General features: G+C 40.3%; 45 protein-coding genes. 13 read left to right on the top strand and 32 right to left on the bottom strand.

What is annotated here, in order from left to right:
* On the bottom strand, nt 1-480 hold a 480-nt coding region (locus J536_RS18880), incomplete at its 3' end, for an MFS transporter (RefSeq protein ID WP_155758155.1).
* A 106-nt stretch (nt 481-586) separates the two neighbouring features.
* On the opposite strand from J536_RS18880, the gene J536_RS18885 reads away from it, so the two are divergent.
* Nucleotides 587-1,375 carry an AraC family transcriptional regulator gene (locus J536_RS18885; protein WP_016802806.1) on the top strand — a complete coding sequence of 263 codons (789 nt, stop codon included), beginning with the start codon at nt 587-589 and terminating at the stop codon, nt 1,373-1,375.
* Here the strand turns inward: J536_RS18885 and J536_RS18890 are convergent.
* Both J536_RS18890 and def read right to left on the bottom strand, forming a co-directional pair.
* On the bottom strand, nt 1,342-2,664 hold the full coding sequence (locus tag J536_RS18890; protein ID WP_002060167.1) for a glutaminase: 1,323 nt from the start codon (nt 2,662-2,664) through the stop codon (nt 1,342-1,344). The two genes, J536_RS18885 and J536_RS18890, sit on opposite strands and share 34 nt — an antisense overlap.
* A gap of 178 nt (nt 2,665-2,842) precedes the next feature.
* A complete protein-coding gene (gene def / locus J536_RS18895; RefSeq protein WP_032005865.1) occupies nt 2,843-3,325 on the bottom strand; it encodes a peptide deformylase in 483 nt (160 codons plus the stop codon).
* A 234-nt stretch (nt 3,326-3,559) separates the two neighbouring features.
* On the opposite strand from def, the gene J536_RS18900 reads away from it, so the two are divergent.
* A complete protein-coding gene (locus J536_RS18900) occupies nt 3,560-4,858 on the top strand; it encodes an MFS transporter (RefSeq protein ID WP_032063606.1) in 1,299 nt (432 codons plus the stop codon).
* A 61-nt stretch (nt 4,859-4,919) separates the two neighbouring features.
* Here the strand turns inward: J536_RS18900 and J536_RS18905 are convergent, their stop codons facing one another.
* The 14 genes from J536_RS18905 to J536_RS18970 form a co-directional block, all read right to left on the bottom strand.
* The gene (locus J536_RS18905; protein ID WP_032005862.1) at nt 4,920-6,116 is read right to left on the bottom strand and encodes a hypothetical protein; all 1,197 of its coding nucleotides are present in this window, start codon (nt 6,114-6,116) and stop codon (nt 4,920-4,922) included.
* A 155-nt stretch (nt 6,117-6,271) separates the two neighbouring features.
* Nucleotides 6,272-7,912, bottom strand: coding sequence for a thiamine pyrophosphate-binding protein (locus J536_RS18910; protein WP_032063607.1), 1,641 nt, complete (start codon nt 7,910-7,912; stop codon nt 6,272-6,274).
* A gap of 38 nt (nt 7,913-7,950) precedes the next feature.
* Nucleotides 7,951-9,417 carry an aldehyde dehydrogenase gene (locus J536_RS18915; protein ID WP_032063608.1) on the bottom strand — a complete coding sequence of 489 codons (1,467 nt, stop codon included), beginning with the start codon at nt 9,415-9,417 and terminating at the stop codon, nt 7,951-7,953.
* Nucleotides 9,418-9,430: 13 nt separating this feature from the next.
* Nucleotides 9,431-10,222, bottom strand: coding sequence for an aspartate dehydrogenase (locus tag J536_RS18920; RefSeq protein WP_032063609.1), 792 nt, complete (start codon nt 10,220-10,222; stop codon nt 9,431-9,433).
* 15 nt (nt 10,223-10,237) lie between these two features.
* A complete protein-coding gene (locus tag J536_RS18925; RefSeq protein WP_032063610.1) occupies nt 10,238-11,032 on the bottom strand; it encodes an SDR family oxidoreductase in 795 nt (264 codons plus the stop codon).
* Nucleotides 11,033-11,047: 15 nt separating this feature from the next.
* Entirely contained in the window at nt 11,048-11,872 is an 825-nt protein-coding gene (locus tag J536_RS18930; protein ID WP_032063611.1) for an alpha/beta fold hydrolase, read from the bottom strand.
* A 35-nt stretch (nt 11,873-11,907) separates the two neighbouring features.
* Complete coding sequence (locus J536_RS18935) at nt 11,908-12,429, bottom strand: cupin domain-containing protein (protein ID WP_002117566.1); 522 nt, start codon at nt 12,427-12,429, stop codon at nt 11,908-11,910.
* Nucleotides 12,430-12,452: 23 nt separating this feature from the next.
* The gene (locus tag J536_RS18940) at nt 12,453-13,676 is read right to left on the bottom strand and encodes an MFS transporter (protein ID WP_017399048.1); all 1,224 of its coding nucleotides are present in this window, start codon (nt 13,674-13,676) and stop codon (nt 12,453-12,455) included.
* 42 nt (nt 13,677-13,718) lie between these two features.
* A complete protein-coding gene (locus tag J536_RS18945; RefSeq protein ID WP_017387113.1) occupies nt 13,719-14,930 on the bottom strand; it encodes an NAD(P)/FAD-dependent oxidoreductase in 1,212 nt (403 codons plus the stop codon).
* A gap of 28 nt (nt 14,931-14,958) precedes the next feature.
* Nucleotides 14,959-15,888 carry a VOC family protein gene (locus J536_RS18950; protein ID WP_032063612.1) on the bottom strand — a complete coding sequence of 310 codons (930 nt, stop codon included), beginning with the start codon at nt 15,886-15,888 and terminating at the stop codon, nt 14,959-14,961.
* Nucleotides 15,889-15,899: 11 nt separating this feature from the next.
* Complete coding sequence (locus J536_RS18955) at nt 15,900-16,664, bottom strand: SDR family oxidoreductase (protein WP_032063613.1); 765 nt, start codon at nt 16,662-16,664, stop codon at nt 15,900-15,902.
* Nucleotides 16,657-17,724 carry an aromatic ring-hydroxylating oxygenase subunit alpha gene (locus J536_RS18960; RefSeq protein ID WP_017387110.1) on the bottom strand — a complete coding sequence of 356 codons (1,068 nt, stop codon included), beginning with the start codon at nt 17,722-17,724 and terminating at the stop codon, nt 16,657-16,659. The genes J536_RS18955 and J536_RS18960 overlap by 8 nt, the downstream gene beginning before the upstream one ends.
* A gap of 16 nt (nt 17,725-17,740) precedes the next feature.
* A complete protein-coding gene (locus J536_RS18965; protein ID WP_005070730.1) occupies nt 17,741-18,040 on the bottom strand; it encodes a recombinase-like helix-turn-helix domain-containing protein in 300 nt (99 codons plus the stop codon).
* A gap of 27 nt (nt 18,041-18,067) precedes the next feature.
* Nucleotides 18,068-18,373 (bottom strand): non-heme iron oxygenase ferredoxin subunit, encoded by a 306-nt coding sequence (locus tag J536_RS18970; protein WP_002117586.1) that lies wholly within the window; start codon nt 18,371-18,373, stop codon nt 18,068-18,070.
* A gap of 273 nt (nt 18,374-18,646) precedes the next feature.
* On the opposite strand from J536_RS18970, the gene J536_RS18975 reads away from it, so the two are divergent.
* Complete coding sequence (locus tag J536_RS18975) at nt 18,647-19,459, top strand: IclR family transcriptional regulator (protein ID WP_017399043.1); 813 nt, start codon at nt 18,647-18,649, stop codon at nt 19,457-19,459.
* A gap of 46 nt (nt 19,460-19,505) precedes the next feature.
* Here J536_RS18975 and J536_RS18980 read toward each other — a convergent pair whose 3' ends face one another.
* The gene (locus J536_RS18980; RefSeq protein ID WP_032063614.1) at nt 19,506-19,805 is read right to left on the bottom strand and encodes a hypothetical protein; all 300 of its coding nucleotides are present in this window, start codon (nt 19,803-19,805) and stop codon (nt 19,506-19,508) included.
* A gap of 14 nt (nt 19,806-19,819) precedes the next feature.
* Nucleotides 19,820-20,401 carry a nicotinamide riboside transporter PnuC gene (gene pnuC, locus J536_RS18985; RefSeq protein WP_005075405.1) on the bottom strand — a complete coding sequence of 194 codons (582 nt, stop codon included), beginning with the start codon at nt 20,399-20,401 and terminating at the stop codon, nt 19,820-19,822.
* Nucleotides 20,402-20,648: 247 nt separating this feature from the next.
* Between pnuC and J536_RS18990 the strand changes: the two genes are divergently transcribed.
* A complete protein-coding gene (locus J536_RS18990; RefSeq protein WP_032063615.1) occupies nt 20,649-21,437 on the top strand; it encodes a crotonase/enoyl-CoA hydratase family protein in 789 nt (262 codons plus the stop codon).
* Between the two features lie 103 nt (nt 21,438-21,540).
* Here J536_RS18990 and pgaD read toward each other — a convergent pair whose 3' ends face one another.
* The 5 genes from pgaD to J536_RS19015 all read right to left on the bottom strand — a co-directional run bounded on the left by pgaD (nt 21,541) and on the right by J536_RS19015 (nt 26,511).
* Nucleotides 21,541-21,960, bottom strand: coding sequence for a poly-beta-1,6-N-acetyl-D-glucosamine biosynthesis protein PgaD (gene pgaD, locus J536_RS18995; protein ID WP_017403159.1), 420 nt, complete (start codon nt 21,958-21,960; stop codon nt 21,541-21,543).
* A gap of 83 nt (nt 21,961-22,043) precedes the next feature.
* On the bottom strand, nt 22,044-23,303 hold the full coding sequence (gene pgaC / locus J536_RS19000) for a poly-beta-1,6-N-acetyl-D-glucosamine synthase (protein ID WP_002117710.1): 1,260 nt from the start codon (nt 23,301-23,303) through the stop codon (nt 22,044-22,046).
* 13 nt (nt 23,304-23,316) lie between these two features.
* Nucleotides 23,317-25,311 carry a poly-beta-1,6-N-acetyl-D-glucosamine N-deacetylase PgaB gene (gene pgaB / locus J536_RS19005; RefSeq protein ID WP_032063616.1) on the bottom strand — a complete coding sequence of 665 codons (1,995 nt, stop codon included), beginning with the start codon at nt 25,309-25,311 and terminating at the stop codon, nt 23,317-23,319.
* 243 nt (nt 25,312-25,554) lie between these two features.
* The gene (locus tag J536_RS19010; protein ID WP_002117532.1) at nt 25,555-25,893 is read right to left on the bottom strand and encodes an FKBP-type peptidyl-prolyl cis-trans isomerase; all 339 of its coding nucleotides are present in this window, start codon (nt 25,891-25,893) and stop codon (nt 25,555-25,557) included.
* Nucleotides 25,894-25,980: 87 nt separating this feature from the next.
* Entirely contained in the window at nt 25,981-26,511 is a 531-nt protein-coding gene (locus J536_RS19015) for a YaeQ family protein (protein WP_002117684.1), read from the bottom strand.
* A gap of 189 nt (nt 26,512-26,700) precedes the next feature.
* Between J536_RS19015 and dctA the strand changes: the two genes are divergently transcribed.
* Nucleotides 26,701-27,963 carry a C4-dicarboxylate transporter DctA gene (gene dctA / locus J536_RS19020; protein ID WP_032004182.1) on the top strand — a complete coding sequence of 421 codons (1,263 nt, stop codon included), beginning with the start codon at nt 26,701-26,703 and terminating at the stop codon, nt 27,961-27,963.
* A gap of 45 nt (nt 27,964-28,008) precedes the next feature.
* Here dctA and J536_RS19025 read toward each other — a convergent pair whose 3' ends face one another.
* Nucleotides 28,009-29,007, bottom strand: coding sequence for a CobW family GTP-binding protein (locus tag J536_RS19025; protein WP_032063617.1), 999 nt, complete (start codon nt 29,005-29,007; stop codon nt 28,009-28,011).
* A gap of 500 nt (nt 29,008-29,507) precedes the next feature.
* Here J536_RS19025 and J536_RS19030 point away from each other — a divergent pair, with 500 nt between their 5' ends.
* Entirely contained in the window at nt 29,508-29,708 is a 201-nt protein-coding gene (locus J536_RS19030; protein WP_000761577.1) for a hypothetical protein, read from the top strand.
* A gap of 127 nt (nt 29,709-29,835) precedes the next feature.
* Here the strand turns inward: J536_RS19030 and J536_RS19035 are convergent, their stop codons facing one another.
* From J536_RS19035 to J536_RS19050, 4 genes are all read right to left on the bottom strand, one after another.
* Complete coding sequence (locus J536_RS19035; RefSeq protein ID WP_005070756.1) at nt 29,836-30,351, bottom strand: acyl-CoA thioesterase; 516 nt, start codon at nt 30,349-30,351, stop codon at nt 29,836-29,838.
* Nucleotides 30,352-30,601: 250 nt separating this feature from the next.
* Nucleotides 30,602-31,216 carry a MarC family protein gene (locus J536_RS19040; RefSeq protein ID WP_002117499.1) on the bottom strand — a complete coding sequence of 205 codons (615 nt, stop codon included), beginning with the start codon at nt 31,214-31,216 and terminating at the stop codon, nt 30,602-30,604.
* A gap of 11 nt (nt 31,217-31,227) precedes the next feature.
* Nucleotides 31,228-33,294 carry a choline transporter gene (locus J536_RS19045; RefSeq protein WP_032063618.1) on the bottom strand — a complete coding sequence of 689 codons (2,067 nt, stop codon included), beginning with the start codon at nt 33,292-33,294 and terminating at the stop codon, nt 31,228-31,230.
* 120 nt (nt 33,295-33,414) lie between these two features.
* On the bottom strand, nt 33,415-35,037 hold the full coding sequence (locus J536_RS19050) for a BCCT family transporter (protein WP_032063619.1): 1,623 nt from the start codon (nt 35,035-35,037) through the stop codon (nt 33,415-33,417).
* Nucleotides 35,038-35,301: 264 nt separating this feature from the next.
* Between J536_RS19050 and betI the strand changes: the two genes are divergently transcribed.
* From betI to J536_RS19080, 7 genes are all read left to right on the top strand, one after another.
* Nucleotides 35,302-35,925: a transcriptional regulator BetI gene (gene betI, locus J536_RS19055; RefSeq protein ID WP_005070763.1), complete on the top strand. Its 624-nt coding sequence runs from the start codon at nt 35,302-35,304 to the stop codon at nt 35,923-35,925.
* Nucleotides 35,918-37,390, top strand: a complete 1,473-nt coding sequence (gene betB, locus J536_RS19060; protein ID WP_032056879.1) for a betaine-aldehyde dehydrogenase — start codon at nt 35,918-35,920, stop codon at nt 37,388-37,390. Before betI ends, betB begins: the two co-directional genes overlap by 8 nt.
* Nucleotides 37,391-37,485: 95 nt before the next feature.
* Nucleotides 37,486-39,144, top strand: a complete 1,659-nt coding sequence (gene betA / locus J536_RS19065) for a choline dehydrogenase (protein ID WP_032063620.1) — start codon at nt 37,486-37,488, stop codon at nt 39,142-39,144.
* Between the two features lie 510 nt (nt 39,145-39,654).
* Nucleotides 39,655-41,295: a malate dehydrogenase (quinone) gene (gene mqo / locus J536_RS19070; RefSeq protein ID WP_017399033.1), complete on the top strand. Its 1,641-nt coding sequence runs from the start codon at nt 39,655-39,657 to the stop codon at nt 41,293-41,295.
* Between the two features lie 91 nt (nt 41,296-41,386).
* Nucleotides 41,387-41,857 carry a hypothetical protein gene (locus J536_RS0104675; RefSeq protein WP_031947238.1) on the top strand — a complete coding sequence of 157 codons (471 nt, stop codon included), beginning with the start codon at nt 41,387-41,389 and terminating at the stop codon, nt 41,855-41,857.
* Nucleotides 41,858-42,073: 216 nt separating this feature from the next.
* Nucleotides 42,074-42,952 carry a homocysteine S-methyltransferase family protein gene (locus J536_RS19075; protein WP_000696108.1) on the top strand — a complete coding sequence of 293 codons (879 nt, stop codon included), beginning with the start codon at nt 42,074-42,076 and terminating at the stop codon, nt 42,950-42,952.
* 5 nt (nt 42,953-42,957) lie between these two features.
* Nucleotides 42,958-44,292, top strand: coding sequence for a basic amino acid/polyamine antiporter (locus J536_RS19080; protein WP_032004190.1), 1,335 nt, complete (start codon nt 42,958-42,960; stop codon nt 44,290-44,292).
* Nucleotides 44,293-44,347: 55 nt separating this feature from the next.
* On the opposite strand, the gene J536_RS19085 is transcribed toward J536_RS19080, so the two are convergent.
* The 3 genes from J536_RS19085 to J536_RS19095 form a co-directional block, all read right to left on the bottom strand.
* Nucleotides 44,348-46,261 (bottom strand): esterase/lipase family protein, encoded by a 1,914-nt coding sequence (locus J536_RS19085; RefSeq protein ID WP_032063625.1) that lies wholly within the window; start codon nt 46,259-46,261, stop codon nt 44,348-44,350.
* Nucleotides 46,262-46,385: 124 nt separating this feature from the next.
* On the bottom strand, nt 46,386-47,093 hold the full coding sequence (locus J536_RS19090; protein ID WP_001115353.1) for a YoaK family protein: 708 nt from the start codon (nt 47,091-47,093) through the stop codon (nt 46,386-46,388).
* Between the two features lie 191 nt (nt 47,094-47,284).
* Entirely contained in the window at nt 47,285-48,970 is a 1,686-nt protein-coding gene (locus J536_RS19095; RefSeq protein WP_000354039.1) for a T6SS phospholipase effector Tle1-like catalytic domain-containing protein, read from the bottom strand.
* Between the last annotated feature and the right edge of the window lie 65 nt (nt 48,971-49,035).

Genomic DNA, 49,035 nt, shown 5'->3' on the forward strand with positions numbered 1-49,035 from the left:
GGTGTTTCCGCCCACCTGAAAAGTCGACTGAGCTGTACCGAAGCGCCCGCCCGATGCCATTCGTGCCACACGTGAAGCTTCTGGATGAAATGTTGCAGACCCCACTCCAATAAGCGCAGATGCACATAACAACACAGCAAAACTTGGTGAAAATGCTAACAAGATAATGCCGCAGAATGTGACAACCATTCCGAGTGGTAGAAGATATGGTTTTGGATGTTTATCGGTATAAAGTCCAATCCAAGGCTGTAGCAGTGAACCTGTAATCTGGTATACAAACGAGATTAGGCCAACCTCCGCAAAACTCAGCGAAAAGTTTGCTTTTAGCATTGGATAGATGGCTGGTAGCACCGCCTGAATTAAATCATTCAGTAAATGTGCGACTGCCACTGCGCCTACAATTTTAATAATCATTCCTTGAGGCTGATCATTTGCAACGGTATTGGCAATACCATCTTTCAATTGTATTGAAGACGTCATACCTGAAAAACTCCAATATTTTTAAATGAGATGCTTATTGTAAATTGTCGCTTATAAAGTTATCTTCCAATAATCATCGTATAAGTGACAATTTTTAGGATAGTTTATGTCCGATTCTCTTATTCAGTCTGATTTGTCTGAACTTGTGATTGGGCTATCTTCTGAGCATTCTTACCGAGAAATCACGCCTACACATACGCATACACGTGCGCAGTTTTTATATGCCTCTACTGGCAACATTCAAGTTTTTACGCCTAATCATGTGTGGATTGTGCCGCCCATGTGCGCGTTATGGATTCCAGCACATGTAGAGCACAGCGTGATTTCACTGAGTCACGTGAAGTTAAATACGGCATTGGTTGAAGTAAATGCAGCAGCTTTAATGGGACAACATTGTTTTATTATTCGGGTGAGCAACCTGTTGCATGAGCTTTTGATTCGTTTAAATGAAATTGAACGTGAGGAAACTCCAAATACAGCAACCTCTCAAGAGCTTTCCCGTTCTTTACAAATTTTGATTTTTGAAGAAATACATCGGGCCAATTTATTGCCTATTCAGATTCCGTGGCCGAAAGACAAAAGACTCTTAAAAATTTGCCAAGAGTTATTACATACGCCTGACAGTTCAAAAGATTTAACAGATTGGGCTGATGATATTGGTGCCAGTTCCAGAACCCTAATGCGTATGTTCCAAAAGGAAACTGGGCTGTCATATCGGGCATGGTTGCAACAAATGCATATTGCACTTGCGTTAAGTAAAATCGCGAATGGTGAATCTATTGCTCAAATTTCAGAATCACTGGGGTATACAAACCCCAGCGCGTTCAGTGCAATGTTTAAGCGACATCTAGGAAAAACACCTCAGCAGTTTAGAAGTGCCGCGATGTCGCTATAAGTCTTTTTTTTTGCAGGTAGGTCATGCTTTTCGAGCAAATCATCGAAATCATGATAGACATGCAGTTCTCGATCTTTACCAGTTCTGGCATGATCTAAGCGCTGTTCAGGGTCGACTAAAACTAGAGTATGGCCGTCATCAATCAGACGATCTACGCCTTCTAAAAACATACGTTTACCCACATCGTGGATAAGTGAAATCTGGGTTAAATCAATCACGATTGTGCTTTGGTCAGTTGTCTCGTCTTGTAAAATACGCAATAACATTTCAGCCTCGGTAAATTTCAATACGCCCCGAAGCACATACACACTTAACGATGCATCTTTTCCTGTGCGGTAATGACTTTGTACAATGGTCTGGGCAGAAGGTGTACCTTCCATGAGATGTAATCCCATATCACGAGATAATCGTTCTAAAATATCGATACCTCGAACACTATGACCATGCTCATCTAGTCGAGGTGAAAAAGCAGCAATACTGACCTGCCCCGGTAGCACACCCAAGATACCGCCTGCTACACCACTTTTAGCAGGAATACCTACAGTTGAAAGCCAGTCACCCGCTGCATCGTACATACCACAGCTCATCATGACACTGAGGACTTGTCTAACTACAGATCGATTCAATAGGCGCTTTCCAGTTCTAGGATCGACCCCACCATTGGCAAGTACACTGCCCATACGTACCAAGTCTTTAACTGTAACCATGATCGCACATTGACGAATGTAACCATTCACAATATCGACAGGGTCAGTTTCCAAAATCCCCACCGTGCGCAACATATAACCGATCGAAAGATTACGGTAGGCTGTTTTGACTTCCGAATCATAAACAGACTCATCAAAACTTAATTCACGACCAGCAAGCTCGCTCATAAAACGGCGTAGAATTTCTGCGCTATGTAAACCATGCTTGACCTGAATCAAGGAATGTACAGTAATTGCGCCAGAGTTAATCATCGGGTTTTTTGGACGACCATCTTTACCCAGTGAAATTTCATTGAACGCTTCCCCTGAAGGCTCTACTCCTACTTTCGCAAGTACCGCATCAATGCCAAGCTGTTGTAAAACATAAGCATATACGAATGGTTTAGAAATCGATTGTATGGTGAATTCAACATCATCATCGCCGACCGAATAAATTTCACCATCTACCGTAGACATTGCTAAAGCTAATCGATTTGGGTTTGCATTTGCCAACTCAGGAATATAATCGGCGAGATGACCGCTGTTATCGATGTCACAGGCTTCTATAACATTTGCCAAATAATCTGGGAGAGGGGTTTGCATGGTCAGTAACCTTAAATGAGGAGATTTACAACATCGCGCAAAATTTCAGCACAACCTGCTGATAATATTAAAATTATATCTTTTGTAATGATTTAAATATCACGCTATAAGTATTGTAATTCCGATGACTTATCCTTTTCAAGCTCATTATAGGTTTTTCAAAACTTTAAACTAAAGATTAGCTTATTCTTTCTACAAACAATATCCCATTTAAATGATCGACCTCATGTTGAACGATACGAGCAGGAAAACCATGAAAAATCGTTTCCACCGTCTCGCCCTGAAGTGTTGAATATTTAACCTTCACCATTTCTGCGCGTTCAACTTGTCCACGTTCGTCTGGCACGCTTAAGCAGCCTTCTTCACCTAAACAAACTTCGTTTGAGAACTCTAATATCTCAGGATTCACCATGACTACCGCTTCCATTTCAGGTGCATCGGGATAGCGTGGATTTGGTCGAGATGCCACAATAATGACGCGTTTAGAGATGTAAACTTGCGGTGCAGCAATCCCTACTCCATTACGCTCAAGCATTGTTGCATGCATAGCGTCAGCAAGCTGATAAAGCCAATTACTGTTTAACTCATTTGCCGAGACGGGAGCAGCAATTAGTTTTAAAATATCTTCGCCACGCTTCGCGACAGGTAAAACTACACTCATCCTTTGACTCTCTCATTAAACTGGCTATAACAAGTTTTATTGTGTCGCTGAACAAGCCAAAAGAAAAGTCATTCCTACATCTGTTTTTGTTTTATCTAAAGCATTTTTTGTTTGAAAGCTTTTTGATCTGAGCAAGTTCAATCGACGTTGCTATATAGAACAAATTTCCTCCATTTACTTTTACTTCACTTTTCCATTAATATCCAAACTTCAATTACAACAATTAAGTAAAAAATGGATCAGGAATTAACTTTGCAGGATGCGAACTATCTTAATAAAGAAGATAAACGAACCCTCGCCCTTTCTTCATTGGGTGGAGCTTTAGAGTTTTATGATTTTGTGATTTATGTGTTTTACGCCAAAATCATTTCCGACCTCTTTTTCCCCAGCACACTTAGTCCGTTTTGGGCCATGCTCAATACTTACGGCATTTTTGCAGCAGGTTATTTTTTTAGGCCTTTGGGTGGGGTTGTTATGGCCCATTTTGGTGATTTGGTTGGGCGTAAAAAACTATTTTCGCTTTCTATTTTGCTGATGACACTGCCTACCTTGTTTATCGGGATTTTGCCAACTTTTGAAAATATTGGGTATTTGGCACCGCTACTTTTATTACTCATGCGTGTAGTACAAGGGATTGCAATTGGGGGGGAAATTCCAGCCGCATGGACCTTTGTGTCTGAACATGTACCTGAAAGAAAAATCGGACTGGCAAATGGGTTACTCACCGCTGGGCTGTCTTTAGGAATTTTACTAGGCGCGCTCATGTCTTTATGGATTTCACTGAATTTTAGTGAAGGACAAATCCATGACTGGGCATGGCGTATTCCTTTCATTGCAGGTGGTATTTTTGGTCTGGTTGCACTTTATTTACGAACTTATTTAAAAGAAACGCCTGTGTTTAAAGCCATGCAGGCTCGTAAAGAAATTTCTAAAGAAATGCCTGTAAAACAAGTCTTAAAAACGCATAAAACAGCCGTTGCAATTGGCATGTTATTTACATGGTTTTTAACGGGATGTGTGGTGGTGGTGATTTTAGCCATGCCAAATTTATTAACTGGTACGTTTGGCTTTGAGCGCGCACAGACTTTTGAAATGCAAAGTGCTGCGATTGTTATGCAAATGCTTGGCTGTATTTTGGCAGGCTATTTTGCTGACCGTTTTGGCTGTGGCAAAGTCATGATGTTCGGTGCGCTTGCCGTAGCACTCACAGCAGCAGTTTTTTATAACAGTTTGGGGCATGCCGCACATTCAACTATTTTTGGTTTATATATGCTGTTGGGCCTATGCTCTGGTACTGTCGGCATGGTGTCGAGCAGTATGGTTAAAATGTTCCCCGCGCCTGTGCGTTTCTCGGGCATTTCATTTTCTTATAATTTGTCATATGCAATTGTTGGCGGTATGACCCTGCCTTTAATGCATTGGCTCAGTCAATATAGTGATATTGGTGCGATGTATTATATTTTCGCGCTAACCATTTTGGCCTTTGTGACTGCCTTTGTGTTTTGGAATAAGTTTGAAAAAAACAGGTATTAAACGCTTTAACTTATTAAATAAAAAACCACGCCGATTGCGTGGTTTTTTATTGCTGCTTACTTTAGAAAGTAAAGCCAATATTAAAATTAATACGGTATAGCCATTTATCACTGTTTGGCGACGTAGCAGAGGTATAACCCGTTGAGTTGGTCGAGCCACCAATAATGTTGGAGTTTTTACCCCACGTATAATCTGCCCAAACCATAAATGGTGAAGCAATAAACATCATTCCTGTGGTATTCATTTGCGAATCTGACCAATCATCACGTTTTTTATCGAGATAACTATAGTCATTATAAAACTTAATGGCTTTTAGCTTGCCCATATTGGTCACAGGCAACGTATAGGCAAGGTTTAAACTGGCAATCGTCCCTTCCGAAGCAATGAAATAAGCTGGCGTAAGACCATTTGCCCCCATCAAAGTCATATCACTATTTACACCATCTGGATTTTTAGCATCGTATTGATAGTGGATGAGCGAACTTTGTAAGTTAAAGCGCTTATAGTTATTTTCAGTATGCAAACCGACTGCATAATATTTACCGTCTTTATCGGTAATATCATTATGAAGCTGGGCAATTGCACCCGACACGCCAAACTCTTGCTTACCGAAATCAGTTTCTAACTTGCGAACAATGCGGGTATTCACCTGATTGCGCTTTTCATTTTGATAGGCTTTTTGAGATGGAAATGCATTTCCTGCCAAGTCATCATAAGTTGCACTTTCTGGTGAGTAGCGCAGGTTCGTCTCTAACATCTGCGGGTAATAACCGAGTTTTACATCCCAATCTTTGTCGTGATAATTCCAGTTAATCCCTGGCGCAATATTGTTGCCATAACCTAAAAAGAATGGGATGTGGTAGGTCCAACCATTTTGCGGATAAGGATAAATCGTAAAAGGTTTATAAACTAGACCTGCTTCAATGCTGTTATTGGCATCTAAGTTATAGCCAACATATGCTTTTTCAATGGACGTTTTCTGTTGGTCTTGAAACATATAACTGGCATTGATGTAGGCATCATCAAATTTACCTTTGAGGTCTACCCTGAAAATATCAAAATGAAGTTTTCCAAAACCACGGTTTGGCCCTTCCCAATCTTCATAACGTTGATTTAACCGAACCACCCCACCTAACTTTAATGAGTCGGTGCCGTCATCACTTTTCCATTCAAGCAATGAATCTTTTGCAAATGCATTGACGCTTACCCCCAGCGTAAGCGGTGCAATGAATGCCATGATCAATGAAGTCTTTTTCATCTCTACATCCTTGATTGAGTTCCAGCGTCCTGCTGGAACTTTATTTGTTTTACCTGTAAAACTTCGTTTTTATTGTTTTTTAGATAAAAAAATTTATCTAAAAAAAGGATGGCTTAGCAGCTCCCATCGCATATGTACTAAACCATCCAAACTGGTTAATACAGTTTCTTTTGCGGTGGACCCGCGAAGTTTAATGGTCCAATCGAGTTCATATCGAGCTCAATCACGGTTGGCCCTTCAAAAGCGACTGCCTCTTGAATAACCGTTTTAAACTCATCTGCACTACCGACTTTCCAGCTTTTCACACCCATTGATTCGCCAAGAAGTTTGTAGTCTGGTGTATGCAATTCATTGAAATACTGACGACCACCAAAGTAGTTATTTTGAATGCCACGCATTACGCCATAACCACCGTCATTCATAATCATTAAGACCATATTGGTGTTTTCTTGCACCATAGTTGCAATTTCGCCAATGCCAAGCATTAAGCCGCCATCGCCGACTAAACCAATTACTTTTTTGTCAGGGTTAGCAATCGAAGCACCGATTGCTGTTGCAAGGCCTAAACCAATTGCACCCGCAAGTGAGTGGATGTTTTGGTTTGGTGCTTGTACCGGGAATAAACGACTGCCCCATGTACTACCCGACATGGTGATGTCACGTACAAAAATACCGTCTTGAGGTAAAGCTGCACGTAAGTGATCACAAATTAATGCGTACTGATCGATTTGCTTACGAAGTGCCTCAATTGCAGCCTGTTTAGCAGCCACAACAGCAGCATCGTAATCGGTATCAACTTTTGAAGTGCCTTGAAGCTGTTCTAACACACGTGTTAAGACATCTTTGGCATCACCACAAATGAAGTTGCGGATTTTGTAATTACGTTGCTGAGCCACTGGGTTGGCATCCACCTGAATAATGTTTTCAGGGAATTCAACCGAATAGGTTTTTGTTTCATTACTACGTAAACGAGAACCCACAACAACCATCAAATCAGCATCTTTTAATAACTGCTCAACACCTGCCGAGTTATGGAAAGCACCAAGACTACGTGGGTGGTCATCAGGTAACACACCGCGGCCATGCGTCGATGACACTACCGGAATACCTAAATCTGCAATTGCTTTCACTTCAGCAACGCTATTTAAAGTTCCACCACCAATCCAGAAAATCGGACGTTTTGCTTTTTTGATTTCACTGACAAGAAGATCAATTTCAGCTTGTTCTGCCTGTGGCAACTCAAGTGCTTTCACTGGCCCAAGATTAAGTGGCAAATCAATTTCTGCTGCTTGTACATCAATTGGTAACTCAACACTAACTGGTCCCATTGGAACTGTAGTTGCGACACGAATAGCCTCACGAATCACACCAACGGCATTGTCTGGACTGGTAATACGGAACGCCGCTTTGCTCGATGCACGCAAGAATGTAAGTTGGTCTTTGGTTTCATGAATGAAGCTTGCATCACGGTCGAGATATTCACGCTCAACTTGACCCGTTAAATGCAATACAGGGCTACCTGCATTCATTGCTTCAATCAGTGAACCTACTGCATTACCTGCCCCAGCACCCGTACTGGTCAACGCTACCCCTAGGCCTTTAAAGCGTGAGTGTGCATCTGCCATAGTAACCGCACCCGCTTCACCACGTGCTGCAACAAAGCGCATTTTTTCACGGCGCCCTACCGCATCGGCAATAGGTAAATTGTGGATGGAAATAACACCATAAATACTATCAACTTGGTGCGCTTCTAAAACTCTTGCGATTGCTTCGCCTACATTTACACGTTCAGTCATGTCTATTCCTCAAAATTTGTTTTCAGTCCTTGAATTTATTAATCGCACCAAGGGTTAGGCTGTTCATTCAGCCCCATATAAATACTCTTTTGTTGCATGTACGATAAAATGCCCAAACGGCCTTTCTCGCGTCCGATTCCACTGTCTTTAAAGCCACCAAACGGCGCACTAATCGAGAATTTTTTGTAGGTATTAATCCATACCGTTCCCACTTCTAAGGCACGTGCAATACGCCAAGCTTTGCGATAGCTTTCAGTCCAGATACCTGCAGCAAGGCCAAAACAACTGTCATTGGCTTGGGCAATTAAATCTTGCTCGTTGTCATATTTCATAACGACTAAAACAGGGCCAAAAATTTCTTCCTGACAGGTTTGAGCACTGTTATTTAAGCCCGTAATAATGGTCGGTAAGTAATAGCTTCCTTTGGCATAGTCACCAGTCGTAAGTGCCTCACCACCAATTAGAACCTGACCACCTTCGCTTTTAGCAAGCTGCACATAACGGTCAACTGACTGCAAATGTTTGTCATTGACCAATGGCCCTAAATGCACACCAGCTTGTTCTGGATGGCCCACACGTAAGCCTTTGGTAATTTCAACCAAACGCGTTAGAAACTGATCGTAAAGACTGCTATGAATAAACAAGCGAGAACCTGCGATACACGCTTGGCCTGCCGAGCTAAAAATACCGTACGCCACACCTTTAGCCGCCAGTTCGATATCTGCATCCGGCAAAACGATGGTTGGTGACTTACCACCTAACTCAAGCGAAGTAGTAATCAGTTTGTCAGCGGCAATGTGTGCCAAATGACGACCCGTGGTTGTTCCACCTGTAAAAGAAATTTTACGAACCAATGGGTGCTGAGCAATTGCGTCACCAATGATAGAACCACGCCCCACTAACACACTGAGTAAGCCTTTTGGTAAACCGGCTTCTTCAAAAATTTTGGCAAGCTCTAAAGCAATCAGTGAAGTCGCTTCTGCTGGTTTTAACACCACGGCATTTCCTGCTGCCAAAGCTGGAGCAAGCTTTTGAACTTCACTCGCAATTGGAGAGTTCCAAGGGGTAATGGCTGCTACAACTCCTACAGGTTCATGCACACTCATGGTCATAAAGTCTGGAGCACGTTGAGTGGTGAGCTCATCGTTCAACGTTTCACATGCCGCAGCAACATAACGTGCAGTCGCCGCAGCGCTCATCACTAAACCACGAGTTTCGGTTAAAGGCTTACCATTATCACGTGTTTGTAATTTTGCTAACTCATCTACACGCGCTTCAATAATGTCTGCAACTTTGTAGAGAATACGTGCGCGCTCATGCGGCAAACTGTTTCTCCAGCTCGGCTCACGCCAAGCCTGATCCGCTTTTTCAATTGCTTCATTTACATCTTCAAGCGTTGCTGTTGAAAGCTCAGCGTTTACCGACTGATCTGCCGGAAACAGGCTTTGAATGACTGCACCACGGCCTAATCGCCATTCACCTGCAATATAAATTTCCTTTGCCATGATCAAATCCTTCTTAAATCTGTATTGCTTCTACACTGTTGCGACAAGCACGAATCACGCTAAGCGCAGCCAAAGTTGATGTTTTCGGGTTACTTGGCAATGGCACGCCCACCAGTTCAATGGTCATTTGCCCAAAGCCACCTTCTGCCACAATGGTGTGTTTGTTTTTGTTGATGGTTGGATCAACAGTTAACTCAACCATGGTTTCATCCATACCAAGTCCTGCAAGTGCAATGGTTGCTGCAACGTTGGCATTAGCTGGAAATTTCATGGCAGCTTCACGCGCAGTTCCTGTGAAAAAGACTGTAGCTTCAGCAACATGGTCTAGATCGACCAATTGCTCTGCATAACTACCCTTCCAGCTTTTTGGACTTTTACAGCCTTTGTAAGTGACTTTTTGCAAACCACCTTCTTTGGCCGCAGAAATACCGTCAATACCTGCGATAGCCCCTGCAAGCAAATGCAAATGTGCATCATTTTTTTCGGCAGTTTGCTTAAGCTGAACCAAAAATTCGCTATCAGCCAAAGTACCCACCGAAATCAGACCAATGGTCCAGCCTTTCGCTAAAACTTTTTGAACATGCTCTTTCACTGCTGCTTGACCTGCCACCTCAATGACATAGTCTGGCGTACCATCGCATTGCTCAATATCTGAAATCACCTGAATGTCAGACGAGACTTGTGACTGCACTTTTTCAATACTGCGAGATGGCACGACAATCCATTTGAGTTGCAGATCTTGAGGCAAGTGGGCATACACTTCTGCTGCCATTGCGCCAAAACCAATCATCATCAACTTTTTCATGACAGCACCTGATATTTATAAATGTTTGTTAAAACCACCTGAGACATCTATTGCCGAACCTGTGGTGTAAGATGCCAATGGTGATGCCAAGAAAACCAAAGCACGTGCGGGCTCTTCTGGTCGGCCTAAGCGCTGCATGGGAATGCCACGATTTTTTGCGATATTCCCCATCCATTCTTCCCATGACAGATTTAAATCTGAACGGGTTTCATAACGGCGTTTCCACTGCGCAGACTCAACCATTCCGAGTAAAATCGAGTTCACACGAACGCCATATTGGGTAAACTCATGTGCCAGAGAATGGGTTAAGTTCAACAGTGCAGCGCGTGCAGATGACGTCGCAATCATGTGCGGTTCCGGTTGCAATGCCAGTAACGAGTTCACATTGGTAATTGAGGCATTTGCCGACTGTTTTAAGTCATCAAGAAAAGCCCGTACCGGATGTAAAACACTGAAATATTTCAGCTCAATTTCTTTCATCCAGTCTTCATCTTGTGTGTTTTCAAAATTTGAAACACGGCCTTGCCCAGCATTGTTAATGAGCATGTCCACATTGCCCAAATTGAGTTTGACCTCTTTGGCAAATTGCTGAACTTCTTCTTTTTTCAACACATTACATGCTTTGGTAAAAATATGGGCATGTGGAAATTTTTCTAAAATATACTGCTTAGAAGCATTTAAACGTTCTTCATCGCGACCACACCAAGCAACTTTTGCACCCTCTGCAACCAGTATTTCAACAGCAGCCAGCCCAATCCCAGATGAGCCACCGGTAACAACTGCAACTTTTCCTTCAACTTGGAAGCTCATAATCCTTAATCTCTCTTACGATTGTTCCTGAATCGTCAACATAATTTGGTTAAATGCTTGCGGTTGGTCGACATAACTTAAATGTCCTGCATCTTCTATGACGAAGTGCTGTTCCAACTGCAATTCCTGAGCAAGCTCTTGTATACCTAACGCAGGAGTGATTTGATCTTGCTGCCCTACAATCACTGCGCATGGGACTTTTAAATCGGTTAAGTAATTACGTATTTCGTCATATGCAAGTAAGTACGATGCATGTGTGAAACCTTGTAAGGTCAACTGCTGCATCACCTCTGAAACTAAAGCTAAGGCTTGTGGCTCTTGTTTATAAATCAAATGAGGTCCACGGCTTTCGGCCATTCCTTTAGCACCGAGTTCTTTCAACATTTTTGGTCTTTTTGCAAAAACCTGAATTTGTGTCTGTTCATCGTGGCGTTGGTAGCCTTGCGCCAAGTTAGCAACAACTAAGTGCTTCACTCGCTCTGGGTACAGTGCAGCAAATGCACTGGCCTGTAAGGCACCTAATGAGTGTCCGACCACAATTGCTTTTTCAATTTTTAAAACATCGAACAATGCTGCCAAACGCTTTGCGTAGTCGGTAGCATTGGGCTGATCAGTTAAAAGTTCATCTGATTTGCCATAGCCCGGTGCATCCCAGGCAATGACATGAAAATGATGAGACAGCACTTCAAGTTGGTTTACCCATGAAGCAGAACCTGAACTAATGCCATGCAACAGCACAAGGTACTCACCTTGACCGGCTTCCCGATAGGCTTGTTGCTGGCCTTGAACATTGACCGTTTTCACCGGAAATTCTGCTAACTTTTCAATGAGTGTCATCATTTTTAATTCTTCCCTTCATTCACTTCATCAAACAATTAACGTTTGATTTGAGACAACGGATGCTCTGGTGGATAGTTCGGAATTGTTGGTTTACCTGTTCCCAACATCACACACATCAAGGCATCTTCTTGACCTGGGTTAAATAGACCACGGTAAATACCCGGTGGAATTGAAATCAGGTCACGCTCTTTTAAACGGGTTTCAAATTTTTCGCCGTTGTGCTCAATGAACAAATCAATTTCGCCGCGAAGCATAAAGAAAACTTCTTCAACATCGTGGTGAATGTGCAAAGGACCTTCACACTGTGGTGGTAGAACCATGGTTGAAAACGTGAAGTTTTCTGCTGGAACGGTGTTACCGTCATTTGCAACACCTGTTGCACCCGTACCCATGTAACGCATTTGTGCACGACGATATTTCGGGTCGTAATCTGCTTGGAACTTCAAAGCATCGAAGTCGTATTTACGTGTCTCAAAGCGAGCAATACGTGTGTTTAACCAATCTTCTAAAGAAGCACCCTCTGGTTGTGCCCACGATTCGAATTGTTGTGTAGTCATTTTTTAAACTCCTATACAGTGAATTAATAACGTTTTAAAAGAGGAACCAAGAACAACGACCCAATGACAGCGACAGCAGCCAAGAAGGTAATTCCTAAATTAAAACTATGTGTTTGCATCACGATGTAACCGATAAGAACAGGCGCAATTGCACTTGCAAAATTACCTAAACCGTTAAATATTCCACCCGCAGTCGCCCCTACATTTGAGGTCGTTACTCTTGCAAGCAGAGCAAATACCGCTGCTACTCCAAAACCCCACGCCATAGCACTTAAAGACATGGCAGCAATAATCAATAGTGGCTCAGTCATTATGACCATCACATACATGAAGATGCCTGCGAGTAGTAAACCGCTAAATACTTGAATTGCGCGGCGGCCTAACTTGTCAGATAAAAACGCACCGATAATTTCGCCAATTAACATGGCAATGAACGGAAAGCTTGAATACATCCCAAACTCTTTGAGATTGAATCCTTTGTCTTGCATTAGGTAAGAAGGAACCCAGCTGTTTAAACCCCACAAATACGTCATCAACGCAATGTTAAAGAGACAAACCAACCAGAATGCGCTGTTGCTGAGCAGCAATTTAGTATTGGTAATGTGACCTTTGAAATTAGTGCGTTTACTCTCGCCCTCAATTTCGACAGTTTTCTTGAGCTGCAAGTTACGCAGACCAAAAACAATGCTAAAAATCGCAATCAGGGTTAGCGCAGCCATCACAAAAAAAGTGGTGTGCCAGTCGTGGTGAGCTAAAACATTTGCAGTGATCGGGAACCCAAGAAATGCACCAATTGGCGTTCCAAGTAAGAACATAGTAGAAGCACGTGCCTGCTGACGGTCCGTATAAGTCTGCTTAACAATGGTATATGCCAAAGCAAATAATGGGCCTTCTGCTAAACCAAGCAATACACGCAAAATCAACATGCCTGAATAACTGGTGGTAAACCCCATGCAAAACATGAGTACGCCCCACGACGTTACGCTCCAGAACAGCATTTTCTTTGGGTTAAAAATGTCACCCAAAAAGCTTAGAAAGACTGATGAAAAACCATAAGCAAGTAAGAAACTTGTCATGAGCCATCCGAGCTTGGCCTTATCTTCAGCAATTCCCATTGCACTTTGAAAATGAGGATCTGAAAATAAAACCGCAATACTAATCTTGTCGAAAAACGCCAGTACCACACACACCATAAGGACAAAAGCAGGTACCCAATGCTTCAATCCACTTTTTTCTTCATTACTCATGTGTCATTCCTTCGATTTGGTAATGAGAACCAGATTTAATGTTTACGGTTTTAACTTCATGACATTAAATTCAGCATCTGCTAATAGTTTTGGATCTAAAACGGTGTTGGCTTGCATCCAACGTTTTGCCAGTTTGACCAGTTTAGAATCATTAATGGCAATCATGTTGAGCAAACGATTTTCATGGTCCAGATATAAATAGCTCACCTGATCTTCACCGCCTTGGCGAATGACTACTTCCTTCGTTTTTTCAGGCTGATAAGTACCTAAAATCTGGATATTAAAGTGATATTGATCTGACCAAAGCCATGGAATATCGCTATATTCAGTTTCAATTCCGAGCATCGACTTTGCTGCTGCAATTGCCTGATTTTGTGCATTCGCCCAAGACTGAATGCAATAACCCAAGCCCGGATGAATCGCGACATCACCTGCGGCATAAATGTTTTGATCTGAGGTTTGCCCAAAACAATTCACCACAATGCCATCTTTCACATCGAGACCAGCGTGTACCCCTAACTCTTTAGCAATTTCAGCGCCTGCACCTACCACCACACAGTCAAATAACTGACTATTTTGAGGATGGTTCACCACTTCAACTTTCTGATTCGGCGCTTCAACTAAATGAAGGCTCTTGCTGTCTAAATGAATTTTTGTGCCTTGGGTTTCATGCATATTTTTTAAAAATGCAGAAACTTCCGGACTCACACTTCTTGCACATAAGCGGTCGCCATATTCAAAAATATGAACATCTTTACCTTGCTTACGTGCAGTTGCAGCAATTTCTAAACCAATCCAACCACCGCCAATCACAGCGACATTTTTTGCATTCTTTAAAATTTCAGCCAAACGTTCACAGTCATGCACATTGCGTAAGGTCACAACATTTGGAATAAACTGCCATGTATTGACGGGTACACGTGCACGGCTTCCGGTTGCAATCAGCAATTTGTCATACGGCAAAATCTGGCCACTTTCTAAATGAACCTGTTTTTGCTCACGGTCGACTTTTGTTGCAATTTCCGGTTTATGCCATTGAACGTTGAACTCTTGAACCTGTTCAGGTGAGAACAGATTCAAACTTTCATACGTTGCTTCTTTTGAAAGTACTTGCTTAGACAGTGGTGGACGCTCATAAAACACTTGATCTTCATTTGAAACAACGTGAATTTCACCCACATACCCATTTTGACGTAAGGTACTTACTGCCCAACCCGCTGCCTGTCCAGCACCTACAATTACGATCTTTTCCATAGCCATCTTCCTTGTAAAGCAATCCCTGTTAAACAGTCTTCACCTGACGGCGGGTTGTGTCATCAAGACCACCTTCAATCGCCCATTCGGTGAAAAGCTCTAGACGATGTTCTTCTACACGTGGTTGCCATTCTTCTGTCAAATAATCATCGTTGGTGTAGTATTCAAATGCACCACCTAATGGTGAGTTGACGTACCAGAAATAAGCAGAAGAAATTGGGTGACGTCCCGGTCCAATAAAGGTTGACCACTCCGAACGATTCATATTTAAACCGCCCCCAATCACCTCATGGATATCACGTACTACAAACGCAACGTGATTTAAGCCAGCAGGTTTATTTGGAACACTGAGCAAGAATAAATCATGGTGATACCCTTCTCCGCGACAACGTAAGAATGCACCGCGATTTTTGTAAGCATCAGATAAATGGAAACCTACTTTCTCGATATAGAAATTTTCAGTTGTTGCCAAATCCGGTGTGAAAAACACCACGTGTCCAATCGCAACAGGTTGACCTTTTTCATAAACAGGACTTGCGGCATTCACACGTTGAATGTTGCCGTACTGGTTAATACCTTCCGTTTTAAGTTCAGGTACTTCTTTAACAAAACTTTGTTCAAAACGAATGGTCATGCCATTTGGGTCAAGACACTGAACTGTCGTTTCAGTACGTTTAAAACCCTCTACATCGGCTAAACGAGCTGCTAAATCTTCAAGGTCTTGAGCACTTTCAACACCCCAAGTCACTTCACGTAAAGTTGAACCTTGTTCAATAGCAGTCGGCAAACGCTCATCATCACAATTAAATAGATAAATCTTGCTACCATTTTGAGTTTGGTAAAGATCAGTGCCTTCAATATCCGAAGTACTTTGGCTTAAACCAAAATCTGCCAAAAACTTGTTTGAAGCGGCTCTATCTTCAACTCCAAACTTTAAAATCTCGATCCCTGTAATCATTTGACTACTCCTTAGTTAAAGACAAAACCGCCATTGACCGGAATATTTTGACCTGTCACAAAAGAGGACAAATCCGACAGTAGATACAATGCTGTTCCATTTAAATCTTGTGGAAGTTGCTGACGTTGAATCGCTCTTCCGTTCACATATAAATCGTGACGTTCTTGAGGCACATATTCGGTTGCTTCAACCAGAGTAAGGCCCGGTGACAATGTGTTGACACAGATATTAGATTGTCCCAACTCTCTTGCCATTGAACGCGTCATGGCAACAATTGCACCTTTACTTGCAACATAAGCCATCAGGTTGGGTGCGCCCCAAAGTGCTGTATCGGAAGCAATATTAATGATCTTGCCTGCAGCCGATTGCTTTAAATGGGGAACGCATGCCTTACTGATGAGCCATGTGCCTTTCACATTAATATTCATGACTCGATCCCAAAGTTCAGGATCATAATCAATCATATTTTTTCCACCGACATTGGTCGCCAGTGCCGCGCAATTCACAAGGCCATCTAGCCCCTGTAATACTTCAACACTTTTTGCAACCGCATTTTCAATAGAGTCTGCATTGGCAAGGTCAACTGTTACTGCATGAACGTTTAGCCCTTGTTGCTGTAACGCTTGCGCTTCTTGTTGCACCAAGTCAGACAAAATATCTGCCATCACAACTTCAGCACCAGCCTCGGCAATGGCTTGAGCGAAATCTCGGCCTAAACCACGCGCAGCACCAGTCACTAAAACTTTTTTGCCTTGCAGCAACGCTACATTAGCCATGAGCTTCTTCCTGCATCTCGATACGGTTTGATGCATTTAGCGCAGCAATTTTCTTTAATTGCTTTTCAGCTTCTTTCTTCATTAAACGGCGTAAACGTGCAAGCCCTACATCGTGTTGATATAAGAATTCTCGTGCACGCGCATTTGGCGCAAGGTTTTCTAAAATAATTCGGTCTTGTTCCAATACATCCCAATGCAACTGTTCTAAATGATTGCGATATAAGAAGCGCCATACATTACGTTGCCAACCACTTACCTTACGGCAGCGCCAGAAAAATACGCGAGTATTGTTGGCATCAATTGGCGTTGCATAACCTACAATCCAGAATTCGCCACCTGGGCCAAATTGTTTGCGGTATGGAATTGAAAGACGTAACCAGCTCGCACCTGTTGAACCGTATTCAACCCAGTCAAAGTTCACGCCTGTTTGACCTTCTTTTTCAAAAACAAAGCCATTATCAGTCGTGCGGTGCTTCATCTCTGCAGTACGTTCACCATCTGCCATTGAGTGTGATGTCGCATGTAAATAGGTCCCATGCATTGGGTCCATCACATTATCAATCGCATATTGATGGTTTACTTTCCAGTCTGCTTGGCAAAGGAACGCACTCCATTCTTCACTTGCAAGTTGCTCTGGGAACTCAAGCGGCGCTGGTTGTTCATTTGCATCAATACCAAACCAGATGAAGATTGCACCATGTTGCTCAATTACAGGATAGTTCTTTAAACATTTAGTTCCGGTCATTGGACATTCATGAACTGCTGGCACATCGGCAACAACACCATCAGCACGAACTTCAACACCGTGATACCAGCAAGCAACTCGGTCACCTAAGTTCCAACCAAGGGAAAGACGAGCACCGCGGTGTGGACAGCGATCTTCAAGTGCATGAACCTGACCTTCGGCATCACGCCAAACCACAATATTTTCGCCTAAACGGGTAATTCCGACTGGATTAGCAGCGACTTCCCAACTTGCCAAAACCGGATGCCATTGGTCACGTAAACCAAGTTCTAAATATTCTTCAGCGCTTTGTGAAGTTGATACGATTGCGTTCATTTTATTCTTCCCTGAATCAATAACCTAAACGTTGCATTTCTTCTGTAAAGCTTGCAGAAGTCCATTCATCACCAGATTCACAGCGGAAACCCTGTTGATTAAGTGCAGAAACAACGTCATCTAACTCTGTTGCGCCCGCAGAAAATGCCTGAATCAAGTTTTTTACAAAATCCTGTTCATAGAGCGTTGGTTCTTTATAACGTGTCTGCCAAACCAACAATTCAGATTGACCTGGAATTTGAATATTGTTGATACCTGCTTCGGTTGCTGGCGTTGCATGAATCCAGCTTGCCAACTTTTCATTAAATGTCTTCATTGTTCTGCTTCCTTGTACATGTGAGGACTAGAGTTGAATTTGAATATCCTGTCCTTCAACACGAACTGGGTACGTACATAGGTTTCTACACCCTGGCCCACTTTTTAGCTCACCTGTCTGAATGTCAAAAATTGCTTCGTGCAATGGACATTCAACAGTCTGATCTTCGATAAATCCTTCGGTTAATAAGGCATACGCATGAGGGCAAACATTTTCGATAGCAAAGTAATTTTCATCGACGAAAAATACGCCTATTTTTTTCCCTTCAATTTCGATGGCTTTCGGCTCATCTTCGCTAACGTCACCCTGCTGGCAAACTGAGATCCAACTCATACCTTGCGTCCTCATTTTGTTTTATATACAAAACATAATTTGATTTTCAAAACACAAGCTAAGCATAATCCCCTTGATCATTTTTTGTCAAAGTAAAAATAAGTATAAAATTCATTTGTTTATTAATTTATAAATATTTTGTTACGTTTCAAGAAGGAAACAAAGTTTTAAATATAAAAATTGTTTTATGCATTTTTAACAATTACAATAGTTATAAAATAAAGCAGCATGCCCCAAATTGAATCATGTTTTATTTATAGGAAAATGACACGAATGAGCATAGCAATTGATGAAGATTCGCAAGAATCGGAAACAACAAAAAATGATGATCGATATTTAGTTCCCGGACTTGTACGGGGTTTAGCTATCTTGCAAGCATTTAACCAACAAGCGCAAGAAATGACCATTACAGAAATTGCTGAAATTTTAGAAGTGAACCGTTCTAGTGCATTTCGTCTGATCTATACACTCGAATCTTGTGGCTATTTAAGAAAAGCATCTCAAAAAACTTATGCCCTCGATTCCAAAGTGATGGAGCTTGGTTTTAACAGTTTATCTAAACTTTCATTACTCGATTTATCGACACCTTTAATGAAAGAACTACGTGACCAGACCAAACTCGCGGTACATCTTTCTATTTTAGAAGGTACTCATATCGTCTTTGTAAATAATATCCAGTCGATGGGAACCTTCACCAGCAACATTAGTCTAGGAACTCGCTGGCCTGCCCATGCAACCGTCATTGGTCAAATGCTTTTATCAGATTTACCTGAAACAGAAGTACGTCAGCGTTACCGCAATTTTAGCGATTGGGACAGTTTCTCTGAACTGACTCCAACCAATTTAAAAGCTTTATTGCAAAGACTCTCTTACGTAAAAACTCAAAAAACCATGGTGAGCTGGGGTCATTACAATCATGATATGGCAGCCTGTGCTGCGCCTATTTTTAAACAGTCAAATGGTAAAATGGTGGCTGTTATCTCTGTAAGTTGTCCAATTACAACTTACGATGAAAGAACATTTAAAGAAGATATCGCAAGCCTAGTCGTTGAAACAGCAAACAAAATTTCCAAATTTATTTATTAAAAAAAGCGACGTTAAGTCGCTTTTTTTTTAGATTTTATTTCATAAATTAAAAATTACTTTTTAAAACGTTCTTATTCATATCTTTAAAGATAATTGTCGAATTATTTTCTTTAATATCAAATTTTAAATACTGCCCTTTAAACTGAATAATTGCATAAAACTCTTCAGCTCCATCATCTAAACCCGTAGCAGAAATCTGGCTACCATGTGGAAAACCGTTGAGCCATTCGGCGTTATAAAAATCAGACACCGAATTAAATTCACAATATTCTTTTGGCTTGGCCATTATTTTTGCAGCAATTTGATCAAACTGTTGCTGTTTATAAACCTCTAAGCTCAACAACATGATCGCTCTCCAAATTAAAGCTGGTTTGAGGCTAAAAGCTGTTTCTTTTTAACCTTTTCCCATTGATACCAACCATAAGCTGCCATCAAAACAAATGCTGCATACAAAGCGGCTGTTAAAAATAAATCTTTATAGATGAACATCCCGACATAAATAATATCGACAAATACCCAAAGTATCCAGGTCGCAATATGCTTTCGACTCGTCCAGTAAGTTGCGAGCAAACTAAATGCTGCAAGTTGGGAATCGAGCATAGGCACTGCTGCATCGGTAAAGTTTTTAAGAATTAAGCCAAAAAGTAAACCACCTACCGCGGCAATGATCATTTGAAAAATTGCAACTTTAGGAGCTATTGGCTCTATACGAATGTCATGATCTTGCTGCTTTCCTTTGAGCCAGTAGTAAAAGCCATAAAAATTTACGACCATAAAAAAGAACTGCAAAATCGTTTCGCCATATAGCTTAAATTCGTAAAACAAATAGGCATATAAAACAAAGGCAAAGAAATTAAACAGCCAACACCACATATTACGGATTACCGTTAATCCGACTCCAATCAGGCTAATCAAGACTGCAAAGATTTCTAGAGGTGACATAAAAACAGCTGCTTATTGAGATCAATTTGACGAAGTATTATGAGAAAAATATAAAGCGAAGCAAACTGCTAATTTAAATAAATGATGCAAATTGGCATTGTCTGAGGTTTTATTCTTTTCTAATGTCATCGATTTATTTCAATGCACAGACAAAAGAAATACCGATCGAGTCGCGAACAAATTATATTTGCTAGTTTTTAAACGATTGTTTAAAACATGATAAAAGACAAATAAAGAGCGTGACAATATGTCAAATCAAGCAGGAAAAGTCAGCCGTGAAACTCGTGGACATATTTTTTTAATTGGTCTAGATCGGGCAGCAAAACGTAATGCTTTTGATAGTCACATGATCAAAGACTTATCACTAGCACTCACTGAATATGAAAATAATGATGCCCTGCGCTGCGCAATTATTTTTGCTCATGGCGATCATTTTACAGCTGGTTTAGATCTAGTTGAGTTACAACCTAAACTCGCTACAGGTGTTTTTGATTTTAGTGAAAATGAAATTAACCCTTGGGGCACAATCGGCCAAAAGCTCAGTAAACCTTTGATAGTAGCGGTACAAGGTTATTGTTACACCGCTGGTATAGAACTATTTCTTAACGCAGATATTACGATTGCGAGTGAAAATACACAATTTGCTCAGATGGAAGTCCAGCGTGGCATCTTACCTTTTGGTGGGGCAACTGCACGCTTTGCTCAAGCCGCGGGTTGGGCCAAAGCCATGCGCTATTTACTCACCGGTGACTCTTTCGATGCAAAAGCCGCTTTTGATATGAACCTGATTACCGAAATATGCCCAGAAGACTCTCAGCTCAACCGTGCAATAGAACTTGCTGAACATGTTGCGCAAGCTGCTCCTCTTGCGGTAAAAGCGACCCTCGTCTCTGCTCGCGAAGCTATTAACGAAGGTTATGAGGTTGCCTTTAATCACCTGCAAAGCCATCTTCAACCTTTGCTCACAACAGAAGATGTTCAAGAAGGTGTTTTTGCCATGTTGCAAAAAAGGCCTCCTGTTTTCAAAGGTAAATAATACCTACTCAAACACTGCGCTCTACAGTTTAAAACTTATGGATATACTGAAATTAGCGTAAAAAAAAGCCCACATGATGCGGGCTTTTTTTCATTAATCTTCTTTATTCAACTCTAACGATTTTACCTAGTTCATCATGATGAACGACTGTAATTTTCTGACTACGTCCCTGCTCAATTTCATGTTCAGGTAAATCAAAATACCGCGCATAATCATCTGTCTGTTTTGTTTTAAGCGCATTACCACCAACACGATGCTCAGGCAGCACATGACTCCACAACAATAAGCAAATTGCACAGGCAATTAACGCAGTAATGCCATGTTCAATACCTAAACCAAAGGCACTAAACAAACGGTGAACCAAATGTGTTTTTTGGAGCTCAGCCAAAACCCAGATTAGTACAAATGGACGCCACAGCAACAACCAAACCGCCCACATCATGGCTGTGCTTGTTGTAGAAGCATAGCGTTTATGCCATGGTAATTGACGGCGTAAATCAATAATCAACGAATTTGTCTTCATTTCTCTCTTTACCTAACGAAGTGCTGTGGTTTTCCCCAGACATCAATACAGCACGATCTTTAAAATCTCATGACTCTTGCATTTCATCCACGAATGCCCCGATCCGGGCTCACCCAACGCGCACGTTTCTCATCTCCACGTTTTAAAACTTTTGGAAATGCCACAATAGTTGCCGAGATGGTGATTAGCCAAAAGACCAATGGATACCAGATCATCCAGAAATAGTTTTTTCCCAGATGTGGTTCATAACGACTATCCATCCATTTGCTTAAAGCAAACTGAATGAGACAGGTTGCCCCCAATAAAATACCGCTACCATACGGTAAAAATGGAGAGCTCACAACGGCTAAAGCAGGGACTGGTAAAATAAAATGTACCAACCATAATAAAGCCATCGCGAGCATTAAATATGACCAGACTAAAGTTAAGCAAAGCTCAAACATTAAAGGCCATAAAAAATTTAATTTCGGCTTGGTGAACACATCAATATTTTTAATTAATACCTGTGCCCCACCCATAGCCCAACGTAAACGCTGTTTCCACAAACCGTTTAGAGTTTCAGGCATTAAAATCCAGACCAAGGCATTCGGTTCAAAACGAATGTCCCAACCTGCGCGCTGCAATTTCCAAGTAATATCGATATCTTCAGTCAACATATTTGGCGACCAATAATCGACTTGGTGAACAGCGCTCTTACGAAAAGCGGTAATTACACCCGATACGGTAAATAAGCGTCCAAAGGTACGTTGTGCACGTTTAATCATGCCAACAATCGAAGAAAACTCACCGACCTGAATACGCCCTAGTAAAGTTGAGCGAGTACGGATACGCGGGTTACCCGTCACAGCTGCAACTGTTGGATTTTCCTGAAAATGACGAATCATCCACTTTGCTGCATGAGGATCGAGTAAAGCATCCCCATCAATACCAATTAAAAACTCGGCATCGGTCATTAAGCTTCCGGCTTGCAACCCCATGGCTTTACCTTGGTTTTGAGCCAAATGAACAACACGTAGTTTTTCATGTTGTGCTGCTAAACGGTCGAGTACCTCACCTGTATTGTCCGAGCTACCATCATTAATCGCAATCACTTCAAAATGAGGATAGTCCAGTTTTAATGCATGGCTAATGGTTTCTTCTGCATTATCCCCTTCATTAAAACAAGGAATTAACACAGCGACTTTTGGATAACTCTCTAATGGAGCTGGTTGATCGTAAGGCGGAGCCTGACGTTCTTTCCAATAGAAAATGATCGCGCCAATCATCCATAAATACGACATAAATAATGGATAATAGAAAACGAATTTTAAGGCATGCGACCATATTGCAGCAAAGATTGTCATGTTTTAGCCTCAACTACGGCACAAGACGAGATGATTTTTCAGCAAATGCTTTATGCATAGTTTCCACATCCGGATGATCTTTAATTGGGTCATCTGGGTAATATCCGACATGCATGACACCTTGCTGATACAGAGAATGAATTGTTGCGGCCATTTCAGTTGAAGGTACCTTTTCGTTTTTACGCCAGTCGGTTGCCTGTAATTCAAAAACGGTTTTCTTAATGCCATTTGGATATTGTTTCACGCGATCAACCATATCTTTATAGAACTGATCAGCATTATCGACCTGTTCCATATAAGGCATTGCCATAATAGCCGTAAAGTCATAGCGTTTTAACGACTCTTCAAGCGATTGTGAATACCAGTTTTCAGCATATGGTTTTAAAGCAACTTGCGCATATAAGTTACGTGCAGTCATCAAGAATGGTTCATATTGTCGCACGTCATCAACAAGTTGCATTGCAAAATCATCTAGATATTTTGTCTTATATGCCGTCCATTTTTGCAAATCTTGATCGTTATCGCGAATTTTTGCCAAATCTGTTGGCAAACCTTGTTTCGCATAAGCTTTTAAGGCATCTGGGCTTGCATCTTCATAGTCAGATAAGGTGACGTCGTCATGGAATAAAATTCCGTTAAATGAAGATGACTTAGCCAAATCTTGATAAATCTCACGAATAGTTTGGCGTGCGTCTGCTGAGAACGGACTTAAACGGATATAACCCATGTTGAGGTGTTCACCAGCTTTTGCCTGCTCTGTCACCACCAAATCCTTAGAAACAGGATCAGTTTTTGGTAGTTCCCATGCCAATAAAGGCATCCATGCATAAATACGACTGACAGGCGTACGCGTTTGAATTTGCCATGCTACACGGTTAAACAAGTCGGCACGCATTGGAATATGACGGTTTGGGAAATACACCATATCAGCAGAGCCATTCGCATCTGGATCTGAAAATGCTTGTAAATAGACAGTATTTACACCCATCGCATTAATTCGGTCTAACAAATGACCTAAATTACGTTCTTGCTGTTTCGGGTCTGGATCATAAATATAGTCCAGATCGATATGCATAATTTTTTGCGGACGGTTGTTATCCGTTAAATTCAATTCACGATTTTTAATTTCTTGAGCCAAATCATCAGTCGTCATATCGCCTTCTACCAAAATACGGCTCATATTTTGTAGAGATTGTTTCGCGTGATCAGCCCCATCATCCAGTGTAATAGTCACTGGCATACCCAATTTTTTCGCAATTTGGACAGTTTGCATATTATAGCGACCATATGGCCACACCATAATACGTGGTGAACGTAAGCCATGCGCTTTGAGTAGCTCGTTATTTTTCTTTAAGTCGTTATAGATACGTGATTGATATTGTTCATCGTTCTCGTAGGTTTGAGTTTTAACATCATAAAAACGAGTTGTTGCAGCAGGTTCAGAGTTACCTTGCGGGTTGCCTGTAATACCGCGGTGTAAATGATAGCTATGGCTTGCAATTTCTACAAAACCACTATCCTGCATCTCTTTCAGCTCACCCCAGCTTAAGATTTTATCACGTGGGATTTCTTCCCCTGAAAAATCAACTTTCTGCCCTGCTTTTGGTTCTAACCATGAACCTACGACAGCTAGAACAACCGGAATTTTTTTAGCTTTAATGACTGGATAAGCATTTTGATAGAAAGATTGATAACCATCATCTACAGTTAATAAAACTGGTTTTGTAGGCAGTTGACCCTTACCCTGATGAGCACGGATCAACTGATCAACCGTAATAAAATGGAATCCGTTTTTTTGTAGCCATTCAACGTGCTGTGTAAATTGTTGAGTGGTTACTGCATATTGAGGAATTAAGGCATTTTTAGTATCGGTAATTTCATGATAACCAATCACCGTAAGTGTTGAAGCGTCCAGTTTAGGTGGTTTAGCTAATGCCATGCCTGACAAACCTGCCAAGGCTAAGCCAAGTGATATGTTCAACAAAGGAGATGCAAAGCGGATAGTCATGAAATAGCGTCTCAATATCAATATAGATTATTTATGTGAAATTTGATGTTAAGCCACAAACTTTTTGAAATTTGGTCTTAATATCACACTGCCTATAAATGAACAGTTTTTCAGTCAGCATTTATAATCAAATAATCTGAAAATAATCTTAAATATTCAAAAAGCTAAAATATAAATTAATAATGTATTTATATTTAAAGCTCATATAAACAAGAAAGCCCCCTAAAGGGCTTTAAATTTTCACTAGTCACGAGTTTTGACATCAAATAATTCAATTTCAAAAATTAAATTAGAATTAGCAGGAATAATCTTACCCATTTTACGCTCACCATAAGCTAAATGAGCAGGCACGATGAGTTTACGCTTGCCGCCAACTTTCATTCCCATAATGCCTTGGTCCCAGCCTTTAATTACACGGCCTGTGCCAATTACGCATTCAAAATAATTACCGCGGTCAATTGAAGAATCAAATTTTGTGCCGTCTTCTAACCAACCTGTGTAGTGAGTTGTAATCAAAGCACCTTTAACCGCTTCTTTGCCTTCGCCTACTTTTAAATCGATAATTTCTAATTCATTTGACATGGTTTACCCCTTAATCTGAATCTTTAAAATCGCAATTGGTACTTAGTGTACCAACTGAATCTGTAGAATTTGTTGCGCTTTTCTATGTTACTGTAACTGTGTCCACACAACACTTGCCTGACCCTTTTCACCTAAAAGCGTCCACTCGTTGTCCATGACATTTAATTGAAGCTGCATCGTACGTTCACAAAGTTGTTCAAGCTCTGCTGTACTTTGAGGGGCAATTTGCCACACCTGAACGTTACTTAACGTTTTAATTTTACTGTTTCGTTTCCACCATTCTTCGACTTGTGTGCCATACACAACAAGTGCAACTGTTTTACAGCGCGCACTGGCTTTTTTGACTTTATCTTCAGACGGTAAGCCAACTTCAATCCATGTTTCTAACTGACCCGTTAAATCTTTTTGCCATAATGCTGGCTCATCAGTTTCAAAAAGGTCTTTAGTAAACTCAAGCTCATCACTTGCGAAACGGGCAAAAGCCATCAAACGAACCATTAAGCGTTCTAAAGTTTCCGAAGGATGCAAGGCAAGCGTCAGTTGATAATCACCATAAATATGGTCATCCATATTGGCAATATTCAAGTCTGCCTTATAAATTGTTGCTTTAAGCGCCATGATTAATATGTCCAAAAATTTGGCGCTAAGGATACTCGATTTTGGGTAAAAAATTATAAAAAAACTGAACAATGCAAGGCATAGTCACGTGAAATTTGCATATTCTTCCAAAACGCTCAGCTTATTTTATAGTTGGCCGACTTTTTGCTTGAAAGAGAAATATTCTCCTCTTGCTAAAATTGATGACTTATGTGGCTAAAGCTCAAGCGTAGTTTATTTTTACAGGTTCTTTGTGCTCTGTTTCTTGGGGTTGCAGTTGGAATCGGCTTTCATGATTTCTCCCTATCTTTAAAGCCATTAGGTGATGGTTTTATTTCTTTAATTAAGATGCTTATCGCACCAATTGTGTTTTGTGTGGTTGTACTGGGAATCTATGGTGCAAACGACATTAAAAAAATGGGCAAAGTCGGTGCAAAAACTATTCTCTATTTTGAAGTGGTCACCAGTATTGCCTTAATTTTAGGCATTATTGTGGCCTATGTATTTAAACCGGGCGTCGGTATGAATATCGATATTAGCCATTTAGATGCAAAAGATTTAAGTACCTATACCGAACGTGCCCACGAGATGCATACAGGTTCGGAATTTCTACTCAATATTATTCCGAAAACCTTCACTGCAGCTTTTGCAAACGGCGATATTTTACAGGTTTTATTGATCGCTATTTTATTTGGTGTTTCCCTACTTTTAATTCCTAAACATTTAGCAGAGTTAGTACGTCAAGCACTTGAAGCTTTTTCAGAAGTCTTCTTTAAAATTATGGGACTTATTATTCGTTTAGCTCCAATTGGTGTATTCGGTTCAGTGGCCTATACCACTGCTAAATTTGGTTTAGATTCACTCTTACAATTGGGTTATTTGGTTTTACTGTTTTATGCAACCTGCATTTTATTTGTCGTTATTGTTTTAGGTTCGATTTTAAAACTTGCCGGTCTCAACATTTTCAAATTTGTGGGCTATTTTAAAGATGAACTCGCTATTGTTTTAGGTACCGCTTCTTCTGACTCTGTTCTTCCTCAAATTATGAAAAAACTCAAAAATTTGGGAATTAAGGATTCAACTGTCGGTTTGGTTATTCCAACTGGTTATTCATTTAATTTAGATGGCTTTTCAATTTACTTAACTTTAGGCGTGATCTTTATTGCACAGGCCTGCAATATTGATTTATCTATGCATGACTTACTGGCTATTTTGCTGGTTTCGCTCATTACATCTAAAGGTGCACACGGTATTCCCGGCTCGGCTTTAGTTATTCTTGCAGCCACGCTTTCAGTGATACCAAGTCTCCCTGCAATTGGCTTAGTGCTTCTACTTTCAGTGGACTGGTTTATTGGAATTATTCGTGCCTGTACCAACTTAATTGGTAACTGTGTCGCGACCGTAGTGATTGCTCATTGGGAAAAAGATATTGACCATGCGCAAGCTAAAGCTGTGTTAGATAGCAAACCTTAATCCCACTCTTCAGAGAACATTGAATTACTTTTGGTTTAATGTTCTCTATTCTTCAAGCTGACAGGCAAGTAATGCTGTTTCAAAAGCCAACCAATCATGGTGATGTTCGCTAATGATTTCAATACGATTATCAATGCCCTCTTCACCTGACTTATAATTAAACTGATCAGGATTAAAGTTAAAAACCTTCCATCCTTGATCTGTATTAAAAATTCCCTTAATTCGAAGCCAGTCTTGCTGCGCACATAATAAATCTAGCAAAGTATAAAATTCGAATTTCCAGCGTTTAGGCAACTTCCAACCTGCCACAATATAACCTTGTGCCGACTCGACATAATGATAAGGTAATTGATTAATTTCCTTTGCAACTTCGGTTTCAGTCATTTGCTTTTGAAGTTTAAGTAAAGGTTGTATAGATCGCTCGGTTAAACGAGCAGCTCTATCAATTTTATTTAAAGCTAACTGACCATGTTCAATTTTAATCCACTCTTGGTGATAAGGTTGGTATTCATCTTTTAATAGCTCAAGCGCCTGATCATCTTCAAAAGTCATCACATCTGTATGTGATACCACCACAATTTGGGCAGCTTTTAACTGATCTTCATAAAGGTTTTGTTTAACCCAATTGGTATCGTGCAAACGACTGCCATCTACCACAGTAATCAGTGCTCGCATAGCTAAACTACTTTGCCAATGAGGTTCAGTCAGTTGGTCAAATAACTGAGAAGGATGTCCAAGTCCAGTCGGCTCAATAAAGAGTCGATCTGGCTTTTGTTCACTCAATAGACGGGCTAAAGCAATATGCATCGGCAATTGACTGCTACAACATAAACAACCACCTAATAGCTCTTTGACTGCATATCCTTCATCTTGAGGTAAGAGTTGTTGGTCTACTCCAATTTGCCCAAATTCATTCATTAATACAGCCCAAACCTCATCTTTAGGCTTTTGGCTTAATAAATGCTGTAACAACGTGGTTTTTCCTGCCCCTAAAAAACCGGAAATAATATGGGTGGGAACAGTTTTTGGGGCTATCAGTTTCACAAGCGGCTCAAATCAACAAGGTATAAAAAACTAAGAAAGGTATATCACTGTTTAAATCCCATGAAAATGATTTTTCACTTTGAAGATATACTTTTCAATTATCAGGCTAAAGCTCTCAATTTGTGACAGGCATCCCATTAATTATCTAAATTAACTTTTAACATCTACAATTCAAACGAAATATCCTATTCAAGCATATTCATAATTCATGCCAAAGTGTTAGGTTTACGTAACCAATTTGGTTTTTTTTCACTCAAAAAGAAATATTTTTTCACATTTTAAGGTGTATTTAAGCCCCTTTATTTTACAGATTGCTCACATAAATGGTCCGTATATTTCATATTGTTAAGATAGCCGTAATAGATTGTTAAGTTAATTGATGTAATCCAAACCTCGGCTTAGCATGTGTCCTAGCTTAGTCATTCAGCCATACAGGTTTCAGGTATGTATGAACGATTAGGTTTAATTTATTTTTAAATGAAATTTAAGGATGCCATAAAATGAAATTAGCTAAAACTTTACTCGCTACAACACTTGCTTTAACTGCTGCTTCAACTTTTGCTGCTTCTAAGCACGACCAAGCACATAACACTGCTGGTGAAGAAAAAGTTGTTGTTTCAACTCAAGAACAAGCAAACACTGCAAATGCTGCATCTGATGCTGTAGGTTCTGCTTCTGAAGCTGCTCCTGCAACTCGTTAATTCTCTCAGCATTCTCCTCCAAGCTCAGAGATAATTTTACTGAAATGAAAAATGGACGCGGAATTTTGGTAAAGAAGAAAAAGGATCGAACCATGCTGCGGTTCGATCCTTTTTTAATTCAATCTTTTTAAGAAGTTTTCTTATACATGCTACAAGATGGGTTGTGATTTTCTTGAAGACGTAAAACCTTACGATGCTCAGCAGCTTCAAAGCGGCAACGCTTCCATTCTGTATTTAGATTTAATTGAGGTACTTCACATGGCTTGCCCTGTTCATCAACAGCAACCATCGTGAAATAACAGCTATTGGTATGGCGCACTGTCCGCTTCTGGATATTTTGCGCTTCAACACGGATACCGACTTCCATTGAAGTACGACCTACATGGTTCACACTTGCCAAGAAGGTTACCAACTCACCTACATAAATAGGTTCTTTAAAATTTACTTTATCTACAGATAAAGTCACCACGTAGCCACCCGAATAACGACTTGCGCAAGCATAAGCGACTTGGTCTAGTAGTTTTAGAATCGTACCACCATGAACATTACCTGAAAAATTTGCCATATCAGGCGTCATCAAAACTGACATCGTCAATTCAGACTGATCATCAGTTGCTGTGGTCATTTCATCTAATGTAGGCATAGCTCAACTCTGTCTTAAAACAAGCTCAGTCAACATTATGGTTGATAATTCACAAAAAAAACATGCTTAAATCCACAACATAGCATCGTATTTTTTAATATCTTTGATTGTTTTTAAAAATTTAATTTTTTAAGGCACTATTTTTAAAGTTATTTTTTAAAACTGTTCTATTTATCTTAGAATTTTTTAGAAGATGCTATGCCATTTTATTCCATGTTCAATGGCATAGCAGGTTCTTATGAGTGACTTGTTAAACTTTATTAATGACGCCTGTTACACCATTAATAATCATATCAATGGCGATCGTACCAATTAATAAAGCGGATAAACGCCCGACAATATCAAAATAACGGTCAATATGTTTGGCATGTTTATAGCGTAAATGATCATGTGAAAATTTCATCAAAATCAAAATACTGCAAGTTAAAAACAAGGTGAAGGCAATTACTAGCGCAGCCTCACCAATTGACATTTCAATCCCTGTGACTACCGCAGCGCTAATAGTCCCTGGGCCGATCATAAACGGCATGGCAATGGTGCCAGCCAGATGTTCTGGAGCACCACGCATTTCTCCAATGGTGTCGGCACCTTGAAACACATAGCGGTAGCCAATCACCAAAAAGATTAGGCCTCCAAAAATCTGAAAGGCTTCAAAACGTACATTCAGATATTTACTAAAAATTGTTTCGCCGCCCCATGCAAATAGCATGAACACGACAAAAGCAATCAAACTTCCCTGAATCAGTGCTTTATTAAACACCTTAGCTTCTGAATGGCGGATCAGGCCAATCATGTAGATGCTCATTAGAAATGGATTGAGCAAAGAGAAAAATAAAGCAAAAGAATGTAGATAAGGAGAAGCCATGCATTTTCCTCTTAAGCTTGTGGATCTGGGAACAATGGACGATTCCCGGGACTAATACGATTAATATGTAAGAACGTCATATGTCTTTCATATTTATCTAAAATATCGTTAATGACCTGTTCTTTACTGTAACCGACCAGATCGTTATCTTGAGAGCCATCATAAAGATAGGTTTCAAGTCGGAAATAGAACTGTTTGCCTCGTTTTACACGCTGGCTAAAGTTCGGCGCGCTATAGCGTACAGGCCAGATCTGATAAACAAAGTTTTGCTCTTCTTCCAAATGGATAGTGAGATCTAGATGGTAAAGCGTATCTTCATCTTCAAGCGGGGTTTGCTGCACGTCCACATTCATACCCTGCTTAATCAACTCATCAGCAACAGCCTGAACAGCTGGCAAACACACCGTATCTAGCATGCGCTGTGTTTCAGTAGTTCCCGGATGATGCATGACTCGAGTTAAACGCTGTTTCCAGTTCAGAATATCAACGTTCCCTACCACTGGCGCTGCATTCATACTGAGACTAGCATGCCTGTAATCTTCAAGTCTGAGGGACTTATAAAGCCCAGCCATCACAAGAAACATCACAAAACTAAACGGCAAACCCATAATAATAGTTGCGTTTTGCAAGGCAGTAATGCCGTTGGTCATGAGCATGGCGAGCGTGAGTAAACCAATCGCCACTGCCCAAAACACGCTTAACCAACGTGGAGCATCATTATCGATATTAGTAAGTTTAGTCGTGAAGTTACCTAAAACCAGAGCTCCCGAATCGGCAGAAGTCACGTAGAACAAAAGCCCTGTTACGGTGGCAATTGAAGCGATAAAGGTAAAGCCCGGATATTGCGCTAACAGGTCATAAAAACCATGAGCCGGATTTGCTAATACCGTTGCTGCTAAGGTTTGGTTGCCTTCAAAAATAACACTGTGCAGTGCGCTATTACCAAAAATAGATAACCACGTGAGTGTAAATAGAAGTGGAATAATTAAGGTACCGCATACAAACTCACGAATGGTACGCCCTCTTGAGATACGTGCCAGAAAGAGTCCTACAAATGGAGACCAAGCAATCCACCACGCCCAGAAGAAGAAAGTCCAACTACTCATCCATTCTTTAGGCTGTTCAAAAGCAAAACTTTGTAATGCTAAAGCAGGGAAACGAGTTAAATAGTCACCAATATTTTGGACAAGGGCATTGAGTAAAAACTCGGTATTTCCCAAGAATAAAATAAACAGCAATAACCCGACCGAAACATAAATATTGATTTCAGATAAAATCCGCAGGCCTTTATTGACCCCGGATGTCACTGAAATAATACTAATACCCACTGCAACAGCAATCAGGATAAATTGCATCCAGATATTTTCTGGTAACCCCAATAACACATGTAAGCCATAATTTAGCTGTACTACTCCAATCCCGCAGGTCGTCGCAATACCAAAAATTGTCCCGATCACGGCAGCTGTATCAACACTATGCCCAATTGCCCCATTAATTCTTTGTCCAAAGATTGGATAAAGTGCAGAACGAATGGTAAGCGGCAAATTATAACGATAGCTAAAATATCCCAATGACATACCAATCAAGGCATACATACACCAGCCAGTTAAACCATAGTGAAACAATGTCCAAACCATACTTTGGCGTGCTGCTTCATAGGTTTGCCCTGCTCCGACCGGAGGTTGCATGTAATGAGATAGTGGTTCAGCGACCGAGAAGAACATGAGGTCGATACCAATACCCGCCGAGAACAGCATGGCAGACCAACTGAGTAAACTAAACTCAGGCTTTGAATGCTTAGGTCCTAATTTGATACTGCCATATCTTGAGCAGGCAATAAAAATCACAAAGGCCATATATAGTGTTGCGGCAAGCAGATAATACCAACCAAAGGTTGAAGTCACCCACTGAAGCACGGCATTCATGACTCGATTTGCAAAATCGTTGAACAAAAACGTGACGAGAGAAAAAATTAAAATAAGTACAGCTGAAAAATAAAAAACCACACGGTTGAGCGGGTCTTTTTTAGATTTAGATAATGTTAAATCATCAACTGCTCTTGGATTATCTGTTGCCATACAATCCTCAAGGAATAAAATAAAAACAAAATATTTAATTTCGTCTTTTCACTCTTATTTAAAACAATGAAAAGACGACTTTAAACGCAAAAAATAATATATAGATGTGATCGATTGAGGTTATAAAACCTCGGTCACTTTATTCTGTCCACAGTTCGATGGGACTGAAATGTCTTTTGAAACAGCTAACTGTTTTTTCACTAATTGAGGGTCAAAATCATCTTGCTTTAACGCTTTGGCTAAACCAAACATATAGAGCAAAATAATGACTGAAAATGGTAAACCACATAACACCACAGCACTTTGCATGGAGTTAAAACTACCGGCTAAAAGCAAGCCAATACTTACAATGGTAATTACCACAGACCAAAAGACGCGTAACCAGATCGGTGAATCACTATCATTGGTGCCCCCTTTTGAGGACAAATTAGCGATCATTAGTGTACCAGAGCCAACTGGTGTCAAAAATAAAACGAAACAAATTACAACAACAATACCGGCAACGTAAGGATTAAACGGCAGATATTCGAGTAATTTAAATAAAGATAATGCTGGATCAGTTAAGACCATATCACCTAATACTTTCTGTTTTTGCTGCAAGATTAAATAAATTGCAGTGTTTCCAAAAACCGAAATCCAAGCCAGTGTAAAGCCGAGTGGAATCAGGCATACACCTAATACTACTTCACGAATGGTACGTCCTTTTGAAATGCGGGCAATAAACATACCGACAAAAGGCGCCCAAGCAATCCACCAAGCCCAATAAAATACAGTCCACGAACCCAACCAGCCACTGGCTTTTTGATTGTATAAATACATATCAAAACTTTTACCAATAAAATTATTGAGGTAATCGCCTGTATTTTGCACAAGACCATTTAATAAATGGTTGGTCGGACCTGTTAAAAATACAAATAAAAGTAAGGCATACAGCAGACGTAAATTAATACGCGACAACCATGCCAAGCCTTTTTCAATACCCACCACTGTCGTAATCGTCGCAACGAACATCATGATGAGCACGGCAGTAATTAAGGTCGCAGAGTTATCTGGAATTTGCGGCAGTAAATAACAAATGCCCGATACGAGTACTAATGCTCCAATTCCCAAGTTGGTGACTAAGGAAATAACTGTCGCTAAAATTCCAAAGCCATCGACAAAATCACCCACCAAGCCAAGCACTCGCTCTCCAAAAATTGGGTAAAGCGCTGAACGCAGTGCTAATGGCAAGTTTTGTCTGAAAGCAAAATAACCTAAAGTAACTCCGAGCAATGCATAGAGCACCCAGCCATGAATCCCCCAATGCAAAAAGCTATAAGTCATCGCATTACGGGCTGCCTGAATCGTTCCTGCCTCACCTTCTGGCGGTCTTAAAAAATGGTCAACAGGTTCGGCCACACCATAATAAAGTAGCGCAATACCAATCCCTGCCGAAAACAGCATTGAAGTCCAAGCTAAATAACTAAACTCTGGTTTGTCGTCATCTTTTCCTAAAGGAATCTGCCCTACTTTTGAAAAAGCGAGCCAACCAACAAAACCCAGACACAGCACAATAACCAGCATGTAATACCACCCAAAAAAGTGATTTACTTGCTCTTGTACATAGGTCAGCCAAAACTGACTTTTTTCTGGAAACAGCACAAAAAGTAGGCCAAAAATACCGATACTGATTGCTGAACTCCAAAATACGAAACGATTTAACCGAATATGGTCTGAAGAATATCCATCACTTTTCAACACCATCTTATTGCTCCTTGCAATCGGTGTATTTTTCTCAAAATAACGTGATAAGTAATGTACTTATGCGCATCATCCTATCCTTAAGAACCTTTGATTTCACCTCTTTATTTTTAGAAGCTTGTTCAAAAATTCATTGATTTTTACATATCATACTTGTTATTGATTGAACGTTCAATCAATAACAAGTATGATAAAAAAGTGCTATGATGCTCTGCAAGTTAACATGTTGAATTTTAAGCACCACTAAAAGTGCTGATGTGGACAACCATGACAAAACGCAGAGTAAAACCAGAACATGTGCGACGTGAAGAAATCATGAACGCTGCACTCGACGTAATTTATGAAGTGGGGTTATCTAATACCACCATTGCACAAATTGCAAAAAAAGCCGAGCTGTCGACCGGCATTGTTAGCCATTATTTTGGCGACAAACAAGGGTTGATAAATACCTGTATGCAAGAAATGTTAAATGTTCTGCGTCGTAAAACCGAACAGTACAGAGCAGAAGCAGATTCGCATCCAGAGAGCCAGATTAAGGCCATTATCGACTCTAACTTTGACATTAGTCAGGTCAATGAAAAAGCAATGCGGGTCTGGTTGGACTTTTGGTCAGCAAGTATGCATGTACCAGACTTAAGCCGCTTACAAAAGATTAATGATCAACGCCTGTACTCCAACTTGAAATTTTATTTTCTTAAGTTAATGGATGAACAACAGGCCAGTGTTGCCGCTAGAGGTTTGGCAGCATTGATTGATGGATTATGGTTACGAGGCAGTTTAAGCCGTCATAACGAATTTGACAGCAACCTTGCTCGTTCCATTGCTTACGATTATGTACAAACGCAATTGCAATTTGCGAACAAGCCTTTGCAGGAGAGACAAAATGAGTGATGCACAAGTTCATCAACTGTATATCCACGGACGCTACGTTAACGCAACCAGTGGAAAAACATTTAATAGTATTAACCCTGCCAACGGCGAGACAATCGCGACTCTTCAACAAGCTTCTGAACAAGATATTGAAGCTGCTGTACAAAGTGCCCAACAAGGACAAAAAATCTGGGCTGCCATGACTGCCATGGAGCGTTCTCGTATTTTACGTCGTGCTGTCGACATTCTTCGTGAACGTAATGATGAGCTTGCCCGTCTTGAAACACTCGACACAGGTAAAGCTTTTAGCGAAACATCTACAGTCGATATTGTGACTGGCGCAGATGTACTCGAATACTACGCAGGACTTGCAACAGCTATTCAAGGCGAACAAGTTCCACTTCGCGAATCAAGTTTCTTTTATACACGCCGTGAACCGTTAGGTGTAGTTGCTGGTATTGGTGCTTGGAACTATCCAATTCAAATTGCTTTATGGAAATCTGCCCCTGCCCTTGCTGCGGGTAATGCCATGATTTTCAAACCAAGTGAAACCACTCCACTCACTGCATTTAAACTTGCAGAAATCTATACAGAAGCAGGCGTTCCAGACGGCGTATTTAACGTGGTGCAAGGTGCTGGCCGTGAAATCGGTCAGTGGCTCACTGAACATCCTGTGATTGAAAAAATCTCATTTACTGGTGGTGTGGAAACTGGCAAAAAAGTTATGGCAAGCGCTGCTGGCTCTACGCTAAAAGAAGTGACTATGGAACTTGGTGGTAAATCTCCACTCATTATTTGTGAAGATGCCGACCTTAATCGTGCCGCAGATATTGCAGTCATGGCGAACTTCTTTAGCTCAGGTCAGGTATGTACCAACGGTACACGCGTATTTGTTCCAAAATCACTTTTAGCCGACTTTGAAAAAGCCGTTGTAGAGCGTGTAAAACGTATTCGCATTGGCGACCCAATGGCTGAAGACACCAACTTCGGTCCACTCACTAGCTTCCCTCACATGGAAAAAGTTTTGTCTTTCATTGAGTCAGGCAAACAACAAGGCGCTAAAGTGTTAATTGGCGGTGGCCGCGCAACAGAAGGCGGACTTGCCAAAGGCGCTTATGTACTACCGACAGTATTTAGCGACTGCACTGACCAGATGGCTATTGTTCAAGAAGAAATTTTTGGACCGGTTATGAGCATTTTAAGCTATGAAACCGAAGAAGAAGTCATCCGTCGTGCTAACGACACCACCTTTGGTTTAGCTGCTGGCGTTGTTACTCAAGACATCAGCCGTGCTCATCGCATTATTCACCAAATTGAAGCTGGTATTTGCTGGATTAACACTTGGGGCGAATCGCCTGCCGAGATGCCAGTCGGTGGCTATAAACAATCTGGTGTAGGCCGCGAAAATGGCTTAACTACGCTTGGGCACTATACTCGTATCAAATCTATTCAAGTTGAACTTGGCGATTATCAAAGCATTTTTTAATGCCTCCATCGCTTTAAACACTTCAACCTAAATCACATATGCCGAGCAGTCTTTATAGATTGCTCAGGCAAACTGTTAGTAAAAAAAGGATAATTATGAATATTAAAGAATATGATTACATTATTATTGGCGCAGGATCTGCCGGAAATGTACTCGCTGCGCGTCTTACTGAAGACAAAGATACCACTGTTTTACTCTTAGAAGCGGGTGGACCAGATTATCGCTTGGATTTCCGTACACAAATGCCGGCAGCTTTGGCCTACCCTCTTCAAGGCCGTCGCTATAACTGGGCTTACTTAACCGACCCTGAGCCACACATGAATAACCGTCGTATGGAATGTGGTCGTGGTAAAGGTTTAGGTGGTTCATCTTTAATTAACGGCATGTGCTATATCCGCGGTAACGCAATGGATTTAGAGCAATGGTCAACTCATAAAGGCCTTGAAAACTGGTCTTATGCTGACTGTTTACCTTACTATAAAAAAGCCGAAACTCGTGATATTGGTGGCAACGACTATCATGGTGATAGCGGTCCAGTATCCGTTGCTACACCTAAAAATGGCAACAATGTACTGTTCCATGCCATGGTTGAAGCAGGTGTACAGGCAGGTTACCCGCGTACTGATGACTTAAACGGTTACCAACAAGAAGGCTTTGGTCCAATGGACCGTACGGTAACCCCTAAAGGTCGTCGCTCAAGCACTGCACGCGGTTATTTAGATATGGCAAAAGGTCGTCCAAACCTCACTATCTTGACCCATGCTACAACCAATAAAATCTTGTTTAATCAAAAGCAAGCGATTGGTGTTGAATACATTATTGGTGCTGACCAAAACAACTTACAACGAGCCTTGGTTAAACGCGAAGTATTACTTTGCGCAGGTGCAATTGCGTCACCACAAATTTTACAGCGCTCGGGTGTGGGTCGAAGTACCTTCTTAAAATCAATGGACATTGATGTGGTTCATGATTTGCCGGGTGTAGGTGAAAACCTGCAAGACCATCTAGAAATGTACTTACAATATAAATGTAAGCAACCTGTTTCTTTATACCCTGCCTTGAAATGGTATAACCAACCTGCAATTGGTGCCGAGTGGTTATTTAACGGTACAGGCATTGGTGCAAGTAACCAGTTTGAAGCAGGCGGATTTATCCGTAGTTCGGATGAGTTTACGTGGCCAAACATCCAATACCATTTCTTGCCGGTTGCCATTAACTACAACGGTAGTAATGCAGTGAAAGAACATGGTTTCCAAGCTCACGTCGGTTCAATGCGTTCGCCTTCACGTGGTCGAATCAAACTTAAATCAAAAGATCCGTTTGAGCATCCAAGTATCTTGTTTAACTACATGTCGACCGAACAAGACTGGCGTGAGTTCCGTGATGCAATCCGAATCACTCGTGAAATCATGCAGCAACCCGCACTTGATCCATATCGTGGTGAAGAAATTAGTCCGGGCAAACATTTGCAAACCGATGCAGAGCTTGACGACTTTGTTCGTAACCATGCAGAAACAGCTTACCATCCGTCTTGTAGCTGTAAGATGGGTGAAGATGAAATGGCTGTTGTAGATGGTCAAGGTCGTGTACACGGTATGCGTGGTTTACGTGTTGTCGATGCCTCTATCATGCCGCTCATTATTACCGGTAACTTAAACGCAACTACTATTATGATTGCCGAGAAAATTGCAGACCAAATTCGTGGACGCGAAGCATTACCACGTTCAACTGCACCGTTCTATGTAGCATCATAAAATCTGAAAGGGCATATTTCTTATGCAGAAATATGCCCTTAATTTAATCTTTATAGAACCAATATTAATAAGAACCATGTATGACAGAAAATAAGCGTCTACGAAGAGCTTATTTACATAAATAGGGTACGAGATAAAAATTAATCGATTTTTATAGGCAAATATTCTTCAAATGATTTAACTTTAATCAAATTAAAATTATTAATTTAATTTCAAATATTTAAATAAAAATAATTAGCTTAAATTATCTTTTTAAAGCTCAATTTGATTAAATATAAATCATATTTATGATTTTGATGAACCCCATTTATTATAAAAATTGTCTTGTCAATGCAAAATTAGTCTAAAATATAGAGTGTTTGCGATAATCCCAAGTAATTTTTATTTTTTTCGAAGTTCTCTAATTTTGAGAATTTACTTTCGCATTTATATCCGTTTTGTCTGGATACGCTGTCTAGGTTTCCTCACACCTTAAGTGACTCAAATAACTTATTTTAAGGTCCCCCTTACATGAAAAAGTTTTTGAAATACCTTCTGGTATTAATCATTCTTATTCTAATTGCAGGTATTGCATTCTTGTTTAGACCAACAACGTCAAAACAAGTTGAAACTGCAAAAGATGAGCCAGTTGTTGATGCTGTTCTTGTTGGCGGCGGCATCATGAGTGCCACTCTCGGTACTTATTTCACTGAGCTTGAACCAAACTGGCAAATTCGTATGTTTGAGCGTCTTGACCAAGTTGCTCAAGAAAGTTCAAACGGCTTTAACAATGCCGGAACAGGCCACTCTGGCTTTATGGAAATGAACTATACCGAAGAGAAAAACGGTAAGATGGAAATTGCCAAAGCTGAAAAAGTTGCTTCTCAATTTGAAGTTGCTAAACAGTTCTGGTCATATCAGGTAAAACAAGGCGTTTTAGCTGAACCAAAATCATTCATTAATCCAGTTCCGCACATTGCTTTCGTTTGGGGCGATAACGTTCAATTCTTAGAAAAACGTTATGCTGCCATGATCCAAAGCCCGTTGTTCAAAGGTATGAAATTTACTGAAGACCCAGCTGTGATTAAACAATGGGCACCTTTAGTGATGAATGACCGAGACCCTAGTCAAAAAGTTGCAGCAACCCGTATGGATGTTGGCTCTGACGTGAACTATGGTTCAATCACTAAACAATTAGTGGGTCATTTAAATCAAAACCCGAATTTCAAATTACAGACATCAACTGAAGTGACTGGCATCAGCCAAAATGATGACAAAACTTGGACTGTGTCTTTCAAAAATTTGAAAACTGGTAAAACAGATCACGTTAAAACACGTTTTGTATTTATCGGTGCAGGTGGTGCAGCAGTTAAATTATTGCAACTTACTGGTTTACCAGAAGCGAAACAATATGCTGGCTTCCCTGTTGGTGGTGAGTTCTTAATTACTGATAACCCAGCAATTACGTCTCAACATACAGCGAAAGTATATGGCCGTGCTGAACTTGGTGCGCCTCCAATGTCTGTACCACATATTGATACACGTTATATCGACGGTAAAAAATATGTATTGTTTGGCCCATTTGCAACCTATTCAAACAAGTTCCTGAAAAATGGTTCTCAGCTTGATTTACTTGCATCTACCAATAAAAACAACGTTTTACCAATGACGACTGTTGGCTTGGAAAACCTTGATCTTGTTAAATACTTGGTCAGCCAAGTCATGATGTCAGATGAAGACCGTCTAAATGAACTTCGTAAATACTACCCAGATGCGAAAGCTGAAGACTGGCGTTTAAGCCAAGGTGGTCAACGTGTTCAGATCATCAAAAAAGAACCAGGCAAACCTGCAACACTTCAATTCGGTACAGAAATCTTTGCGTCTAAAGATGGTGCTGTAACTGCATTGTTAGGTGCGTCTCCGGGTGCTTCGACTTCTCCATACATCATGCTTAACTTGCTTGAAAAAGCTTTCCCTCAGCAAACTGAAGGTAAGTGGAACCAGAAGCTTCATGAAATTGTAGTGTCTTATAAACAAGACTTAAGCAAAGATCCTGTGTTACTCGACAAAGTTCGTCAGTACACAAGTTCTACACTTGGCTTGAACTATACATCTCCGTTCAAAGCTGCAAACGATGAAACTGCTGCTGCCCCAGTTGCAAAAGCAAACTAAGTTTGACGATGTATAACTAAAATATCAAAAGGATGAATTTCGATTCGTCCTTTTGTTTTTTAAGACCTCAGTTGAGATATTTAGATTCGCTATGACGCCTTTAAACTCATCACCTCGCCTCTTATCATTTTGCTTTAAGCTCGTACTTGTTTTGCTACTGGCTTATCTTTTGTTAAGCGGGTTTTATATGTGGATGATTGGCGGTACAGCCATTTACGTCAGCTCAGCCGTGTTATTTGCCATAACGGCTTATGTATTTAAGCTCGGTAAATATCAAAAACTCTGTGCTGCTTTAAATGTGCTCATGAGCGCAGTCGCGTTATATTTCAGCACAGCTCATCTATTTTTCTCCGCTATTCAGTTCTTTATCTTTTTACCTGCCCTGTTTTTTGTTTTGTTGGCTTTTACTCACGTAAGTAAAATTCGTAGCTTATCTAAAGTTTTAATATTTATTAGTTTATTGGTGTGGTCAGGTATACATTTTTCACAGCTTAAACAACTTCAAGCCTATTATAAAACACAGCATACAGGTGAAAGCTGGCAACAATATGGTGCTTTGTAAGATCATTTTTTATTCTATATTTTCAAATGAATACGTGTTCTTTTTCACATGAAGTTCATCAGTAAAACTGAACATCATCTACAGAATTCCTTTTAAGAAAAAATATTCATAACCATCTCATTTATTTAGAAATATATCGAGCATATTCGCGATTGAACACGGCTCGTCTACACGCTAGATTAACTGAATTATTTTTCTCCCGTTATGTTGTAATTTATGAAAATTTTAGATGGCGGTTTAGGCCGTGAATTGGCTCGTCGTGGCGCTCCATTTCGTCAACCAGAATGGTCTGCGCTTGCACTTATTGAAGCACCAGAAACAGTAAAAGAAGTTCACCTCGACTTTATCAACGCTGGTGCAGAAGTCATTACCACCAATAACTACGCGGTTGTACCATTTCACATTGGCCAAGAACGCTTTGAAACTGACGGCGTGCGTTTAATTAAAGTTGCCATCGAACAAGCAAAAAATGCAGTTAAAGAAAGCGGCAAAAATGTCAAAATTGCAGGCTGCTTACCGCCGTTATTTGGTTCTTACCGCGCCGACTTGTTCCAACCGGAACAGGCTAAAAACCTTGCTGAGCCAATCATTAACACATTGGCACCAGAAGTTGATTTTTGGCTCGCTGAAACCCAATCTTGCTTAAAAGAAGTTGAAACAGTACACGCGTTATTGCCACAAGATGGTAAGGACTATTGGGTGTCATTTACGCTGCAAGATGAAATTAAACAAGAACAAGCATTACTTCGTTCAGGCGAAAATATGCAACAAGTGGCTGATTTCATCAAACAATCCAATGCCAAAGCAGTGTTGTTTAACTGCTGCCAACCTGAAGTGATCTTGCAAGCGATTAATGAAATTAAAGGACTCATTCCAGAGTCGGTACAGATTGGTGCTTATGCCAACGCGTTCCCACCGCAAGATGAAAGCGCTACTGCCAACGATGGTCTGGATGAAATTCGTAAAGACTTAGACGCTCCAGCTTATCTAGGTTTTGCTAAACAATGGCAGCAAGCAGGTGCAAGTTTAGTGGGTGGTTGCTGCGGTATCGGGCCAGAACACATTGCTGAACTTTCACAATTTTTTAAAGAATAAATACCATGTCTGCTGCCAAAATCGGATTATTGTCTCTTACAGCGCTGGTCTTTAGTTCTATGGTGGGGTCAGGCGTCTTTAGCCTCCCCCAAAATATGGCTCAGGTTGCCAATGGTTCTGCCCTTCTAGTCGCATGGCTCATTACTGGGGTCGGTATTATTTTCTTGGCCCTCTCATTGTTACATTTAACGCGTCAACGACCAGACCTTGACGGCGGTATTTATAACTATGCACGCGAAGGCTTTGGAGACCTGATCGGGTTTTGCTCGGCGTGGGGTTATTGGTTGTGTACTACCATTGGTATTGTGGGTTATGTGGTGATTGCCTTTTCAGGCGTCGGCATGTTTACCGACAGCAAAGACCATATTATTTTTGGTGAAGGTAATACACTCTATTCACTGATTGGCTCAAGCATTTTTGTATGGCTGGTACACTGGTTAGTGAGTCGAGGCATTAAAGAAGCGGCGATTGTGAATTTACTGGCAACCATTGCCAAAATTATTCCAATGGTGGTTTTCATCTTCTTTACCTTCATTGCCTTTAAGTTTGATCTATTCAAACTCAACTTACATGACTTTTCTTTGCAAGTTCCACTTTGGCAGCAAGTGAAAGACCTGATGTTGATTACCCTTTGGGTATTTACCGGTATTGAAGGTGCTGTAGTTTTATCATCGCGTGCAAAAAAACGTCATGATATTGGTAAAGCAACTATTTTAGGTGTTTTGCTAGCATTAAGTTTTTACGTGATGGTGACAGTATTGGCTTATGGTGTGGCAAGTCGTGAAGCGCTTGCAGGCATGCATAACCCATCTATGGCGACCATTTTACAGCAACTGATCGGCTTGCCGGGTACAATCATTATTACCATCGGGTTGATTATTTCGGTTGCATCCTCTTACTTAAGTTGGACCTTATTTGCCACTGAAATTCCATTTTTAGCTGCAAAAAATGGTGCTTTCCCGAAATTATTTTTAAAGAATAATCAAAATAATGTACCGATTTCATCACTTTGGTTGACGACGCTTGTGGTACAAGGGTCTTTAATTGCTGTGTATTTTTTCAATAAAAATTACACTCAACTTTTATTGATTTCATCAGTCATGATTTTGCTGCCTTATTTTCTGGTGTCAGCTTTTTACCTTAAAGAATCCATTCGCCATAAACGTATGCCGCATATTGCGATTGCAAGTGTCGCTTCAATCTATGCGCTTTGGTTACTCTATGCAGCAGGTTTAGACTTACTGCTGTTGTCTGGTGTGTTGTATTTGGTCGGCTTGGTTATTTTTTCAATCAGCTACTTTGAGCATAAAAAATCGCTCAAACAAAATCAGTTAAATTAATTATTTCAACCACTGTTGACCTAGTTCAGCAGTGGTTTTCTAAAAACAAAAATTTCTATTTTGAAGGCTGCGACTGCTTTAAATGCAATCGTAAAATACGGCGTAACTCTAAAATTGCCTCAGGGCTAGTTTGAATCGAATGTCCACCTTTAATGATCAACTCCGACTGCTCCCCACCTAAATGCGAACTTTGATACGGCACAATTCCATCACTGCTTTTTAACTTATCTGTTGTCCCGTTAATATTGCCCATAATCGAGTGATAGACCACTTGTGGCGATGGTTGAATAGCTTGAGTCAACTGCATAAAGTTAGAAGAGCGACTTAAATTACTTGCCCCATTTTCAATTAATCCTTTTCTGAGTTTTGTATTTTTCTCGTCTCTCATTTCAACTGCAATAAAAAAATCAGCGGGCAAACGAATGATACGGCGGGCAATTTGGGTAAACCATCGGTCAGCGTAGTCTGTACCATGATGCGGTGCCGAAACAAAAACAACTCGATTAAAATATGGCAAAGCCTTGAACTGAAAACGCTCACGAATTACCGGATTTTCTTTTAAACGGTTTAGCTGTGCTTCATTCATTTTTTGTATGGCTTGCTCCGAAACATCGGCATTACTCACCAGTAAACGGCTAATTACTCCCCCCATACTATGTCCGACCAACACTGCATCATGTGCCGCATAGCTGTCTTTAGCAATGTTTTGAAAAGCCTGATTCAACAATGAATAAATCTGAAAACGACTTTCAAAAATCGGCATATTGGTTGAATAAAACACCTGCCAAACCTGATAGTTTTTCCTTAATTCAGCATCGCCCATAATGTCATTGGTTAGACTCACCCACGCCTCTGGGCTACTTGCCAAACCATGAACAAACACAATAATTTTCTTATTCGGGTTAAAGGGCTCAAGCATATATAAATGCGGCATGATCAAATTGGCTTCTTTATTAATTAAAGACCAATAACCTGCCGCACCTAAATTATATTTCGATAGCCACAGCCCATAAGGAGCCGAATAGTTAGCAGTGAGTGGATAATCCACACCTTCAACTTTTACGCGGTCCTGTCGGTATGGGTCAAACATGGCAATTTCTAACTCTGCCCCAGCAATGACCTGATCGGCTGTGGCCTTTTGTTTTGGGTAGGCAATAGCCGTCACTGGAAAGAAGCGTGGTAAATGAATGTTGGGATTACTCTGGTGAGCATAAAAAGCATCGGGATCTAAAATAAAACCATGATTTACATCATGCTCCTTACGTCCCACAATAAACTCCGCACCTAAACCATCCTTACGGTTGACGGTATTAAACCCTGAAAAGTTCATGTTATAGCTAGAGCGAAAGGTATCGACTTCAATATGCTGTACATCTACAGCATGATCAAAGTTAACGTGGTACTCATGCCCATCTGCTTTTAGTAAAGGTGGGAAATGAAGCGTATTTAAATGATTAAAATACGTGGTCATGAGCTTCGACAAGGCGACGTTATAAAAAATACGTACCTGATTTTGTCGATGGTCAAATACCCGATCAAAAGGTGACTCTTCAGAATCAAACAAATAGACATAGCTATAGCGCAAGCTTTTATCAAACAACGCCAGCTCTTGCTCAACACAACTGTTATTTTTATTAATAACATGACACTGGCTACTACGCCCGACATCTAAAGCTTTTGCCAAGTAAATTTCACTCAGCGCAGCATAGCGCTCTTCTCTGCTGCTATTTTCGGACAGGCTCTGAACCTTATTTAAACAATCATCAAAATTTTGTAGGCAAGTTTTTTCATCTTCTTTGACCAAATACAGCAAGTTTTGGGTTTGATGACTTAAAGTATTGTCGGTCAAAATGCTTTCATTTTTACTTTTTAAAGCACTGCTTAAGTTACTTTCTTTTAAATGAATGACCTGACAACCGCTCAGCAGTCCCATTATTGTAAGCACTAAATAATGGCCGGATTTTGTCATTGTGCATTCCTTTATCGAATGTATTTCCCCACTCATCATTATGCCTGTAAAGCTGTGCCTGAACAATTTCGGCTCAGCTTGGATTGGACTTTATTTAGAAAATAAAATTTGAACGTCTATTTTATTAAGCTTGTTTAAACTTCTGCTGGGAAGCCAAATAAGAAAAATAGAGTATGGGTAAAATAAATGGCGCTACGCTCCAAAAGTCAAAATAGACATAAAGTACCGCCCCCATCAAAGCACCAATCACAAAGCCAATGACAATACTGGCACTTTTAAGCAAACTTGCCCGATTGGCGGCATTATTGTTTTTAAGCAAGTTAGCAATATCAATACCAAGCTGGGTAGTGTTGCCTGTCATCATAGTACTTGGGCTAATATTTTTAATGAGGGTTTTGCTTGATGTATTACGAATCGCCAAAGCAATTAAACCGAGGCCACCTGTGATTGCAACCGTAATCGAATCGGCATTTTTAAATGGCTCAAAGTAAAGCCCAGCAGCCATAAAAGCAAAGAGAAAAATAGCTTCAAATAAAAATAAATAAGACAGCGTTTTGTGTTTGGTCTGACTACGGTCAATTAAAAGTTTGGTAATCACCACCGTCACAATAAACAATGGAATAGCCGCAAGTTTAATCCATAAACCGGCACCACCCTTCACCAACGCAGCCCCGGCCAATACCAAGTTGCCCGTCACATGAGCAGTAAAAAAACCAAATAACGCAATAAAGCCAATGGTATCAATTGCCCCGCCCACCATAGTCAATAAAACAGGATCTCGACATATTGCCCACGTACTTTGTGTTTCTTGTTGAATTGAAGTCTCTGGCATTACCTTTCCTATCAAATATTGGTTTTTAATTAGAAAATTTTTGTCAGAAATTTAATATAAATTCCATTCATTAATAACAACAGATCTTAATGTAAAAACCTAGCTGTTCATTTTAAGACAGAGTGTATTTAAAAAAGATACAATGCAATTGGACTTTTTATTTTTAAAGATAAGGGATTTTAAATGCATCACTAAGATGCATTTAAAAAGTTCTCTGTTAGTTGAGCTTGTTCATAAGCATCAATAAACTGCTTTTGCGGTATTTCTTGTTTAGGGACACTACAAGTTACTTTCTGTTCAGCAGCTTTTTTATCCCACCCTTCACCACTGGCGCTACGACGTGACTCATAAACTTTTCTCTGACGGAAATAACTAAATGGTTCTACATTACTTAAAAAGCCATATTTAGAGTCATGAACATAATTTAAATAGAATTTTTTAATATCATCACTGACATTTGTATTCCAACTCTCAAATTGCCAATCTTCTACACCAATCATATATTCATAGGCAGTTGAAACCGGTGAAAAAACTCTAAAAATATTAAAACCATCTTTTTTCGAAGCGGTTGCTTCTTTTAGTTTCATTAATCTTTGCATTTCAGTTGCCATATCGGATGGGCCAACTGGTATAAGTTCACGATATTTATTTTCCTGACGTACACGCTGACTAACAGAAAGTTCATTTCCAGCACGTGCAATCGTACCGTAGGCACCGTAGTAAATTTTCATACAACCTTTAATCTGATCTTGAATACTTCCTTGGCTTGGTATAGCGGCTTTTACTGCATCATAATATTTTTGAGAATCTGGTTGAATTTCAAACTGCTCAAAAATTTCGGAATGTTTTAATTTCAACTCATCATAGCTATACATTTTGACACCTGCTTGTAAGGCATCCTCTAGCATATGTTTTAACGGAATTCGGGCAAAATTGTCATTTACTCCTTGGCTACCTGGTTCATAACCACCACCAACGTCAGAATGTACTCCGGGATATACCACTTCTTTCCAATTACTGTTAGCTAACTTATTGTCTTTATGAATAACATCAACAGGGAAAGCAAAGCGCAGTTCATTACCAGCGATATAATGTGAACAGTTTTGAACCCGCTCATCTACAACCAAATCACGTTCTAAAAAAGGTAAGCTATTACTTAAATTTGTGGCAGGCAAGCCAAATGAAGCAACCGTATCAAAAATTCCTAAAAACTTAAATTCAATCGGATACTTACCTTGACCATACGTCAGCCCATCACAGTCTGATTGACATTGCCACATAAACTGATTTGTAAATGCACGGGCAAGTGCAGCGCCCCGTGAAAAACCGAACACAGAAATATTAATTTTCTTAATTAATCGATGTTCTTTTAAACTTTTATCGACTTCAGCAAAGCTGTACTCCTTTTTTTCACTTACATATTTTTTAATGTCTTTTTCAACCTTTTGTGCATTAAAAATCAGGATTTGTTTTAAAGCATCATTTAACTGGTCTTCACCATAATCTAAACGTCTTGCACCTCCCAACCCAGCACCAGCACCTAAACCAAGGTTATCTTGTACCCACGAAATAGCCCTTTGAAAGATATTTAACTCAGCATTAAATCTTGTTCCAACACCAGAAATATAGATAGCGTAATTTGGCGATATTTGCTTGTTTTTATCAGCCATTTCCTTTTCTCTTAATCCTTGAGCATTTCTCCACAATCGAGCAGGATTTGACCACCTTTTGGTATCTTCATCCTCTTTTTTATTATTACCAGTACCATCAAAAAATACCGAAATATTAACTACATCGCTACAATCTTGTTTGCATGATGGCTCATCGTTTGAAATATCACTATTTAATACCTGTACTCTTTTTAAATTTATATCCATGACATAATCTCTTTAGTTTTTATGATTTTTTTCCCAAATGTCAGTCCGCCAATCGAGACCTTTTT

The sequence above is a fragment of the Acinetobacter sp. 809848 genome, assembly GCF_000581275.1.
GTDB classification, from domain to species: domain Bacteria; phylum Pseudomonadota; class Gammaproteobacteria; order Pseudomonadales; family Moraxellaceae; genus Acinetobacter; species Acinetobacter pittii.

Coding starts and splice junctions, on each gene's coding strand:
- J536_RS18885 (WP_016802806.1), top strand. CDS start 587: ATGTCCGATTCTCTTATTCAGTCTGATTTGTCTGAACTTGTGATTGGG.
- J536_RS18890 (WP_002060167.1), bottom strand. CDS start 2,664: ATGCAAACCCCTCTCCCAGATTATTTGGCAAATGTTATAGAAGCCTGT.
- def (WP_032005865.1), bottom strand. CDS start 3,325: ATGAGTGTAGTTTTACCTGTCGCGAAGCGTGGCGAAGATATTTTAAAA.
- J536_RS18900 (WP_032063606.1), top strand. CDS start 3,560: ATGGATCAGGAATTAACTTTGCAGGATGCGAACTATCTTAATAAAGAA.
- J536_RS18905 (WP_032005862.1), bottom strand. CDS start 6,116: ATGAAAAAGACTTCATTGATCATGGCATTCATTGCACCGCTTACGCTG.
- J536_RS18910 (WP_032063607.1), bottom strand. CDS start 7,912: ATGACTGAACGTGTAAATGTAGGCGAAGCAATCGCAAGAGTTTTAGAA.
- J536_RS18915 (WP_032063608.1), bottom strand. CDS start 9,417: ATGGCAAAGGAAATTTATATTGCAGGTGAATGGCGATTAGGCCGTGGT.
- J536_RS18920 (WP_032063609.1), bottom strand. CDS start 10,222: ATGAAAAAGTTGATGATGATTGGTTTTGGCGCAATGGCAGCAGAAGTG.
- J536_RS18925 (WP_032063610.1), bottom strand. CDS start 11,032: ATGAGCTTCCAAGTTGAAGGAAAAGTTGCAGTTGTTACCGGTGGCTCA.
- J536_RS18930 (WP_032063611.1), bottom strand. CDS start 11,872: ATGATGACACTCATTGAAAAGTTAGCAGAATTTCCGGTGAAAACGGTC.
- J536_RS18935 (WP_002117566.1), bottom strand. CDS start 12,429: ATGACTACACAACAATTCGAATCGTGGGCACAACCAGAGGGTGCTTCT.
- J536_RS18940 (WP_017399048.1), bottom strand. CDS start 13,676: ATGAGTAATGAAGAAAAAAGTGGATTGAAGCATTGGGTACCTGCTTTT.
- J536_RS18945 (WP_017387113.1), bottom strand. CDS start 14,930: ATGGAAAAGATCGTAATTGTAGGTGCTGGACAGGCAGCGGGTTGGGCA.
- J536_RS18950 (WP_032063612.1), bottom strand. CDS start 15,888: ATGATTACAGGGATCGAGATTTTAAAGTTTGGAGTTGAAGATAGAGCC.
- J536_RS18955 (WP_032063613.1), bottom strand. CDS start 16,664: ATGGCTAATGTAGCGTTGCTGCAAGGCAAAAAAGTTTTAGTGACTGGT.
- J536_RS18960 (WP_017387110.1), bottom strand. CDS start 17,724: ATGAACGCAATCGTATCAACTTCACAAAGCGCTGAAGAATATTTAGAA.
- J536_RS18965 (WP_005070730.1), bottom strand. CDS start 18,040: ATGAAGACATTTAATGAAAAGTTGGCAAGCTGGATTCATGCAACGCCA.
- J536_RS18970 (WP_002117586.1), bottom strand. CDS start 18,373: ATGAGTTGGATCTCAGTTTGCCAGCAGGGTGACGTTAGCGAAGATGAG.
- J536_RS18975 (WP_017399043.1), top strand. CDS start 18,647: ATGAGCATAGCAATTGATGAAGATTCGCAAGAATCGGAAACAACAAAA.
- J536_RS18980 (WP_032063614.1), bottom strand. CDS start 19,805: ATGTTGTTGAGCTTAGAGGTTTATAAACAGCAACAGTTTGATCAAATT.
- pnuC (WP_005075405.1), bottom strand. CDS start 20,401: ATGTCACCTCTAGAAATCTTTGCAGTCTTGATTAGCCTGATTGGAGTC.
- J536_RS18990 (WP_032063615.1), top strand. CDS start 20,649: ATGTCAAATCAAGCAGGAAAAGTCAGCCGTGAAACTCGTGGACATATT.
- pgaD (WP_017403159.1), bottom strand. CDS start 21,960: ATGAAGACAAATTCGTTGATTATTGATTTACGCCGTCAATTACCATGG.
- pgaC (WP_002117710.1), bottom strand. CDS start 23,303: ATGACAATCTTTGCTGCAATATGGTCGCATGCCTTAAAATTCGTTTTC.
- pgaB (WP_032063616.1), bottom strand. CDS start 25,311: ATGACTATCCGCTTTGCATCTCCTTTGTTGAACATATCACTTGGCTTA.
- J536_RS19010 (WP_002117532.1), bottom strand. CDS start 25,893: ATGTCAAATGAATTAGAAATTATCGATTTAAAAGTAGGCGAAGGCAAA.
- J536_RS19015 (WP_002117684.1), bottom strand. CDS start 26,511: ATGGCGCTTAAAGCAACAATTTATAAGGCAGACTTGAATATTGCCAAT.
- dctA (WP_032004182.1), top strand. CDS start 26,701: ATGTGGCTAAAGCTCAAGCGTAGTTTATTTTTACAGGTTCTTTGTGCT.
- J536_RS19030 (WP_000761577.1), top strand. CDS start 29,508: ATGAAATTAGCTAAAACTTTACTCGCTACAACACTTGCTTTAACTGCT.
- J536_RS19035 (WP_005070756.1), bottom strand. CDS start 30,351: ATGCCTACATTAGATGAAATGACCACAGCAACTGATGATCAGTCTGAA.
- J536_RS19040 (WP_002117499.1), bottom strand. CDS start 31,216: ATGGCTTCTCCTTATCTACATTCTTTTGCTTTATTTTTCTCTTTGCTC.
- J536_RS19045 (WP_032063618.1), bottom strand. CDS start 33,294: ATGGCAACAGATAATCCAAGAGCAGTTGATGATTTAACATTATCTAAA.
- J536_RS19050 (WP_032063619.1), bottom strand. CDS start 35,037: ATGGTGTTGAAAAGTGATGGATATTCTTCAGACCATATTCGGTTAAAT.
- betI (WP_005070763.1), top strand. CDS start 35,302: ATGACAAAACGCAGAGTAAAACCAGAACATGTGCGACGTGAAGAAATC.
- betB (WP_032056879.1), top strand. CDS start 35,918: ATGAGTGATGCACAAGTTCATCAACTGTATATCCACGGACGCTACGTT.
- betA (WP_032063620.1), top strand. CDS start 37,486: ATGAATATTAAAGAATATGATTACATTATTATTGGCGCAGGATCTGCC.
- mqo (WP_017399033.1), top strand. CDS start 39,655: ATGAAAAAGTTTTTGAAATACCTTCTGGTATTAATCATTCTTATTCTA.
- J536_RS0104675 (WP_031947238.1), top strand. CDS start 41,387: ATGACGCCTTTAAACTCATCACCTCGCCTCTTATCATTTTGCTTTAAG.
- J536_RS19075 (WP_000696108.1), top strand. CDS start 42,074: ATGAAAATTTTAGATGGCGGTTTAGGCCGTGAATTGGCTCGTCGTGGC.
- J536_RS19080 (WP_032004190.1), top strand. CDS start 42,958: ATGTCTGCTGCCAAAATCGGATTATTGTCTCTTACAGCGCTGGTCTTT.
- J536_RS19085 (WP_032063625.1), bottom strand. CDS start 46,261: ATGACAAAATCCGGCCATTATTTAGTGCTTACAATAATGGGACTGCTG.
- J536_RS19090 (WP_001115353.1), bottom strand. CDS start 47,093: ATGCCAGAGACTTCAATTCAACAAGAAACACAAAGTACGTGGGCAATA.
- J536_RS19095 (WP_000354039.1), bottom strand. CDS start 48,970: ATGGATATAAATTTAAAAAGAGTACAGGTATTAAATAGTGATATTTCA.